Origin of the sequence: Azohydromonas lata (assembly GCF_034427735.1) — a bacterium.
Lineage (GTDB): Bacteria > Pseudomonadota > Gammaproteobacteria > Burkholderiales > Burkholderiaceae_C > Azohydromonas > Azohydromonas lata.
On sequence record NZ_JAXOJX010000019.1, the window covers coordinates 1 to 55,593 of the forward strand.

The window sequence follows — 55,593 nt, forward strand, 5'->3', positions numbered from 1 at the left end:
GGTCATGAGCAAGGCCAGCTTCACCGTGCTGCGCAGCGACGCGCAGGGTGTGGCGCTGGTGTTCCGGCGCAGCTTTGCGGACTACATCTGGAAGCTCATCGAGCGCACGGCGCGGCCCTATGGGCTGCAGCTCGTGGAGCCGCGCCGCTGCGTGGACCCGATGTTGTCGCCGCTGCTGGCGGGCAGCGTTGAAACTGCCAAGGGACAGGCTGTGCTGGCCTGAGCCAGCCGGATTCCAAGGCTTGCAGGAGGCCCGCTTGCGGGCCGAACCGCGGCCCGGCGGACATTCGGCCCGCAAGCGGGCGTCCTACGAATCGTTCACCTGCCGCATCGTGGCGGCCCACAGGCCAACAGCCGCACGGCGGCCCGCGGCCTTTCAACGGCACGGCGGGCCGTTCTCATTTCAAGGCAGCAGGACGACCGATCCGCTGGTCCTTGCGCTTTCCAGGTCGCGATGCGCCTGCTGCACGTCCTTCAACGCGTACCGGGTGACCTTCGCCGGCCGGATCATTCCGGCCGCGATGGCGTCGAACAGCGCCTGGGCACCGGCCAGCAACTCCTGGCGGTTGGCGGTGTAGTGCGCGATGGACGCACGGGTCACGTACAGCGAGCCCCGCGCGCCCAGCTCGGCCAGGTCCAGCAGCGGCGCGGGCCCGGAGGCCACGCCAAAGCTCACCAGCGTGCCGCGCGGGCGCAGGCACTGCAGTGACTGCGCGACGGTGTCCTTGCCTATGGAGTCGTAGACGACCGAGACGCCCGCGCCGCCGGTGATGTCCCGTACCCGCTGCACCAGGTCCTCGCGCCTGTAGACGACGGCGTGGTCGCAGCCCAGGGCCTTGACGAACGCTGCCTTCTCGTCGCTGCTGACCGTGCCGATCACGGTGGCGCCAAGATGCTGGAGCCATTGGCAGGCAATGGCGCCGACGCCACCCGCCGCGGCGTGGAAGAGCACCGTGTCGCCCGGCTGCACGGGATGGCAGCGGCGGATCAGGTACTCGGCGGTCAAGCCCTTGAAGGTCAAGCTGGCGGCAACTTCGTCGGATACGGCGTCCGGCAGCTTCAAGGTGCGCGCCGCCGGCACGAGGCGCTCCAGCGCGTAAGCCCCGGGAGGCCCACCGGCGTACACGACGCGGTCGCCCACCTGGAACTCGTCAACCCCGGCGCCGACGGCCATCACGACAGCGGCCGCCTCCACGCCCAGCCCGCTGGGCAGCGGCAAGGGGTAGGTGCCGTTGCGGTGGTAAACGTCGATGTAGTTGACGCCTATGGCGGTGTGGCGAACCCTGAGCTCGCCCGCACCCGGTGCGCCGATTTCGACGTCTTCCCAGGCCATGGTCTCGGGGGCACCGGTGTGATGGAACCGAATGGCTTGTGTCACGAATGCTCCTCTGGTGTTGTTGGCCGGCCGCGCGATGCCGGCCGGCGGGACCCTGGTTTTTCGCGCTCTGCAAGGCGGGCAGGGCTGCTGGCGGCGCTCAGGGCGTGTAGACCTCTTCGACCGTCCACGCCTGCCTGGGCTGGCTGTGCAGCCGCCAGAAGGCGTCGGCCACGCCCGCAGCGGCTGCGGACCCGGGGGACACGAAGCCCGCCACCGTGACGGTGCCGACGTGCACGCCCTGGGCCTTGAGGCTGTCGAACAGTCCCAGCGCCAGCGCGCGAAGGCCCGCCTTGCCGATGCTCAGCGACAGGTAGTCGGGGCTGGGCGCCAGCGCGAAGCCGCCGCCGGTGAGCAGGATGTCGCCGCTGCCGCGCGCGGCCATGCGCGGGGCAGCGGCCTGCACGGCGGCCAGCGCGCCGCCCACGTTGACGGCCAGGTCCTGGTTGAAGGTTTCGGCCGGCTGGGTGCCGATGCTGGCCTGGCGCAGGGCCGCGGCGTTGTAGTGCAGGACGTCGATGGCGCCAAAGCGGCTTTCCACGTCCGCCACCAGGGCGGCAATGCTGGCCGGATCGGCGGCATCGACCAGGCTCACGTCGGCCTTGTGGCCCTCGGATTCCAGGCGGCCGGCCAGCGCCTGCGTCTTGTCGAGGTGGCGGGCGCTGAGGATGACGCGAAAGCCCTCGCGGGCGAAACGCTGCGCGGTGGCCAGGCCCATGCCGGGGCCGGTGCCTATGCTCAGGAAGGTCTTCATGGTCGAGTGCTCCAGGTGGTAAGCGGTACGGCCAATCTAGAGGCTGCAAGCCAAAAGATAATCCACGGCTTCTGAACATGACTCGTGCACGTGATGCAGCAATACGAGACACACGGCAACCTGGAGGAGCTCACCGCCTTCGTGGCGGTGGCCGAGGCGCAAAGCTTCGTCAAGGCGGCCGGCGCGCTGGGACGGGACGCTTCCGTGCTCTCGCGCCGCGTGAGCCAGCTGGAGGCGCGCCTGGGCGTGAGGCTGCTGGCGCGAACGACCCGCCGCGTGGCGCTCACGGAAGTGGGCAGCGCCTACTACCAGCGCGTGCGCAGCCTGCTCGACGAGCTGGAGATGGCCGGCCAGGAGGCCAGCGACTTCGCGGGCAGCCCGCGCGGGCTGCTGCGCATTGCCTTGCCCATGGCCTTCGGCCGGCTGTGGGTGGCCCCCCTGCTGCCGCCGTTCCTGGCCCGCCATCCGCAGATTCGCGTGGACGCGCGCTTCGGCGACCGCTTCGTCGATCTGGTGGCTGAAGGGTTTGACGTGGCGGTGCGCTTGGGCGTGCTGCGCGACAGCAGCCTCACGGCGCGCAAGGTGGCGTCCTACCGCACCGTCCTGGTCGCCTCACCGGCCTACCTGGCGCGGCGTGGCCGGCCGGGCACGCCAGCCGACCTGGCCGATCACGCCTGTCTGGGTTTCACCGGCCACGCCAGTTGGCCAGACTGGCTGCTGGCCAAGGACGGCCAGTCGCACCCGGTGCAGCCCAAGGGGCCGCTGATCGCCGACAACTCGGAGCTGCTGCTGCTGGCCGCGCTCCAAGGCACGGGCATCGTGCTGGCGCCGGAGTGGCTGGCCGGCGCTGCGCTGCGCGAGGGCCGGCTGGTGGAGGTCCTGCCGGGCTGGGCGGGCCAGGCCGAGGGCGGCGTCTACATCGTGCTGCCGCCGGGCCGGCTGGTGCCGACGAAGACACGGGTGTTCGTCGATGAGATCGCCGGCGCGCTGCCAGGCGCTTGGGCGAAGGACGCGCAGGGGGCCTCGGCCTCGCCTGTGCCCGCGCCCTGAACGGGGCGTGCGTGGCTTCAAGCGTCCCGTGCGAAAGCACCCGGGGCGACTTGGGCGAAAACCTCGTTCCGCCTTCAACCTGCCGGCAATTCATCCTCGCCCGGCCGGTAGGCCGCCTGGGCCTGGCCGGGGTTGCGGTTGACGAGGCGGCGGCCATAGAGCGGGTGGGCGAGGTCGCGCATCTCGTGCTCCAACTGGTACAGCAGCCGGCCATCGGCGGGATCGACCAGGTCCACGAAGCGCCAGTCGCCGGGTCCGCGGTCACGCCGCACTAGGCCGAGCGCCTGCACGCGGCGGTGGGCCGGCTCGGCGCCGTCCAGGTAGACCTGGATGTGATGCCCGTCGTAGGGCGGCAAGGGCGCGGCCGTTTCGGCGAAGCGCAACGACTGTCCGTTGGCCAGCTTCACCAGTGCCATGGGCGCGCCTTGCTGCGTCGCCCACACCTCGGCCGGTGCGCCCAGACCGTCGGCATAAAAGCGCGCGATGCCTTCGGCCGTGCCCGCCGGCACGTCGAACTCAACGTAGGCGATGCCCGGCAGCGTCTGCTGCGGCGCCCCGGCGTGGACGATGAACGTGTTGCCCCACGGGCAGCGCAGTTCCAGCGTGTCGTCCACGGTCCGCAGCTCGAACTCGGTGTGCGCCAGAGCGGAGCGCAAGGGCTCCAGGCGGGCCGGCAGTTGCCGCAGCCACGGCACCGTCAGGCCGATGCGTCCGCGCAGGCGCTGCGGCGCCCGCGTGGGCAGGTGCATCTGCGTGCGGCCCACGTTGATCCACATGTTGTCGAGGCCCACCATGAGGAACGGGTCGCGCGTGAAGCCCAGGCCCACGACGTAGAACAGCGTGGCGAGCTGCTGGTCCGGCTGCGTCAGGTTCACGTGCTCCAGCAGGACCAGCGGGCTGGCGCAGGGAGACAGCAACGGGGGCAACGGGGTGTGGGTCATGGCATTCACGAAATGGGTGTTGAAGCGGTTTGTGGCCAGCCACGGGCCGGGGGCGATGAAAGCCGGCAATGCTGGCCGCCCTTACTTGCCCGGACGGGCCGTGCCCTTGCGATCTGCGCCTTCCCGCATGAACAGCGCCGCGCACACGCCGCGCAGCCAGCGGTTGGCCGCATCGTGGTGGAAGCGGGCGTGCCAGTGCTGCTTGACCTCGAAGCCCGGTAGGGGCAGCGGGCATTTGAGCACCAGCAGGTCGGCCGTGCGCGCCAGGGTCTCGCCGATGTGGCGCGGCAGCGTGGCCACGAGGTCCGTGGTGGAGACGATGGCCGGCAGCCCCAGGAAGCCCGGCAGCTCCAGGTGCACGTCGCGCGTGATCTGGCGCTCCTTGAGCACGGCCGCCAGCAACTGGTAGCCGGTGCCCGCGGCGATGGCCACGTGCGGCTCGGCCTCGTAGCGGCGCAGCGTGAGCCGCCCGTCGGCCAGCCGCGGATGGCGGCGGTTGGCCAGGCACACCCAGTCCTGCGCGAAGAGCGTCTGCTGGTAGAAGCCCGCCTCCAGGCCCGGCACCAGGCCGATGGCCAGGTCGGCATCGCCCGCCTCCAGGGCGCGAGCGGTGTCGGCGTCTATGCGCGCGGCCTCCAGCCGCACGCCCGGCGCTACGGCCCGCACGTGGGCCAGCATCTGCGGCAGCAGCGTGACGTGGCTGGCGTCGGTCATGCAGATGCGAAAGCGCCGCTTGGCCTGCGCCGGGTCGAAGTCCGGCGCGGTCTCGGCCAGGCGCCGCACGCAGGCCAGCGCGTCGCGCACGGTGCCTATGAGCGCTTGCGCGCGCGGCGTGGGCTGCATGCCCGCGGGTGTGCGGACGAACAGCGGGTCGTGCAGCAGCTCGCGCAGCCGCGCCAGCCAGATGCTCACCGTGGGCTGGCTTTGCCCAAGCTGCTCGGCGGCGCGCGTGACGCTGCCCGTGGCATACAGCAGCTCGAACAGGCGCAGCAGCTTGAGGTCGGGCAGCGGGATGTCTTCGGTGCTCATGGCCATGCTTCATTGCGTGAGGCAATGGAGTGTATTGCCGGCATTGCATAGCCAACAGCTGGGCGCCTGCCTATCGTCACGCCCCATGCGCCGCCGAGAGGTGGCAGTTGGCGGCATCAAGCGGCGAGGTATGAGCTTGAAGATTTGTGTATTGGGCGCGGGCGCCCTGGGATGTGCCATCGGTGGGGTGCTGGCCGAAAGCGGCTGCGAGGTCACGCTGGTGACGCGCAATGCCGCCCATGTGGACGCCATGAACCGCGAGGGCTTGTGCCTGGTCGAGGACGGCGTGGAGCGCCGCGTGAGGGTTCACGCCGCCACGGACACCGCCGCCCTGGAGCCCATGGACCTGGTCATCGTGCTGGTGAAGTCCTTCGACACCCGGCGCGTGATGGCGATGGCGTCCGCCGTCGTCGGCCCCGACACGGTGGTGATGTCGCTGCAAAACGGCCTGGGGCATGAGGACGAGCTCATCGCCGCCGTGGGCCGCCAGCGCGTGATGGCCGGCAAGACCTACGTGGGCGGCGTGCTGCTGGCGCCGGGCCAGGTGCGCATAGGCGTCAAGGACAAGGAAACGCTCATAGGCGAGCTGGACGGCACGCTGAGCTTTCGCGCCCAGGCGGTGGCCAAGGCTTTCGAGTCGGCCGGGCTGCGCTGCGTTGTCAGCGACAACATCCTCGGCACGATGTGGGACAAGCTGCTGGTCAACGTGGCCACCGGCGCGCTGGCCGGCATCACGGGCCTGACCTATGGCGACCTCTACGCCGTGCCGGAGATCGAGCAGACCGCCCTGGCCGCCGTGGCCGAGGCCATGGCCGTGGCGCAGGCGCAGGGTGTGCAGCTCTCCATGACCGACCCGCGCCAGCCCTGGCTCAAGGCCAGCGCCGGGCTGCCGCCGCAGTTCAAGACCTCGATGCTGCAGAGCCTGGAGAAGGGCTCCGTCACCGAGGTCGATTTCATCAACGGCGCCGTCGTCCGCCAGGGCGAGCGCCTGGGCGTGCCCACGCCCGTCAACCGCACGCTGGTGGCCTGCATCAAGGGCATCGAGCGCCGGCTGCACGCCGCCTGAATCAAACAAGGAGACATCCCATGACGGCAAATACCCGTTCCTACGTCGAGCACGTGGCCGTGCGCGTGAAGGACTTGCAGTGGCACCTGCGTTTCTTTCGCGAAGTGCTGGGCATGACGACGCGCATGGTCGATGGCGACCCCGAGGCGCCACGCCAGGTCTGGACGATCGGCGGCATGCAGTTCATCCAGGACCCGGCCTTCGAAGGCCCGGAAGGGCGCCTGGCGCACCTGGGCGTGATGACCAGCGACCTGGAAGCCGCGCTGGAGGCCGCCAAGCCCTTTGGGGTGACGCAGATGCCCCAGGGCCGCAACTGGCTGCGCCTGCCCGACGGGCTGGCGGTGGAAATCCTGCAAGCCACCGGCAACGCCGTGGACGAGGCGCTGGCGGTGGACCCGCGCGCCTGAGGCCGCACCCCTGCCGTGAACCAAGACACCCACCCCAAGGAACGAGACATGAGCCACAGCCCCGACCCCGGCACGCCTGAGCTGTACTGGGACGAAGTCCAGGAAGGCGCCGAGTGCACCAGCCCCGAGTACGAGGTGACCGAAGCCCGCGTGATGGCCTACGCCGAGCTGACCGGCGACTTCACGCCCGTGCACACCGACGAGGACTATGCCCGCACCACGCCCTTCGGCACCCGCGTCGCGCACGGCCTGTTCGGCCTGTCCATCGCGGACGGCCTGAAGACCCGCAGTGCGCTGCGCTTCCAGCCGGGCATGTCCATGGGCTGGACCTGGGACTTCGCGCTGCCCATCAAGCTCGGCGACAAGGTGCGCGTGAAGTTCCGCGTCGGCACGGCGCGCCAGAGCAAGAGCCGCCCGGGCTGGGGCATCGTGATCCTGCCCTCGGAGCTGATCAACCAGCGCGGCGAGGTGGTCCAGAAGGGCGAGCACCGGCTGATGATCCCGCTGCGCCCGTCCGCGGCCTGATTTCGGCCTGATTGCGACTGCAACGAGCCTGGAGCATTCCATGAGCAATAGTGAAACCTTGCCGCTGGCAGGCATACGCGTCATCGACTACAGCCACTTCCTGGCCGGCCCCTACCTCTCGCGCTGCCTGGCAGCCCTGGGCGCCGAGGTCATCAAGGTCGAGCGCCCAACCACGGGTGACGCGGGGCGCCAGCACGCCTACTTCATCAACGGGCAAAGCGGCTACTACCTGCAGCAGAACATGGGCAAGCAGGGCCTGTGCATCAACCTCAAGGACCCGCGCGGGCTGGAGCTGATGCACAAGCTGGTGGACACGGCCGACGTGTTCGTCGAGAACTACCGCCCCGGCGCGCTGGACAAGCTGGGCCTGGGCTACGAGGCGCTTTCCCGGCGCAACCCGGGGCTGGTGTACTGCTCGGTGTCGGCCTACGGCCACACCGGCCCGGACTCGCATCGGGCCGGCTTCGGCCTGATCGCCGAGGCCAAGAGCGGCATCATGGCCATGGTGGGCAAGCCCGGCGAGGCGCCGCCGCTGCTGCGCATCGCGCTGGGCGACCTCTACACCGGCGCGCACGGCGTGGCCGCGGTCTGCGCGGCGCTGCTGGGGCGCGTCAAGAGCGGCAAGGGCCGGCACATCGACATGGCGCTCTACGACACGCTGGTGTCCATGCACGAGTACGCCATCCAGGGCTACACGCTCTCCGGCGGCCAGGAGGTGCCGGTGCAGACCGGCCACGACCTGCCCACCAGCACGCTCTACGGCGTGTTCACCGCCACCGACGGCTACCTCGTGATCGCGGCGCAGGTCGATGACGCGTGGAAGCGGCTGGCCCGGCTGGTGGGCGGCGAAGCCTTCGCGGCCGACACGCGCTTTCACAGCGCGGCCGGGCGCAACGCGCACCGGCTGGAGATCCTGCCCGTGGTGCGGGCCTGGACCGAGACGCGCAGCGTGGCCGAGTGCCTGGCGGCGCTGGACGCCATAGACGTGCCCTGCGCCAAGGTGCAGCGCATCGACGAAGTGCTGCAGGACCCGCAGATCATCGCCCGCGAGGTCGTCACCGAGCACGAGCACCCGGTGCTGGGCAAAGTCAAACTGCCCAACACGCCGTTCCGCTTCTCGGACTGCGACACCCGGCAGACGGTGCCCGCGCCGCTGATGGGCCAGCACAACCGCGCCATCGCCCAAAGCCTGGGCTACGGCACCGAGGACATCGCCCGCCTGGAGGCCGAGGGCGTGCTCTACGCCGAGGCAGCCGTTGCCGCCGTTGCTGCCGAGGCAGCTATTTCCAAGCTCTGAAGGACGACCGCCATGACCGATCGCTACGCCATCGTCGGCAACCCGGTGGGCTTTTCCAAGTCGCCGCTGATCCACACCGAGTTCGCCCGCCAGAGCGGGCAGGACATCGAGTACACCCGGCTCGAAGCGCCGCTGGGCCGGTTCAAGGAAACGGTGGACGCCTTCCGCGCTGCCGGCGCCCGGGGCGTGAACATCACGGCCCCGTTCAAGCTCGATGCCTTTGCCTATGCCACCGAGGTCTCGGAAGCCGCGCGGCTGGCCGGCGCGGCCAACGCGCTGGCCTTCGATGGCGAGCGGGTGCGGGCAGAGAACTTCGACGGCATCGGCTTGGTCAACGACATCCAGCGCAACCTGGGCTTCAGCCTCCAGGGCAAGCGCGTGCTGATGCTGGGCGCGGGCGGTGCCGCCCGCGGGGCGCTGCTGCCCTTCCTGGCCCAGCAGCCGGCGGCGTTCGTGCTGGCCAACCGCACGGCGGCCAAGGCGCAGGCGCTGGCGCAGCAGTGCGGCGATGCCGGCGCCATCCGCGGCTGCGGCCTGCACGATCTGGAAGGTTTGTCCTTCGACATCGTGCTCAACGCCACGTCGGCCAGCCTCACGGGCGAGCTGCCCGCGGTGCCCGCCAGCGTGTTCAGCCAGGCGCAACTGGCCTACGAGCTGGCCTATGCCAAGGGGCTCACGCCCTTCCTGCGCCTGGCCCAGGGCGCCGGCGTGCAGCGCGTGGCCGACGGCGTCGGCATGCTGGTGGAACAGGCGGCCGAGGCCTTCCAGTGGTGGCGCGGCGTGCGCCCCGACACGGCAGCGTTGATCCGGCAACTGACGGTGCCGCTCGCCTGACGGCCCGGCGCGGCCGCGCGCTGGCGCCGCCGCGGCTTCAACGCCCCGCCCCTGAAAGGCAGGGCAGGCTCACAGCAAGAACAAAGACTTTCCACAAGCGCCCAAACTCAGGAGACAAGCGCATGAAACTCGTCCGCCGCACCTTCGTGGCCGCCGCCGTCGCGGCCCTGCTTCCCGTCGTCGCGCAGGCCGCCGACATCCGTGAGCACGCCATCAAGTTCGCGTTCCAGAACCCGAAGGAGCATCCCCAGGGGCAGGGCGCACAGAAGTTCGCCGACCTGGTGGCGCAGAAGTCCGGCGGCAAGATGCAGGTCAAGCTCTACGCTTCCGGGCAGCTGGGCGGCGACGTGCAGACCGTGTCGGCCCTGCAGGGCGGCACCATCGAAATGACCGTGCTCAACGCCGGCATCCTGCAGTCGCAGGTCAAGGAATTCGCCGTCTACGACTTTCCCTTCCTGTTCAACAGCGCGCAGGAAGCCGATGCCGTGACCGATGGCGTGTTCGGCAAGAATCTGTTTGCCAAGCTGGAGCCCAAGGGGCTGGTCGGCCTGAACTACTGGGACCTGGGCTTTCGCAACCTCACCAACAGCAAGCGCCCCATCAACAAGGCCGACGACATCGCGGGGCTGAAGATCCGCGTCATCCAGTCGCCAATCTACGTGGACATCTTCAACGCGCTGGGCGCCAACGCCACGCCCATGCCTTTCCCCGAGGTCTACCCGGCGCTGGAGCAAAAGGCCATAGACGGCCACGAGAACCCGGCCACCGTCATCAAGGCCAACAAGATTTACGAGGTGCAGAAGTACCTCGCGCTCACGCGCCACATCTACAACCCGCAGGCGTTGATCGTGTCCAGGAAGTTCTGGGACAAGCTCAATGCCGACGAGCGGGCCGTGATCACCGAAGCCGCGGCCCAGGCCACGACCTACCAGCGCGGCGTCTCGCGCACCCAGGCCGACATCGCCGTCGACGATCTCAAGAAGGCCGGCATGCAGGTGACGGAGCTGCCGCCGGCCGAGATCGCCAAGCTGCGCGACAAGGTCAAGCCCGTGATCGAGAAGCAGACCGCCATCGTCGGCGCCGACACCGTGGCGGCGCTGCAGTCCGAGCTCGCCAAGCTGCGCAAGTAAAGCGCCACCGTGCCAGTGGCCGTCCTCCAGGGCGGCCATTGCAATGCCATCGCAATGCCATTGCAACTTCACTTCCATTTCATTCCTCAGGAGCCCCCCGTGAAAGTGCTCATGCTGCACGGCATCAACCACAACATGTTCGGCAAGCGCGACCCCCAGCAGTACGGCACGGTCACGCTGGCGCAGATCGACGAGCAACTGCGCGCGCTGGGCCGGGAGCTGGGCGCCGACGTCGAGAGCTTCCAGACCAACAGCGAAGGCGAGATGGCCGGGCGCATCCACCAGGCCTATGCGGACGGCGTGGACGCGGTGCTCATCAACGCCGGCGCCTGGACGCACTACAGCTATGGGCTGCGCGACGCGCTGGCCATCCTGAGCTGCCCCATCGTGGAGCTGCACATGTCCAACATCCACGCCCGCGAGCCCTTCCGCCACCACTCCGTGTTCGCCGAGATCGTGCGCGGCCAGATCTGCGGCTTCGGCGTGGACAGCTACCTCCTTGGGCTGCGGGCCGCCGTGTCGGCCGTGAAACTGGCTTGAGCCTGTAGGAGGCCCGCTTCCTGCTCAACGTTCCGACGTGCGCAGCTCCTGCGCCAGCCAATCCACCAGCCTGACCGTGTCCGATCGGCGGTTCAGGTGGGGGGCGACCCAGATGGAAAGCTTGTTGGGTCCGGCCAGGAAACCCAGCGGGGCCACCAGTGTTCCGCTGTTCAAGTCATCGTGCACCAGCATGCGTGGCACGTTGGCCATCCCGAGGCCGCACTTGGCCGCCTGGATCAGCAGGTAGAAATGATTGAAGGCCTCGGCGATGTGCAATGCCCCGAGGTCGGTGCCGCAGCAGTGGCTCCAGTCGTCCCAGGCCTGGGGGCGCGTGCGCGAGACCATCAGCCGCGCACGTGGCAGGTCGGCCGTTGAGGTCAGCCGAAGGCTTTGCAGGTAGGCCGGAGAACACACCGGACCTATCCACTCCGTGACGGCACTCGTGCGGATGACGTCTTTGGGCGGCTCTATGGTGGACAAGCGGATCGCCACGCTGATGTTGTCGCGCGCGAAGTCCACCGGCCCATAGCCCATGTTGAAGCGCAGCTCGACGTCCGGGTTGGCTTCCTGAAAGCGCGAGAGCCGCGGCAGGAGCCAATACATCATGATCGACTCGGAACACGACAGCGTCAGCGGCCCGGGCTTGAGCTGCTCGACGCTGGCCTGAATCAGCTGGAATCCCCGCGAAAGGCCTTCGGCCAGGCGCTGCCCCTCGGCGGTCGTCTCGGTACCGTGTGCGTTGCGCTTGAGCAGCGGCAATCCCAGCGTGTCTTCCAACATCCGCACATGGCGGCTCACCGCGCCGTGCGTCACCGACAACTCCTGTGCCGCGGCGCTGAAGCTGCGCAGCCGGGCCGTCGCCTCGAAGGCGCGCAAGGCATTCAGGGACAAGCGCTCCAGGCCCATGCCGGTTCTCCAAGTGAGTGAAAGCGATCTGCGGGTTTATCCGGGTGTTGAGTGAGTTTTTCTCACAGCTAACGGAAATCATATCGTTTGTCCGCCAGGGGTGCCGTATCTAGTATTCGCTCCATCGAAGCCTTCTCCACCCCGCCCGTTCGTTTCGATCGGACGCAGCAAAAAGCTCACACCATGACGACTCAGACTTCTCCCCGCGCCGAATTCCGTGCTCGCTACCTCGTCGAAAGCGCGGTCCCGTCGGAAAAGGTGGCGCAGGTCATCGCCGGTGAGCAGTCCAGCGGCACCTTCCTGTCGCTGCCCGGCGAAACCGAGCAGCTCAAGGAACGTTCGCGGGCCCGCGTGGTGCGCATCGATCCGCTGCCTCCGATGCTGGAGCCCACGCTGGCGAGCGCCCACGTGGCGCGCCATGGCAATCCGGCGGTGTTCCACCGTGCCGAGATCGAGATTGCCTTTCCCATCGCCAACGTCGGCGCGAACCTGTCGACGCTGCTGGCCACGGTGGCGGGCAACCTGTTCGAGCTGGGCGAGGTCACGGCGCTGCGGCTGCTCGACCTGGACCTGCCTGCCGACTACGCCGCCCAGTTCCAGGGGCCGGCCTTCGGCATCGAGGGCACGCGGCGCCAGGCCGGCGTCTTCGAGCGCCCGCTGATCGGCACCATCATCAAGCCCAGCATCGGCTTGACCCCGCAGCAGACCGCCGAGCTGGCGGACGACCTGTGCACGGCAGGCATCGACTTCATCAAGGACGACGAGCTGATCGCCGATCCGCCCTACGCGCCCTTTGACGAGCGGCTCAAGGCGGTGATGCCGGTGCTGCGCCGCCATGCCGACCGCCTGGGCCGCATGCCGATGTACGCCATCAACATCTCGGGCTCCATCGACGAGATGCTGCGCCGGCACGACGCGGTGCTCGAAGCGGGCGGCACCTGCGTGATGGTCAGCATCAACTGGGTCGGCTTCGCCGCCGTGGAGCACCTGCGCCGCCACGCGCGGCTGCCCATCCACGGCCATCGCAACGGCTGGGGTGCGTTCACGCGCCATCCGGGCCTGGGCTTCTCGTTCAAGGCCTACCAGAAGCTGTGGCGCCTAGCGGGCGTGGACCAGCTGCACGTCAACGGGCTGCGCAGCAAGTTCTGGGAGCCCGACGAATCGGTGCTGGACTCGGCCCGCGCCTGCCTCTCGGACTTCGCCGGCCTCAAGCCGCTGATGCCGGTCTTCTCTTCAGGGCAATGGGCCTCTCAGGCACCAGACATGTACCGCGAGCTCCGCTCCAGCGACCTGATGCACCTGGCCGGCGGCGGCATCATCGGCCATCCGGACGGCATCGCCGCCGGCGTGAACAGCATGCGAGAAGGCTGGGAAGCGGCTATGCAGGGTGTGAGCCTGGAGGCCTATGCCCGCACCCATCCGGCGCTGCGACGGGCGCTGGCGCACTTCGCCGGTCGCTGAGGTGCAGGCCATGTCTGACCAACGTGCTTCCAGGCCGCTGCGCCTGGCCTTCTACGGTGACGACTTCACCGGCTCCACCGACGCGCTGGAGGTCCTGGCCTTCAGCGGGTTGCGTTGCGCGCTGTTCCTGTCGGTGCCGACACCGCAGCAGATGGACGCCCTGGGCGGCTTCGACGCCATCGGCGTGGCCGGCAGCAGCCGCGCCATGACGACCGCGGAGCTGGATGCCCACCTGCCGGGGGTGTTCGCCGGCCTGGCGGCGCTGCCCACGCCGCTGGTGCACTACAAGGTCTGCTCGACCTTCGACAGTGCGCCGGCCACCGGCAGCATCGGCCATGTGATGGAGCTGGCGCGCGAGGCCTTCACGCAGCCGCTCATCCCCATCGTGGCCGCCACGCCTGCACTGGGACGCTACTGCCTGTTCGGCCACCTGTTTGCCCGCTCCGGCACCGACGGGCAGGTGTACCGGATCGACCGGCATCCCATCATGAGCGTGCACCCCGTCACGCCCATGCACGAGTCCGATCTGGCCCGGCACCTGGGCCAGCAAACGACGATGCCCATCGGCCACTTGCCGTTGACCCGCTTCGAGGCGGCTGCGGGCGCCTTGGCCGGGCAGCTGGCGGCCATGGCGCCCTCCTTCCAGGCCGTCGTGCTCGACGGCCTGGAGGCCGGGCACTTGACGCAGGCGGGCGAATGCCTGCAACAGATGGCTTCGGCACAGGCTTCGCCACTGTTCGTGGTCGGTGGCTCCGGCGTGGAGTACGGGCTGACCCAGCACTGGCAACAGCAGGACGGACAGGCCGCCCCTGCCAAGGCTGCGGACCGCTACAGCCAGTTTGAAGCGGTCGAGCAGGTGCTGGTGGTCTCCGGCAGTGCGTCACGCCTGAGCGCCACGCAGATCCAGACGGCCGTGGATACAGGTTTCAGGGAGGTGACCATCGACGTACAGGCCTTGAGCCTGGAGTCGCAAGCGGGCGCCGCCGTGCAGCGCCTGGTGCGGGAGGTGCTCGATGTCCTGGCCACCGGTGCCAGTGTCGTGATGCACACCGCCCGCGGTCCCGACGACGCGCGCATCGATGCGCTGATCCAGGCCCTGCAGGCGCAGGGCTACAGCGCCGATGCGGCCCGGCACCACGGCGGCCGCCTGGTCAGCGACCGGCTGGGCGAGGTGGTCGACGCGATCGTGCGTGCGCACCCGTTGCGCCGCCTGGTGCTCTCCGGCGGAGACACCTCCAGCCGCATCACGCAGGTGCTGGCGCCCGATGCCCTGGAAATCAAGGCCCGGCTCGCACCTGGTGCGCCGCTGTGCCGGCTGCTGTCGAACCAGCCGTACCTGCAAGGGCTGGAGCTGGCCCTCAAGGGCGGGCAGATGGGCAGCGCCGACTATTTTGTGAAGGCACTCCGGGGTAGTGGCCTGCCGGCCTGAGCCGCCCCATCACCCCAATTCAATGAAACAGGAGCAAAGCAGCATGCAACAAGCAACTTCCCCGCAGCGCGTGGCCTTCGTCACCGGTGGCGCGATGGGCATAGGCGCCGACGTGTGCCAGCGGCTGGCCGCGGCCGGCATGACGGTCGTGGTGGCCGACCGTGACACGGAAGCGGCCGAGAAGACGGCCGCCGAGCTGCGCGCGCAGGGCTTGCAGGCCGAGGCGCAGGCCATCGACGTGGGCGACGCGGAGTCCGTGGCCTGCGCCTTCGCCGCGGTGGAGCAGCGCCACGGCCGCTGCGACGTGCTCGTCAACAGTGCCGGCATCGCCAAGGTGTTCCCGTTCCTGGAGTTCCCGGTGGACAACTTCGTGGCGACGATGAACGTCAACGTCACCGGGGCGTTCCTGTGCTCGCAGCAGGCGGCCCGCCTGATGGTGCGCCACAAGTGGGGGCGCATCGTGAACATCGCCTCGGTGGCCGGCATGCGCGCGGTCGGCACGGGCCGCACGGCTTACGGCACCTCCAAGGGCGCCGTGATCGCGCTGACCCGCCAGATGGCCGTGGAGCTGGCCGAGCATGGCGTGACGGCCAATGCCGTGGCGCCCGGTCCGGTGGACACGCCCATGACGCGCGCGCTGCACACCGACCAGTTCCGCCAGGAGTACTGCAACGCCATTCCCATGAACCGCTATGGCACGACCGGCGAGATCGCCGCGGCCGTGATGTACCTGGTATCCGAAGACGCCGGCTTCACCAGCGGCGTGACCCTGCCTGTGGACGGAGGCTTCCTGGCTTCCGGCGCCCGCGGCCTGTAAACGACAAATCCAAGGAGACAACGATGAACAACGTGAAGCTCAAGACCCTCGCAGCCAGCATGCTGGGTGCGCTGCTCGTGGTCGGCGCCACCGGCGCCATGGCGGCGGACATCAAGGAACGCACCATCAAGTACGCCGTCATCTACGACATCAAGCATCCGCATGGCCTGGGCGCGCAGAAGTTCGCCGACCTCGTGGCCCAGCACAGCGGCAACAAGATCAAGGTCAAGATCTATGCCGGCGGCACGCTGGGCGGCGAGGTGCAGATGCTGTCGGCGATGCAGGGCGGCACGGTGGAGATGTCGGCCGTCGCCTCGTCGCAGCTCGTCGGGATCATCAAGGAGTTTGCGGCGCTGGACCTGCCCTTCCTCTTCAACAACGAAAAGGAAGTGGATGCCGTGATGGACGGCCCCGTGGGCAAGCAGCTGCTGGAGCGGCTGCCCGCCAAGGGCCTGGTCGGACTGAGCTGGTTCGAGCACGGCTTTCGCAACCTGACCAACAGCAAGCGACCGGTGCAAAAGCTGGAGGACATCCAGGGCCTGAAGGTGCGCGTGCAGCAAAACAGCGTGGCCATAGACACCTTCAACGCCCTGGGTGCCAATGCTGTGCCGATGCCGTTCCCCGAGCTGTACTCGGCACTGGAGCAAAAGGCCGTGGACGGCCAGGAGAACCCGTACACCACGGTCGAGAGCTCGAAGCTCTTTGAGGTGCAGAAGTACCTGAGCGTCACCAGGCACAGCTACACGCCGCTGCCCCTGCTGATGAGCAAGAAGTTCTGGGACGGCCTGTCCGCCGACGAGAAGAAGATCATCCAGGACGCCGCCACCGAAGCGGCGGTGTATCAGCGCAAGACCAACCGCGAGGTCAACGAAAAATCGCTGCAGGCGCTCAAGGCTGCCGGCATGCAGGTCACGGCCATCGCGCCGGCGGAAATGGAGCGCATCCGCGCCAAGGTCCAACCCGTGGTGGCCAAGTACAGCGCCCAGGTCGGCGAGACGCTCGTGAAGGAGCTTTTCGGCGAGATCGAGAAGGTGCGCAAGCCGTAAGGCCGCGCGCGTTCAAGCACACCAGAGATCCACTGCAATGCGGCCAAGCAAGCATGCCAAGATCGTCGCCACCCTCGGCCCGGCCAGCGATGACTTCCAGACCATACAGGCCCTTTTCAACGCCGGCGCCGACGTCTTCCGCCTGAACTTCAGCCACGGCAGGCACGAGGACCACCAGCGTCGCCTGGAGATCATTCGCGAGGTCGAACGCCAGGGCGGGCGCCCCATCGGTGTGCTGCTGGACCTGCAGGGCCCCAAGCTGCGCATCGGCACCTTTCCCGGCGGGCCGATACAGCTCGCCGAGGGCCAGGCGTTTCGCCTGGATCTCGATGCCAAGGCGCCGGGCAGTGCCGGCCGGGTGCTGCTGCCTCATCCCGAAATCTTCGCGGCGCTGCAGCCCGGGGCGGAGCTGCTGCTGGACGACGGCCGCGTGCGCCTGCGCGTGGAGCGCTGCGGCGCGGACTTTGCGGAAACTCGCGTGCTCAACGGCGGGCCGCTGTCGGACCGCAAGGGCGTGAACGTGCCCGGCGTGGTGCTGCCGCTCTCGGCGCTCACCGAGAAGGACCGCAAGGACCTGCAGTTCGGCCTGAAACTGGGTGTGGACTGGGTGGCGCTGTCCTTCGTGCAGCGGCCGCAGGACATCGCCGAGGTCCGTGCCCTGGTGGAGGGCAGGGCCGGCATCGTGGCCAAGCTGGAGAAGCCGGCGGCCATCGCGGCGCTGGACGCCATCGTGGCCGAGACCGACGCCGTGATGGTGGCGCGCGGCGACCTGGGCGTGGAGATGCCCGCTGAAGCCGTGCCCGCGATCCAGAAGCGCATCGTCCATGCCTGCCGCCGCGCGGGCAAGCCGGTGATCGTGGCCACGCAGATGCTCGAATCCATGGTCACTGCCCCGGTGCCCACGCGCGCCGAGGCCTCGGACGTGGCCACCGCCATTTACGAGGGCGCCGACGCGGTGATGCTTTCGGCCGAGTCGGCCAGCGGGCGCTATCCCGTCGAGGCCGTGCGCATGATGAGCCGCATCGTCGGCCACACGGAGGGCGACCCGCACTACCGGGCCGCCATCGACGCCTCGCGCACGGACCCGCCCTCCAATGCGCCGGACGCCATCGGCTTCGCCGTGCGCCACGTGACGGAGCTGCTGCAGGCCGCGGCCACGGTGGCCTACACCAGCGCAGGCTACTCGGCGCTGCGCATGGCGCGCGAGCGGCCCGCTGCTCCGATCATCGGCATGACGCCACGCCTGGCCGTGGCGCGGCGCTTGGCGCTGGTGTGGGGCGTGCATGCCGTGCTGTGCCACGACGTGGCCGACATGCCGGAGATCACCGACCTGGCCTGCGTCACCGCGTGCCGCGAAGGCTTCGGCGAGGCGGGACAAACCATCGTCATCTCGGCCGGCATGCCCTTTGGCGTTTCCGGCACCACCAACCTGCTGCGCATTGCTCAGATCCCCTGACAAGCCCGGGATTCCGTACCCACAAATCAAAGGAGACCAACATGGTGTCCAGGTTCCTGGACGGCTACTGCCGTCTGATCGATGCATTGATCGCCCTGGCACTGGCCGTCATGGTCGTGCTGGTGTTCGGCAACGTGGTGCTGCGCTACGCCTTCAACTCCGGCATCACGGTGTCCGAGGAAGTTTCGCGCTGGCTGTTCGTGTGGCTGACCTTCCTGGGTGCGATCGTGGCCCTCAAGGAGCACGGCCACCTGGGTACCGACATGCTGGTCTCGCGCCTGGGCAAGACCGGCAAGAAGGTCTGCCTGGTTATCAGCCAGCTCACGATGCTGTTCGTGACAGGGCTGCTGTTCAGCGGCGCTCTGGCGCAGGCGCAAATCAACCTCGACGTGCAGGCGCCGGTCACCGGTGCGTCGGTGGCGATCTTCTACGGTGCGGGCGTGTTCTTCGCCGTTTCGGCTGCACTGCTGCTGTTGCGTGAGCTCCTGCGCACGCTCACCGGCAAGGTCAGGGACGAAGAGCTCGTCATGGTGCAGGAGTCCGAAGACCTGGCGGCATTGCACGACCTGCACCTGGACGATCCCATGAAGCCCGACGTCCAGCCGCCTCGCGTTGCGCCGCAGCGCTGAGCCCACAAGCCACCGGATAAGGACTTCACCATGACCGTTTTCATTTTCCTGGGCTCGCTGCTGGGCGCCATGGCGCTGGGCATCCCTATCGCGTACTCGCTGCTGGTGTCGGGCGTCGCGCTGATGTGGCACCTGGACATGTTCGACGCGCAGATCCTGGCGCAGAACGTGATCAACGGCGCCGACTCCTTCCCGCTGCTGGCCGTGCCCTTCTTCATGCTGGCCGGCGAGATCATGAACGTGGGAGGCCTGTCGGCGCGCATCGTGAAGCTGGCGCTGACCCTCGTGGGCCACAAGCGCGGCGGCCTGGGCTTCGTGGCGATCCTGGCCGCGTGCATGCTGGCCGCGCTGTCGGGCTCGGCGGTGGCCGACACGGCGGCGCTGGCGGCGCTGCTGCTGCCCATGATGGTCAAGGCGGGCCACGACAAGGCCAAGAGCGGCGGCCTCATCGCCTCGGCCGGCATCATCGCGCCCGTCATTCCGCCGTCCATCGGCTTCGTGATCTTCGGCGTGGCGGCCAACGTGTCGATTTCCAAGCTGTTCCTGGCGGGCATCGTCCCGGGCATCCTGATGGGCCTGTCCATCGCCATCGCCTGGTACTTCGTGGCCAAGCGCGAGAACATCCAGCCCCCGCCCAAGGCCAGCCTCAAGGAGCAGCTTGCGGCGCTGCGCGAATCGCTGTGGGCGCTGGGCCTGCCGGTGATCGTGATCGTGGGCCTGAAGATGGGCGTGTTCACGCCCACCGAGGCCGCCGTGGTGGCCGCCGTCTACGCGCTGCTGGTGTCCATGCTCATATACCGCGAGATGAGCATCAAGCAGCTCTACGAGGTGTTCGTGAGCGCGGCCAAGACCACCGCCGTGATCATGTTCCTGGTGGCCGCGGCGATGGTGTCGGCCTGGCTGATCACGGTCGCCGACATTCCCAGCCAGATGATCAGCCTGCTGGAGCCCTTCATGGGCAACCAGACCCTGCTGCTGATCGCCATCATGGTGCTGGTCATGGCCGTGGGCACGGCCATGGACATGACGCCCACCATCCTGATCCTCACGCCGGTGCTGATGCCGGTGATCAAGCAGGCCGGGATCGACCCCGTCTACTTCGGTGTGCTGTTCATCATCAACAACGCCATCGGCCTGATCACGCCGCCCGTGGGCACGGTGCTCAACGTCGTGGCCGGCGTGGGCCGCATGAAGATGGACGAGGTCACCCGCGGCGTGATCCCGTTCATGACGGCGCAGTTCATCGTCATGTTCCTGATGGTGCTGTTCCCGTCCATCGTCACCGTGCCGGCCCGGTGGTTCGCCGGCTGATTGCCAGTGGCACACAACAAGGCGAGGCAAGGGCGCCGACTGCAGCCCCGCTCACTTCGACAAGCTCGCCGCCAGCCACTCCACGAAGATGTCCCGCAGCGGGTGCAGTGAGCGCCGCACGGGCACGACCACGTTGTAGCGGCCCTCGGCGCCGACCACGGCGTCGCCCAGGCGCACCAGCGTGCCGTCCTCCAGGTGGCTTTGCACCAGCAAGCCCCAGCCCAGCGCAATGCCATGGCCAGCGCGCGCGGCCTGCAGCACGTCGGTGTAGTGGTTGAAGCGCAGCCGCGGCTGCGCCCCGGCCGTGGCGATGCCCGTGCGCATGAACCAGTCCTGCCACGAGTACCAGGAGCGGTCGATCGCGTCCTGCTCGATCAGCTCCAGCCCCGCCTGCCGGAACGGCGCCTGCCCGCCGCCCATGCGCTGCGCATAGGCGGGCGAGCACACGGGAAACACCTCGTCGGCCCGCGAGGCCAGCACCACGCCATCCTCGAACGGCGGCAGGCCGTAGCGGATGATCACGTCCACGTCGCCGCTGTTGAGGTTGAAGCGCGAGTCCTGCGACATCAGCCGGATCTGCGCCGAAGGGTGCAGCTTGCGGAACTCGCCCATGCGGGGCAGCAGCCAGAAGGTGGACAGCGCCAGCGTCGCGCCCACCGTCACCGTCTCCTGCCGCTTGGTGGAGCGCACCATTTCCACGCTCTGCGCGATGTTGGCGAAGCTCAGCGCCAGCGAGGAGGCCAGCACCTGGCACTGCGGCGTGGGCTCTATGGCGCGGTGGCGGCGGATGAACAGCAGCGTGTCCAACTCCTGCTCCAGTTGCGCCACCTGGCGGCTCACCGCCGCCTGCGTCACGCCCAGCTCGGCCGCCGCGCCGGTGAAGCTGCGGTGCCGCACGGCCGCCTCCAGCACCACCAGGGCGTTGAGCGAGGGAAAGTTCTTTCGGATGGGCAAGGGCAATCCCGGATCAGCCTGTTTGCATGACTTTAAGTCATGCTAGACATAAATCAAAATGCCGTTGAACGGGTAAATGTCGGCTCCTATCATGACTTCAAGTCATTCAAAAGGAGCACTTGACCGTGTCCACCGCCACGCTGCCCTCCCTCTCTTCGCTGCTGTCTTCACGCCGTCCCCATCACGCGCTGCCGGCGGGGCTCTACACGCGGCCTGACGTGTTCGAGGCCGACATGCAGGTGTTCTTCCAGAACCACTGGATCTTGGTTGGGCTGGAATGTGAAATTCCCGAGCCGGGCGACGCGCAGGTGCTGGACATCGGCAAGGCCGGGCTGATCCTGCTGCGCGACGACGACGGCCAGGTGCGCGCCTTCCACAACACCTGCCGCCACCGCGGCGCGCGCATCCTCGACGCCGGCGCCACCGTCATCTCCAAGCTGGTGTGCCCCTACCACCAGTGGACCTACGAGCCCACGGGCGAGCTGATCCACGCGCCGCACATGGGCGTGGACTTTGACAAGTCCTGCCGCAGCCTGAAGCCCGTGGCCGTGCGCAACGTCGGCGGGCTGCTCTACGTCTGCCTGGGCGAGAACCCGCCCAAGGACATCGCCGTGCTGCAGGACGTGATGGAGGAGCGCCTGGCCCCCTACGGCCTGCGCGACGCCAAGGTGGCGCACCAGGTGGACGTCATCGAGAAGGGCAACTGGAAGCTCACCATGGAGAACAACCGCGAGTGCTACCACTGCGTGGGCAGCCACCCGGAGCTGTGCGTGACCTTCTTCGACCTGGACTTCGGCTTCGACCCCGCCGCCATGAGCGCCGAGGAGCGCGCGCGTGCCGAGCAGCACGTGGCCGACCGCATCGCCCGCGAAAAGCGCTGGGAGGCGGAAGGCTTCAAGTCCTCCCACGTCGAGCGCGTGATCGACTGCGAAACCAACTTCCGCACCCAGCGCCTGGCCATCAACGGCGGCGGCGAATCGCAGACGCCTGACGGCAAGGCCGCCTGCGCCAAGCTCATGGGCAGCATGACGCGCAAGGACCTGGGCGACACGCACCTATGGGGCCACAACGGCTGGAACCACTTCATGGGCGACCACGTGGTCAGCGCCATGGTCATCCCGCTGACGGCCGACACCACGCTGGTGCGCACCAAGTGGCTGGTGCACAAGGACGCCCGGGAAGGCGTGGACTACGACCTGAACAGGCTGACCGACGTGTGGATCGCCACCACCGACCAGGACGCCGACCTCGTCGCCCGCTCCCAGGCCGGCGTGCAGGATCCCGCCTACGAGCCGGGCGTCTACTCGCCCCACACCGAGAAGCAGCTCGACAACTTCGCCTCTTGGTACGTCCAGCGGATGCAGGCCCATGGCTACTGAGCTGGCATGGCCCATTTCCTGCGCCCCGGGCGCGTACTGGAACCGCGAGGCCGACCAGGACCTCGTGTGCGTGGATGTGCGCGCCGAGACGCACGACGTCAAGACCTTCACCTTGCGCGCCCGCGAGGAGCGCTACTTCAGCTTCACGGCGGGGCAGTACTTCCTGTTCGAGCTGGACATTGACGGCGAGGCGCACAGCCGCTGCTACAGCGTCTCCTCCTCGCCGCTGATGCCGCGCGCCATCGCCATCACCGTCAAGCGGGTGGAGGGCGGCAAGGTGTCGAACTGGCTGCACGACCACCTGGCCCCCGGCAGCACGCTGCGCGCCACCGGCGCCTCCGGCACGTTCACCTTGCCGGCGCAGGCGGACGCCCCGCTGCTGCTGGTGTCCGGCGGCTCCGGCATCACGCCCGTGATGTCCATGGTGCGCGCCCTGGCCGATGCGCGGCGCCACCCGGACGTCGTGTTCCTGCACGCGGCGCGCACGCCGGCGGACCTGGTGTTCCGCGACGAGCTGCTCTACCGCGCCAAGACCACGCCCAACTTCCGGCTGCTGTTCCTGCCCGAGAGGGCGGGCGACGAGCCGGGCTACACGGGCGTGACGGGGCGCGTGTCGGAGGCGCTTTTGAAAGTGGCGGTGCCTGACCTGGCGCAGCGCACGGTGATGTGCTGCGGCCCGGCGCCCTTCATGAAGGCGGTGCGCGAGCTGGCGCTGGCGCTGGGCGTGCCGGCCGGGCGCTACTTCGAGGAGAGCTTTGATGCCGCGGTGCTGGACGAGGAGGTGGCCGCTCCGGCGGCAGCCGCCGCGGCCGAGGCCACGTTCAAGGTCAGCTTCGCCAAGCAGGACAAGTGCATTGCCGTGGGCGCCGGGCAATCCGTGCTCGCTGCCGCCCGCCAGGCCGGCGTGCGGCTGCCGTCCTCCTGCAGCAACGGGCTGTGCGGCACCTGCAAGTCGAAACTGGTGTCCGGCTCGGTGGACATGAAGCACAACGGCGGCATTCGCCAGCGCGAGGTGGACGTGGGGTTCTTCCTGCCCTGCTGCTCCAAGCCGTTGAGCGATCTGGTCATAGACCGCTGAACCGCCACCGCGGCTTTTCAGTTTCCATTCCCCACCAGGCGGCGCCGTGATGAACGGCGCCGCTTTTCATTGGGCCGCACCGCGCAGGCCGGCACAGGTTTTCACAAGCCGCATAACCTGGAGTCATGCCGCCTGGAAAATAAAGCGCATTGACGCTCACAGCCTGCCCGTCGAAAACTTCACCCTGAAAAATGGATTCGAATTTCGGCGTGAAGCAAAAGGCTGTTGCATGAAAAAACTGGACCGCCATGACCAGGGCGTCATCTGTGTGCTGTTGTCGATGGCGCTGTTTGCCGCCTACGACACGGGCTCCAAACTGATCAGCGCCAGTGTGCCCCTGGTTTTGATCCTCTGGGTGCGCTATGCCATTCAAATGATCTGGATGGGCTTGAACCACCAGCGGCATGTGCAGGGCAAGGTTTGGCAAACCCGCCGGCCCGTCCTGCATGTCTGCAGGGCCTTGATCCTGCTGTGCTGCAATGCATTCTCCGTGCTCATCTTCAAATACCTGCCCGTGGGCGAAGTCACGGCCATCGTCATGCTGATGCCGGTATTGATGACGGTATTTGCCGCCAAATCGCTGGACGAGCCCGTGGACCGCCTGCAATGGGGTTTGCTGGCCTTGGGGTTGGCAGGGGTGCTGTGCGTGGTTCGCCCCGGTTTGCGGCCGTGGGATGCCGCGATATTGCTGCCCATTGGGTTCCTGCTGACGTATACGGCCTTCCAGGCCGTGACCGGCGTGATCGTCAAGACGGAATCCACCGATTCGGTCTTTTTCTACACCAGCGTCACGGGTTTCACGGCACTGAGCTTGTTGCTGCCCATGGTTTGGGCCGGTTGGCCCGCATTTCCCTGGGGTGCGCTGATTATCCTGATCGCCACGTGTTCCGCCGTCGGCCACCAATTGCTGGTGCTGGCCTACAGCAGGACCATGGCCTCCGCGCTAACGCCATTCCTGTATTGCCAACTGGTTTTCGCTGCCTTGGGAGGCTGGCTGGCTTTCGGAGAAATTCCAGACAAACCGGCGGTTTGGGGTGGCCTGCTGATCATGGGCAGCGGCGTGTGGAGCGCGCTGAGAAAACGCGGGGCAGCCGGGCAGGACACCCAGGTGCAGGCGCGGGTTTTGGCGCCGCGAAAGGCGGCCTAATCAAGGCCTTGCCTGATCCACTGCAGCAGCGTTTGCACGACGGGCCGATTCTCATTGCCCGGTGCAATCACCGCGTAATAGCTTTCCGAAGGCTGGACGGTGGCCTGGGTGATGCGGACCAGGCGGCCCGCGGCCAAATCGTCCTGGATCAAGGCCCGCCAGCCCAGCGTGATGCCTTGGCCATGCAAGGCGGCTTGCACCGCATCGTTGAAAAGCGTGCAGCGCAAGCTGCAATTCAGGCGCGGCCTGTGAAACCCCAAATGCTTGAACCACTTGTCCCAATTCATCCAGTCCTCGGACGTGGCGTCGTAATCGATCAAGGGCTGCGAGGCCAGGTTTTCCGTGGTGATGGGCTGCGGATGGGCGGCCAGCCAGGCGGGCGAGCAGACGGGAAAGGCTTCGTCCTTGAACAGGAAGATCGATGTTCCGTCCTGCCATTGGCCGTGCCCCCAGCGCACGGCCACATCAAACTCATTGCGCCGCAGGTCGGCATTGAACATCTGCGTGGTCAACCGCAACTTGATGGCCGGATTCATGGCGCGCAGCGTCGCCAGATTGGGCAGCAGCCAAAAATGGGTGAGGGCAGCCGTGGAGGCGAGAATGATTTCCTGCTCGAAATGGCCTTGCGCCAGCTCATCGTAAACGCTGGCAATCCCTTGCAGGGCGCCGGACATGGCCACGGACAAAGCCTTGCCCTCGTGCGTCAAGGCGATGGAACGATATTGCCGGACGAACAAGGCCGCACCCACCGATTCTTCCAGCATCTTGATCTGCTTGCTCACCGCCGCCTGGGTCACGCCCAATTCGGCCGCAGCCTCGGTAAAGCTTTGAAGCCGGGCCACGGCCTCGAATTGAACCAGCGCCATCAGCGACGGAAAAAGGCGCCGGTACCCTTTGGCGGGCTGCGTGGGCATTCTCATGCGTTTAACTGTTCCATCAAACCTGCCGGAACCTCATCCCGCAGCGTACATATTCCTTGCAAAAACAGAATTAGGCTGCCCGCCCCTGCTCAAGTGAGCCGGGCCGGGCAGCCTTTGTCAAAAGCTCGCGGTGATCAGATCAAATTACTGGGGCAGCCAGGCCTTGACCTTTTCCGGATGGTTGTCCACGAACTTCTTGGCGGCAGCCTCGTAATTGTTGGTGCTGTAGCCTTCGGCTTCGATGCTTTCAACGTCAGCCAAATCCAGCTTGAAGTTTTTCACGAAAGCGTAGGCCTGGGGAAACTTGGACGCAAATTGCTTGGAACCGAAGGCGTGGATTTGCTCCTCGCCACCCTGGCTGCCTTTGGGGTCCTTCAGGTAGCGCATATTCCACTTCTGGAACAGCCAATGCGGGCTCCATACCGTGGCCACCACCCATTGCTTTTGCGGGTAGGCGCGGGAAATGGTGGCCAGCATGCCGGCCTCGCTGGCGGACTGGAGTTTGTAGCCGGCGGCGCCCAGGTCGTATGCCTTCATCGTCGCCTCGGCGGCACGCATCACGCCGCTGCCGGGCTCGATACCCTGCACGGTGCCGTTGAACTTGGCCTTCACTTCCGGCTTGGCCAGGTCGGCAATGGAGGAGACCTCGGACTCCGGCACGTAGGCAGGCACGGCCCAGCCGTTCTTGCCGCCCGTGTAGAGGACGCCCACGTCATCCATTTCGGACTTGTACTTCTCGTAGTAGGTGGCGTGCGTCACGGGCAGCCAGCCGCCCATCATCACTTCCAGGCTGCCGCGGGCCACGCCCTGGTATTGAATGCCGATATCGGCGTTCACCAATTGCACCGGTTGCTTGAGCTTGGTTTCCAGCACGTATTTGGCAACGTGCACGACCGCCATGACATCCGCCCAATTGGTGTAGCCGATTTTCATCGGTTCCGCCGCAACCGCCGTGCCGGTGCCGGCACCCAGGGCAACGGCTGAAAACGTCAGCGTTGCGATGCAGGATTTGATGGAGCTTGTGCTCATGGTGACCTCTCCTTCGTGTGGTGAAACTCAAAATCGGGTTTGGGGATCAGGTACGGAATGCGCGGCTCAAAGGGCTCTTGGCCTTGGACGCGGTGGGCTTGGCCTTCTTGGCCTTCCTGACGCCAAAACTCTCGGTCAGGCGGTCCAGAATGATGGCCAGCAGCACGACGCCCAAGCCGCCTTCGAAGCCGATGCCGATATCCAGGCGCTGGATGCCGCTGAGCACATATTCACCCAGGCCACCGGCACCAATCATGGACGCCACCACCACCATGGACAGCGCCATCATGATGGTTTGATTGACGCCGGCCATGATGGAGGGCAGGGCGTTGGGCAACTGGATTTTCCAGAGCATTTGCCACTCGGTGCTGCCGAAGGATCGGCCGGCTTCCAGCAATTCGGGGCGCACCTGGCGAATACCCAGCGTGGTCAGGCGGACGACGGGCGGCATGGAAAACACGATGGTCGCCAGCACGGCAGGCACCTGGCCCAGGCCGAACAAAATCACGGCCGGAATCAGGTACACGAAAGCCGGCATGGTTTGCATGAAATCCAGGCCGGAGCGCATGACGACGCCCACGCGCTCGTTTTTCGCACCCCAAATACCCAGCGGCACGCCAACGGCCAGGCTCAGCACCGTGGCTGCAATCACCAGGGCCAAGGTGGAAACCGTCTGGTTCCACAGCCCCATGTAATTGATGGCGCCCAGGGCCAGGCCCACGAAAATGGAAAATACCGGCCCGCGCCGCCACAGCGCCAGGGCCACGAAGGCACCCAGCATCACGTAGAAGGGAATGGCGGCCAGTCCCTGTTCCAGCAGTCTGACCACGCTGCTCAGTCCGGCCGAAAAGGCATCGAACCAGCTTCCGAAATGGGTGATCAGGAAATTGACAAACTGTTCGGCGAATTGGCCGATCGCGGAGGAAGTCGAGTTCATGCCATTCTCCGTTCCATCACTTGCTTGAGAATCGTGCGGCAGGACACCACGCCGGCCAGGCGGCCAAAGGTGTCGATGACCGGGACGTCGTGCGTCTGGCCCAGGGCAATATCGGCGAGCTGATGCAAATCGGAATCCAGCGATACTGCACCGGCGTCGGCCAGGAATGCCTCCTGCATGGAACCGGAGCCGGCCTGGTGCAGTGAATTTTGAGTGACGCAACCCTGGTATTTGCCGGATTCGTCGCAGACGTAGGCACACTCCATGGCACCGTCAATCATCTGGTTCAGATAGCGGGAGGCCGGTGCGCCGGGGTTGCAGGTGAAGGTGTTGCGTTCCACGCGCGTCAAAATATTGGACGCCTTGAGGAAGCGCGACACGTCCACGTTGCGGAAGAAATCACGGACGAAATCGTCGGCCGGGGACTGGATCAATTCCGAGGGCGTGCCGACCTGAATCAGGCGGCCGTCCTTCATGATGCCGATGCGGCCGCCGATCTTGATGGCCTCGTCAATATCGTGGGAGATGAAGACGATGGTGCGCTGCTCTTCCTTTTGCAGGCGCAGCAGCTCGTTTTGCATTTCCGAGCGGATGAGCGGGTCCAGCGCGGAAAATGCCTCGTCCATCAGCAGCACGGAAGGGTTGACGGCCAGCGCACGGGCCAGGCCCACGCGCTGCTGCATGCCGCCGGACAATTCGCTGGGCAGCAGCTTGGCGTAGGAATCCAAACCCACGCGGGCCAGGGCGGTCTGGGCGATGCCGTAGCGCTCGGCCTTTTTCATGCCGGCCACTTCCAGGCCGTAGGCGACGTTGTCCAGCACGTTGCGGTTGGGCAGCAGCGCGAAGGACTGGAACACCATGGCCATTTTCTGGCGGCGCACGGCCTGCAATTCGGCGGCCGACATGGGCGCAATATCGCGGCCATCGAGAATCACCTGGCCGGCCGTGGGCTCGATCAGGCGGTTCAACAGGCGCACGAGGGTGGATTTGCCTGAGCCTGAAAGGCCCATGACGACGAAAATCTCGCCGGCACGCACGGAGAGGCTGACATTTTCCACCGCGACCATGTTGCCGGTCTCGGCAAAAATGTCGTTGCGGCCCATGCCCTGGCGCATCAATTCCAAGGCGCGCTCAGGCTTGGGTCCGAAAATCTTGGACAGGTTTTTCACCTGCAACAACTCGGTGCCGGAGGCGGCGATAGATCTGGCTGCAGACGACGCGGCGGCCGCCTTGACTGCACCCGGATGTACCGCTGCGCTTTGCGTGAATGTCAGGCTCGTACTCATTGGCATATCCTCATGATTTGATGCTGCTCGATGCCATCTGGATATTGGGTCGGCTTGGACAGGGCGTTTGGGCGCCCCGTCGTTATTCAGGGCCGAATCAAATGTTGGCGGCTTCGTTGTCCGTGAGATCCAGCCAGATCGTCTTCAATTGGGTGTATTGGTCGTGCGCGTGCACCGACTTGTCGCGGCCGCCAAAGCCCGACTGCTTGTAGCCGCCGAAGGGGGTGGTGGAGTCGCCTTCGCCGAAGGCATTGATGGTCACCGTGCCGGCCTTGATGGCGCGGGCCGCGCGCAGGGCGCGCGTGCCGTTGGCGGTGAACACCGAGGCGGTCAGGCCGTATTCGGTGTCGTTTGCGATGGCAACGGCCTCCTGGAGGCTCTCCACCGTGAGCACGGCCAGGATGGGGCCGAAGATTTCCTCGCGGGCATGGCGCACGCCGTTGTGCTCGATGTCCAGGATGGTGGGCTCCACATAGCGCTCGTCGCTGGTCTTGCCGCCGTACAGCACCTTCTCGCCCGTGCCCAGGAACGACTTCACCTTGGCGAAGTGCGCGGGGGAGACCAGCGGGCCGACGCGGTGCTCGGGGTCCAGCGGGTCGCCCACGCGCCAGGCGTCGGCAAGCTTGAAGACCTTCTGCAGCAGCGCCTGCTTGACGTCCTTGTGAACGATGAGGCGGGAGATGGCCGAGCAGTTCTGGCCCATGTTCCAGAAGCTGCCGTTGACGATGTGGGCGGCCACGGCGTCGAGGTCCGTCACGTCGTCCATGACGATGCACGGGTTCTTGCCGCCCAACTCCAGCACCACTTCCTTGAGGTTGCTCTCGGCGGCGTACTTCAGGAAGCGGCGGCCGGTGGCGGTGGAGCCGGTGAAGGAGACGGCGTCCACGTCCATGTGGCGGCCTATGGGCTCGCCCACCGCGGAGCCGGAGCCCGTGATGACGTTGAGCACGCCCGCGGGCACGCCGGCCTCCAGGGCCAGTTGGGCCACGCGCAGGGCGGTCAGCGAGGTTTCCGCGGCGGGCTTGACCACCAGCGAGCAGCCGGCGGCCAGCGCCGGGCCGATCTTCCAGGCCAGCATGAGCAGCGGGAAGTTCCACGGCAGCACCAGGCCGACCACGCCGATGGGCTCGCGCACGACCATGGCCATGTGCTGGTTGGACGCGGGCGCGACCTGGTCGTAGATCTTGTCGATCGCCTCGGCGTGCCAGCGCAGGCAGTGGATGGTCTCGGGCACGTCCACGGTCTGGGTGTCGAACACCGTCTTGCCGCTGTCCAGGCTCTCCATCACGGCCAGCTCGTGGGCATTGGCCTCCATCAGCTCGGCCAGGCGCAGCAGCACGTGCTTGCGCGCGGTGGGGTGCTGCCTGGACCAGCGGCCGTCGTCAAAGGCGGCGCGGGCGGCGGCAACGGCCACGTCCACGTCCTGCGCGTCGCAGGCGGGCAGTTGGGCCAGCACCTCCCCCGTGGCCGGGTTGCTGGTGGAGAAGGTCGCGCCGCAGGCGGCGACGTAGGGCTCGCCGTTGACGATGGCCTGGGTCGGCAGCTTCAGCCCTTGGGCCAGTTGCTGGTAGGCGGTCTTGGTCAGCAATTCGGACATTTCAAACTTCCTGTGTGATCAGGTGGGTGAGTGCAAGGTCTGCCGTGGGTGCGTCTCGTGAACGGCGAGGTTGAAAGACGCGGTTGAAATTCAGATCGACGGGGCCGGCGCAGCGAATTCGCCGGTTTGTTCGTGTGCTCGCGCTGCGCAGGTTCGCTCGCTGCCTCCGACATTTGCACTACTGACTGTCTACAAATGGTAGACCGGAGGGTAAAATTTTTTACTGGGGTTTGTCCTAGGCGTTGCGTTCCGGCAGGGGGAAGAGCGGGGGGCGAACGCCTGCTTGCGGCGGGTTGTGCCGCGTGTTGGACGGTGCGCCCACGATATGCAGCAGGCCGGCCCGTGTGAGGTCGATTGCGACACGGGCGAGACGGATTGCGACAGTGCGGGGGAGGCTCACGGGCGGGGCGTTTTGCTGCTGTGGGTGCCGGTACTTCGCAAGCCCCGTGCCAAGCTCGGCCAGGCGCTTGGGGCCTGGGCCGCCGGCCCATCGGTCCCAGGCGCGAAATGCCGCATCTTGGGAAAATGCCCGGCACAAAAGGAAAATTTGGCTTCCTGGCGATCGTGTGCATGCAGGACCGCGGTGTTGGTCGTTGCGATTTCAACGGCTTCACGGGTTGCCGCCAAGCGGCACCGCGGCTGGTTCGTGCCCGGGGCTGGCGGGTGTGGCCGGCCCGCCTGGAGGGGGCGTCTCAAGGCTGTGCATGCGGCCCTGTCTTGGGGCCTGGTCATGCGCCCTTGCGGTGCAGGTTGCGGGGGCAACGGCGGGGCCGGGCACGCCGCCGCGCCTGGGCGCTGCGCCCCGGGCCCTTGGACGGCAAGACGGGACGCCCAACGAAAAAACGCGGCAGCCCCCAGGGGGTGCTGCCGCGCAAAGCGCCTTTAATTGCCCGACCGTCCAGTCGAGCTGCAAATCAATCAGAACGAGTGCGAAATACCCACGCCGTAGGTATTGAAGGCATCGTCCGGGCGCTTGCGGTGGGCAATTTCGCCGTACACCGTGGTGCGCTTGGACAGCGAATAGAAAGCGCCGCCGCTCACGATTTTGACCTGCTTCACGCCGTCCACGTCCACCTGGCCGTAGCCGCCTTTGAGCGTGGTGGCGCCCAAGCTGTATTCGACGCCGGCGGTAAATGCCTTGGCCTTGGACGTGTCGGTCTTGCTGACGTTGTAGACGGCCATCACCGTCACGGGCGAGAAACTCACCTTGGCGCCGATCAGGTTGTCGGTATGGCCGGCGCTGTTCTTGCTGTGCGCGCCCAGGGCGGAGAAATTGCCGCCGTTATAGGTCAGCGCCGTGCCCAGGGCGCGATTCTTGTCGCCATCCACCTTTTCAGGCGAGCCGCTGAAATGCACGGCAAAACCGTTGAAGGTCGGCGAATCGTAAAAGATGCCGTTGTTCAGTCGGCCGTAATCGGCGGACGGGGCGGCGCTGGTGCCGTTGCCGCGCGGGTCGGACGGGAAGTTGTAGTGCCAGGTATCCCAGGCCGGCGAGGCGATGCGGTCGAAGTTGTACCAGGGGTCGAATTGCCAATCGAGGTTGTTGACGGCGTCCAGGCGGCGGCCGAGCTTGATCGTGCCGAAGCTGCCCTTGAGACCGACGGTGGATTCGCCGTGGAAGAAAGGCTTGTTGGTGTTTTCCAGCGTGCCCGTGTCCGGCTCGAAGCGGGTGGTGAGCACAAACAGGGCGGTCATGCCGTTGCCCAGGTCCTCCGTGCCGCTGAAGGTGAGGTAGCTGCGCGAGATGGGGCCGACGTTGGTCACACGGGTGTGGCTGTCGCGGTACAGGCCGATGTCCACCGTGCCCGAGATCGTGACGTTGGACTGGGCCTGCGCGCCCGGAAGCGCCAGCAGCGTGGCGGCACAGGCGCACAGCAGTTGTTTGCACGCAGTAGTTTTCATGGATGACTTCCCCTTCAGGCAGGTTATTGGCGGACCCCTTGTCCGCTGACTTGAGAAAAACAACGAATAACAAGTCGCCGCTATTTCAATAGCGGTTCAATCTGCCGCGGCAAAGTCCATGGGGCGTCGGGTCGATTCATGCCCCTTCAAACAACCGCGTGAAATTCTGCAAAATCCCGGGCGTGCGCATGCCCTGAGAATGGGTGCACAGGGCCGTGAATAATTAGGGAATCAGCGCGCACAGGGCGACAACGCTGTACGACTTTTCGAATACTGTTTCAATCTTCTGTCTACAAATAGTAGAACAGTTATACGTCGCGAACAATAGGGTTTTCACCTTTTTGCCGCAGAAGCTGCAATTTTGATTTTTGGTAAGGCATGGAGTGGGTTTATCGGGGCTTCGCGCGCCGCGAACAATGTGGATTGCGACGGTTTTTATGCGAATTGCGACAAGGTTGTCGCAATTCGATGGAAACCCTGCCGGCGCGGGCGCCCGCGTCGGCAGGGCCCCCGCGTGCCCCGCGCCGTGGCGTCAGGCGTAGACGGGGAAGTCGCGCGTGAGGTGGGCCACCTGGTTGCGCACCTCGGCCAGCGTGGCGGGGTCGTTGGGGTGGTCCAGCAGGTCGGCGATGAGGTGGCCGACCTTGCGGGCCTCTTCTTCCTTGAAGCCGCGCGTGGTCATGGCGGGCGAGCCCAGGCGGATGCCGCTGGTGACCATGGGCTTTTCCGGGTCGTTGGGAATGGCGTTCTTGTTGACGGTGATGTGCGCCTGGCCCAGCAGCGCCTCGGCAGCCTTGCCGGTGATGCCCTTGGGGCGCAGGTCCACCAGCATCACGTGGCTTTCGGTGCGGCCGCTGACGATGCGCAGGCCGCGCTCCACCAGCGTCTGCGCCAGCGCCGCTGCGTTCTTCACGACTTGCCGCTGGTAGCGCTGGAAGTCGGGCTCCAGCGCCTCCTTGAAGGCCACGGCCTTGGCGGCGATGACGTGCATGAGCGGACCGCCCTGCAGGCCCGGGAACACGGCGCTGTTGATGGCCTTCTCATGCTCGGGGCGCATGAGGATGATGCCGCCGCGCGGGCCGCGCAGGCTCTTGTGCGTGGTGCTGGTGACGATGTCGGCGTGCGGGATAGGGTTCGGATATTCGCCCGCGGCGATCAGGCCGGCGTAGTGGGCCATGTCCACCATGAGCAGCGCGCCGACGTCCTTGGCCACGCGGGCGAAGCGCTCGAAGTCGATGCGCAGCGCGTAGGCCGAGGCCCCGGCGATGATGATCTTGGGGCGGCTCTCGTGGGCCTTGCGCTCCATGGCGTCGTAGTCGATCTCTTCCTGCTCGTTGAGGCCGTAACTCACGACGTTGAACCACTTGCCGCTCATGTTGAGCGCCATGCCGTGGCTCAGGTGCCCGCCCTCGGCGAGGTTCATGCCCATGAAGGTATCGCCGGGCTTCATGAGGGCCATGAACACGGCCTCGTTGGCCTGCGCGCCGGAGTGGGGCTGCACGTTGGCGGCCCAGCCGTGCTTGTCGGCGCCGAAGAGCTGCTTCACGCGCTCCAGCGCGAGCTGCTCGGCCAGGTCCACGTACTCGCAGCCGCCGTAGTAGCGGCGGCCCGGGTAGCCCTCGGCGTACTTGTTGGTGAGCTGGCTGCCCTGCGCGGCCATCACGGCCGGCGAGGTGTAGTTCTCGCTGGCGATCAGCTCGATGTGCTGTTCCTGGCGCTGGTGCTCCTGCTGGACCACGGTCCACAGGTCGGGGTCGACGGCTTTGAGGGTCTGCTTGGCGTAGGTGAACATGGTGGATGCCCAGGTTGTGGTGTGGCGAGAAAGCTCATCTTCTGGCGGGGGCGCCGCGCACGCGTTGCGGCTTGCGACGTCCGCTATGCCGTTTCTGACATGGGCGCCAGGCGCGCGGGCGGCACTTCGAAGCGCTCGTCCAGCAGCAACTGGCCCGCGGGGTCGAAGGCGCTCAGGCGCAGGGCGCAACCCGCGGCGGCACTTGCATGCGTCATGTGGCGGCGCGCCTCGAAGGCGATGCGGCGCTGGCCCAGCAGGCGGATTTCGCGCTTGTCCTGGATGCGGCGCAGCAGCCGCGAGGTGGAGCCCGCATCCAGCCGGTCCATGTCGAACCCTTCCAGGCCCAGCATGACGGCATGGTCCATGGCCGTAGCCGCCGGCCCGTGAAGCTCGCATTTCAGGCGCCACGTGCGCTGCAGCAGGCCGCCGCGCTTGGGCGAAACGGCGCGCCGCGTCCATGGGCGCGGCGGTGGCGGGATCAGGAACCAGATCGGGGGCCGGCGAGCCGGCCTGCAAGGCGATGGAGAGCGGCATGGCGGTTGGGCTGCGAAGCCAGTGATGCAGGGCCCATCGTGCGGCGCAGGGGGCGCCGGCACGCTGCCGTTTGCGACATGAAGCTGTCGCGATGCGACGCGCCCGCCTGGTCGTTGGCCGCGCGCCTCAGCGCGCCTCCACCCGCCCGCTCTGGCGCACTTCGCGCGGGCTCATGCCCATGGCCTTGCGCACGAAGCGGGAGAAGCTCGCGCCGTCGTGGAAGCCGCATTCGAAGGACACCTCGGTGACGTCGAGGTCGGTGTTCTGCAGCAGCCAGCGCGCGCGCTCCAGGCGCAGCTTGGTGCGGTACTCGGCGGGGCTCAGGCCCACGTCGCGCTGGAAGCGCCGCTCCAGCTGGCGCCGGCCTATGCCCAGCGGCTCGCACAGCTCCTCGATGGGCGCGGGCGAGTGCAGTTGCTGCTCCAGCAGCAGCATGGCCTTGTGCACCGTGGTGTCGGTGGAGCGCACGGACACCACTTCCTCCGGCTGCAGCGTGCGCGAGGGCAGGGGCTGCTCCTCGATCATGATGCGCAGCGCCTTGACAGCGCTGGCCCGGCCTATAGAGCGCTCTATGAGGTGCGCGGCCAGGTGGACCACGCTGGTGCCGCCGGCGCAGGTGAGGCGGTCGCGGTCGGCCACGAACATCTGGTTGGAGACGATGCGGCACTCGGGGAACTCGGCCACGAACTCCTCGCGGTGGAACCAGCTCACGCAGGCGAGGTAGCCGTCCAGCAGCCCGGCGCGCGCCAGGACGAAGGAGCCCGTGCACAGGCCGATGAGCTTCACGCCCTTGGCCGCCGCCTCCTGCAAAAAGGCCGTGAGCCGCGCCGGCACGCGCTGCCCGCCATGCAGCAGGCCGCCGACCACGACCAGGTAGTCGTAGTCCTGCGGCGACTCCAGCGGCGCGTTGGGCACGACGCTGGTGCCGCAACTGGAGAGGATGGGACCGTCCGCCGTGTCCAGCACCGCCCAGCGGGCGAGCTGGGGGCGGCTGCGGTCGCCCTCGTCGGCCGCCAGGCGCAGCGCATCGACGAAACCCGCGAAGGCGGTCAGCGTGAACTTGGGCGCGAGCAGGAAGCCCACCCGCAGCTTGGGCTCAACCTTTTGGCGTGCGTTTGATCTCATGGCCGAAGTGTCCCGTGCGCGGCCAGCGGCCGCAAAAAGCGCCCTGGAGGGTCTCAGGCCTCAGCGGCCCTGGACGATGTCGGCCACGTTGCGCTTGAGCGTGGCCACGATGCCGCGCAGCGTCTCCTTCTCCTCGCCGGTGAGCGGCTGCAACGGCGCGCGCACGCTGCCCGGGCGCAGGCCGCTGAGCTCGCAGCCGTGCTTGATGGATTGGACGAATTTGCCGCCTTCCAGGAAATCCATCAGCGGCATCATTTCCAACATGATGCGGCGGCCCTTGTCGAAATTCTTTTCGACCACGCAGGCCTCATACAGCGCCACATGCTCTTGCGGAATGAAATTCGAGCCCGCGCACACCCAGCTGCGCGCACCCCAGGCGAAGAATTCCAGCGCCTGGTCGTCCCAGCCGCAGGACAGGGCGATATTCGGATATTGGCGCGCCAGCTGGTGCACGCGGCCCATGTCGCCGGAGCTTTCCTTGATGGCCACGAAATTGCCGGACTGGGATATGGCCTTGAAAAACTCGTCGCCCATGCCCACGCCCATGCGGGCGGGGTAGTTGTAGAGCATGATGGGCAAACCGGCCGCCGCATCCACGGCCAGGGCATGGGTGGCATTTTCCGCCTCGGTGGGCAGCGCATAAGGGGGCGAGCCCACCAGCAGCGCTTCGGCCTTGATGGATTTAGCTGCGCGGGCATATTCCACCGAATCTTCGGTGCGAATGGCGCCGGTGCCCACGATCAGCGGCAGGCGGCCATTGATCACGTCCTTGGCCTGTGCCGCCAAATCCAGCCGCTCGCGCGCGGTGTGGGCATAGTATTCGCCGGTGGAGCCGCCAATGATGATGCCGTGTACCTTGGACTGGATCAGGTATTCCAGCACTTCGGCAAAAGCGGTCTTGTCGATGGTGCCGTCGGCCGCCAGCGGCGTGATGGCCGGGGTGTAAATGCCTTCAAATTTCATGTGATTGCTCCGGGTATTGAGGGGCGAAGGCCCTTGAAAATCAGCTTGTGGGCCGAATGGGGTCAGCTTTCCTTGCCCGCGCGGTGCTGGCCCCACAGCAGGCTGAGATTCACGCCCATGGACAAAAAGGGTTGCGGCGGGTTTTTGTTTGGGCCGGGCGAGGACAGGAGGAAATCCGTCAGGTCGTTGCGTTCGCCGGCCAGCCAGTCGGCCAGCAGGGCGCCGGTGGCGGTGCCGCGCGTCACGCCCAAGCCGTTGCAGCACAGGGCGCCGTAGACGTTGGGCGCCAACTGGCCAAACTGCGACATGTGGTTGCGCGCCATGCTCAAGGCGCCGCCCCAGGTGTATTCGAAATTCACACCGTCCAGCATGGGGAAGCGGCGTTCGAAAGATTCCCGGTGGCGGTTCACGAAACGCTGCAGGTATTTGGGATGGCTGCGCCCGTCCGGGTTGAAGCTGAAACTGTTGCGCACCAATAAACGGTTGTCCACCGTGCGCCGCAGCGTGGTGCCGAACGGGTCGGCCGGAATCACGCCCCAGAAGGGTTTGCCGCCCAAGCGCTTTTGTTCCTCGGCCGTCAGGGGGCGCGTGAGGCTGGCATAGGTGAATACCGGCAGCATGCTGCCCTTGAGAAAACCAAAGCTCATGCCGAAGGCATTGTTGGTCAGCACCAGTTTCTCGGCCGTGATGCTGCCGTTGCGGTGCCTGAGCGTGGTGCGGGGCCCATATTCCACGTCGGTGATGGGCGTGTGCTCATACAGCGTCACGTTGTCCGGCAGGCTGTCGGCCAAGCCTTTTACCAGCGCCGCGGGCTGGATCAGCACGGTGCCAGGCGTGAACAGCGCTTTTTTGTAGAAATGCGTGCCTATGTGATTGGGAAGATCATTTTCCCCGATCATTTCATAGGGCTGGCCCAATTTGTCCAGGCCGCGGCGGTAGGCGTCCAGCACGGCAATGCCGCGCTCCTCTATGGCCGCCTGGTATTTGCCGACGGCGCGCATCTGGCAGGCGATCTGGTGTTTTTCCACCAGATCCCGCAATATCGACTGGCCGGTCAGGTTGAGCTTCAGGACGGTTTTGGCGGTCGCGATGTCGCCAATATAGTCCTCGGCACCAATATCGTGAGGCAGATCAATGGCGAAACCCGCGTTGCGGCCGGAGGAGCCGTAGCCAACTTGCTGCGCTTCGACGAGGACGATTTCCTCATCTGGGCAATGCAGCGCCAATTGACGGGCGGCGGCCAGGCCGGTGAATCCCGCGCCCACCACCACCCAGCGGGCGTTGCGCGTGCCCTGGTGCGCGGGACGGGGTTGGCGCGGCTTGCTCAAGTGGAACCAGCCGCAGGTGGCGTCGTCAGCGGGGAGTGGAGTGACTTTTGGCATTTTGGCGGCCTGCCTGAGATTGGACGGAGAGCGCGTCCGACATCGCTCAACTTGTTGTCTACAAAACGTAGACATAGTGTAGGTGACGAGTAGACGAAGTGTCCATAGGGTTTGCCTCAGCGGCGGCCCAACGCTTGTCGAGAACGGTCCGGACGCTCGCGTCCAAGGGCGGGCCTATCTGCCGGAGCGGGCTTGGATGGGGCCGTCCCGACCCCGCGCGCCCTTGACTGGTATCCAAAAATGTGTCGAAAAGTTTTACATCCAGAACTGATGAAAGCTTGAAAGATTTATTAAGTCATTGATTTGCAAAGAGTATTTTTATCTGGTTCACTTTTTGCTACATTTTGTTTCGTGGGCTCTGGTTTGACCGTGAGCGGTCGGCCGCTCGTGGACCTGTGGGGTGCGGATGCCGCTTGGCGGCTGCATGCACGGGACAGGGCCCCTCATGTCCAACAAGGAAGGGAAACGTACCTATGAAAAAGAATTGGCTCAGCGCCGGCCTGACGGCTGCTCTCCTGGCCGTGGCCGCCGCCGTGCCGGCCGAGGCCGCGGTGTTCAAGTTCACGTTTGACAGCACCTTCGACGGGACGGTGACCCCGCCTTATGTCGGTGCAGGCACATTCAGCTTCGACGGCGCCGCCACGGCCGGCACCTATGCGCTGAGCTCGTTGAGCAACTTCGCCTTCGACTTCACCATCCATGGCGTCAACTTCACGAACGCGAACCTTTCCACGCCCGTGAACCACATCGCGGTGTCCATCGCCTCCTTGGGTCAGGACCTGGTGGTGAATTTCGGCGGCAGCGGTGGCGGCCTCTACGGCGGCTCTGCCGACTTCACGGGGTCCGGCAGCCAGTTGTCTTTCCAGCCCAATTTCGGCTCGCTGTTCTTCAGCGGTTCCGCCTACGGCACTTACCAGGGCATCCTGGACACCAGCCATGCCGTTCCGGAGCCGATGAGCGCCGCGCTGGTGCTCTTCGGTTTGGCCGGCGTTGCCGCGTCGCGCCGCCGCCGCGCCTGAAGACGGCACGCCACGAGCCAGCCCCGGCCGCAGCGCCTCCCGGCGGACGGCTTGGGGCCGGTGCGCGTCAGAGCGCCAGCGGCACGTCCACGCCCTCAGGGGCGGCGTACTCGGCCATGCGCACGCGCGAGAGCTCGAAGTGGGCGCGCACCAGCTTGCCGGCGGCCTCGGTGTCGTGGCGCTCTATGGCCGCGATGATTTCGTCGTGCTGCTGCACGGCGGTTTCCAGGTTCTCGCTCATGTCCCGCGTCGTCGGGTGGCGATAGAAAATCTTGCCCAGCCGCGCGTGGTCTATCAGCAGGCGGCGCAGGCTGGGCATCAGATACGGGTTTTGCGCCATTTTTCCGATTTCCAGGTGAAACTGGTCGTTGTAAATGACGCGCCCCTCGACATCATTTTCCTCAATCGCCGTGCGGAAGCGTTTTTGAATCGCCTTCAGCTCGTTGATTTCGGTGCGCGAGGCATTGGCCGCCGCCAATTGCGTGGTCGCAATGTAAATCAGCGGCGCGGCCTGGAAAAAGCTGCGCAGCGAATGGAAACTCATGGACGACACGCGGGCGGCGCGGTTGGCTTCCAGGTCTATATAGCCTTCGGCGGCGAGCTGGCGCAGCAATTCCCGCACGGGCGGGCGCGACAGGCCAAATTCCTCGCTCAGCGCCATTTCATCGACCACCGAGCCCGGCGCCATTTCCATGCTCACGATTCTGCGGCGCAGGGTTTCGCCCAGCACCGCTTTGCGGTCGGTAGGAATTTCGGCGAAGGCCGCGGCATCATTTTCCTTGTCCGTCTTTGATGATGTTTTGGGTGCTGGCATGGCAGGGCGTCCGGTGTATTGAGCGTTTCGGCGGTATTGAAGGTATTGCCGCTCCAAAGTGTATTTTAATTTTAGACAATGGGTCTATCAATGTTGAGGACGATCCGCTGGATAAAGCGCACGCTGTCCCGCTGAACATGGCGTAGTTGACATAAGGTGCATTGCCGATAAAAAGAAACGCTCCTTTCGCCCCGTGTTTTCCCTGGTACGCGCTTTCCGCCCTACACGGGCCATGGCTTGCGCCGAAGTGAGAGCTGCAACGCGTCCATTCCTACAACAGTTCCCCGGATCCCTTCATGAAGCTCTTGCACAACATTTCGGTAGCCAAGCGGTTGTGGCTGATCTCGCTGCTGTCCGTGATGACGCTGATCGTCACGGGCACCGTCACCCAGCAGCTTTCGCACCAGGCGCTGAGCACGGCGCTGCAGCAGGTGGAGGCGCAGGACGAGCGCATCGCGCTGGCGCTGCGCTGGCGCGGCCTTGCCGCCGCGGGCACCGAGGCGGTGGTGGCCAAGGCCGTGGGTTCCGAGGCGCTGCTGCAGGAAACGGTCACGCCGCGGCTGAAAAGCATCATCGGTGCGGTCAACGAGGTGCAAAAGCGTGCCACCGAGGGCGTCACCAGCGACGCCGAGCGCCAGGCGCTGGACAAGGTGGCGCAGGCGCGCGCCAGCATCCTGGCCGTCACCCGCGAGATTGACGAAGCGCGCAAGGCCGGCGACGGCAACGCCGCCGTGGCGGCCATGGAGCAGCGCCTGAAGCCCACGGCCGAGCGCTACCTGGGCGCCATGGACGAGTTCGTGGCCGTGCAGCAGCGCCAGCGCGACGAGTCCAAGGCCCAGGCGCTGGCCCACGCCCGGCGCGTGCAGCAAGCCGGCTGGGCCGCGATGGCCGCGGTGCTGGCGCTGAGCGTGGTGAGCATGGCGTGGATGGTGCGCTCCATCACCCGGCCGCTGCACGCGGCGGTGCAGGCCGCGCAGACCATCGCGGCGGGCGACCTGACGGGCCGCTTTCCCACGGACCGCGGCGACGAGCTGGGCCAGTTGATGAAGGCCATGGACGGCATGTCCACGCAGTTGCACGGCCTGGTGGTCGAGGTGCGGCAGGGCGTGGAGTCGGTGGCCACGGCCTCGGAGCAGATCGCCCACGGCAACCTGGACCTCTCCTCCCGCACCGAGCAGATGGCCAGCAACCTGCAGCAGACCTCCAGCTCCATGGACGAGGTCACCGCCACCGTGGCCCAGGCGGCCGACACGGCGCGCCAGGCCAACCAGCTCGCCACGGCGGCGGCGGACTCCGCCAGCCGCGGCGGCGAGGTGGTGGAGCAGGTGGTCAGCAGCATGGCGCGCATCAGCGAGGGCTCGCGCCGCATCGGCGACATCATCGGCACCATCGACGGCATCGCCTTCCAGACCAACATCCTGGCGCTCAACGCGGCCGTGGAAGCGGCGCGCGCCGGCGAGCAGGGCCGCGGCTTCGCCGTCGTGGCCGGCGAGGTGCGGGCACTGGCGCAGCGCAGCGCCGACGCGGCCAAGGAGATCAAGACGCTCATCGTCTCCTCCACGCAGACCGTGGAAGCCGGCGGCGCGCTGGTGGCGCAGACGGGCGATGCGATGAAACACATCGTCCAGGACGTGCAGCGCGTGGCCGACCTCATCGGCGACATCGCCGCCGCCGCGGGCGAGCAGCGCGACGGCATCGGCCAGGTCAACCACGCCGTGAGCCAACTGGACCAGGTCACGCAGCAGAACGCGGCACTGGTGGAGCAGTCGGCCGCCGCGGCGCAGTCGCTGCGCCAGCAGGCCCAGCGCCTGGCGCAGGCGGTGGCGGTGTTCAACGTGGGCACGCAGGGCGGCCTGTCGTCCGGCGTGCACCCCAACCCGCAGGTCCTGGCCCGCGAGGCCGTGGAACGCGCGCGCATGCAGGCACGGGCGTCCGAAGCGGTCGTGGCGGGCTGAGCGCCGCAGCGGTCCAGTCCCAGGGCCAATATCCCAGGGCCCATGACGAGGGGCCCATGCCGCGGGGCAGGAGCGTTTTGGGCGCCCTGCCCCGCGCGCGTTGGAGAACGCGCTCAGGCCGCGTCCACGGGCACGGTGGCGCCGGTCTTGACGCGGTTCATGGCCACCAACGTTTTAAAAGTCTTGACGTTGTGGCTCTCGAAAAAGAGCTTGCGCGTGAGCGCCACGTACTGCTCCATGTCGCGCACCAGGAAGATCAGGACGAAGTCGCAGTCGCCGGCCACGTAGTAGCACTGCTGCACCTGCGGACAGGCGGCAAAGCTGCGCTGCATCTGGTCCAGCAGGTCGGCGCGCTCGCTCTCCACCTTCACTTCCACCACCACCGTCAGGTCGTAGCCCAGCGCCTTGGGGTTGAGTTGGGCGCTGAAGCGCTCGATCACGCCCTCGCCGGCCAGCGCCTTCAGGCGGCGGTTCACCGCGGCGGTGGAGAGGCTCACCTGTTCGCCCAACGCGCTTTGCGGCGTGCGGGCGTCGTCCTGCAACGCGGCCAGCAGCGCGCGGTCATAGGGGTCGAGTTTCATGGGTCAGGCCTCGCCGTTCAGGATGCAGGCGGATTTTCGATAAAACGTTCAGCGGCGAGGCCGGATTTTCGAAAAAAGCCGCGCAGGGGCGTCAATAAGATTCAGCCCAAGATTCGTGCCGGAGAGTTGGACGTGGTGACGCGCCGCCGCCCCGCGGCGCCGTCCCCGAACCCCCTTGCTGAAAGGCTTCCCATGCTGATAGCCAACCCGCGCGCCGTGCGCGCGCCCTACCCCGCGCCGCTGCAAGCGCTCCTGAGCGTCGCGCGCGCCCGCGAGAGCCGGCAGTGGCTGTCGCAGTGGGACGGCATCGCACGCGGCGCCACGCCGCTGTACGAGTTGCCGGACCTGGCCGCGCGCCTGGGCGTGGCGCGGGTGTCGCTCAAGGACGAATCCGTGCGCTCGCCGCTGGGCAGCTTCAAGGCGCTGGGTGCCCCTATCGCGCTGGTGCGCCAGATCCTGCGACTGCATCCGGACCTCGATCCCGCCGCGCTGCTGGCCGGCCGCCACGCGGCGCTGCTGCAGGACTACACCGTCATCAGCGCCACCGACGGCAACCACGGCCGCGGCCTGGCCGCCGCGGCGCGCAGCGTGGGCTGCCGCTGCGTGATCGTCCTGCACGCCCAGGTGAGCCCGGAGCGCGAACAGGCGATCGCGCAGCATGGGGCGCTCATCGTCCGCATCGAGGGCAACTACGACGAGTCGGTCACGCAAGCCGCGCGGCTGGCCGCGGCCCAGGGCTGGCAGGTGGTGTCCGACACCTCCTACGAGGGCTACGAGGACATCCCGCGCGACGTGATGCAGGGCTACGCCACCATCGCCGCCGAGGTGGTGGAGCAGACCGGCGCGGTGGCGGACCAGCCCGGCGCCTTCACGCACGTGTTCCTGCAGGGCGGCGTGGGCGGCCTGGCCGCCGGGCTGGCGAGCTTTTTCTGGGAATTCCACGGGGCGCAGCGGCCCAGCTTCATCGTGGTGGAGCCGGCGCAGGCGGACTGCCTGTTGCAAAGCGCGCTGGCGGGCCGGCCGGCGCGGGCGACGGGCTCGGTCGACTCCGTGATGGCGGGCCTGGCCTGCGGCGAGACGTCACCGCTGGCCTGGCGCTTCCTGCAGCCCTGCGTGGACGGCTTCATGACCATCGCGGACGCCGCCGCCGTGCAGGCCATGCGCGTGCTGGCCGCGGGCGGCGCGCGCGACCTGCCCATCGTCGCCGGCGAGTCCGGCGTCGCGGGCCTGGCCGGGCTGCAGGCCTTGCGCGCGGACGCGGCGGCGGCGCGGCACTTCGGCCTGGACGGGCACGCCCGCGTGCTGCTGGTGAACACCGAGGGCGCGACGGCGCCGGCCGTCTATGAGCAACTGGTCGGCGAGCCGGCTTGGGCCGTGCGCGCGCGCCAGGCGGCCTGGCGCGCGCGCTGAGCGCGGGCAACGGCTTCCACCAGGGACCATGCAGGGACCCAGCAGGCACCAACCAGGAATGAGCGATGTACGTCGATGACGCGCTGCAGGCGCAGATGGTGCGCTGGCGCCACCACTTCCACCGGTTCCCGGAAACTGGTTTCAACGAGCACCGCACGGCCGACACCGTGGCCGGCGTGCTGCAGGTGCTTGGGCTGGAGGTCCACCGCGGCGTGGGCGGCACGGGCGTGGTGGCCAGCCTGCGCGTGGGCGACGGGCCGGGCGTGATCGCCCTGCGCGCGGACATGGACGCGTTGGCCATGGCGGAGACCGCCGCCGGCCGTCCCCATGCCTCCCAGAACGCGGGCTGCATGCACGGTTGCGGGCACGACGGCCACATGGCCATGGTGCTGGGCGCGGCGCAACTGCTGGCGCAGCGGCGCGATTTCAACGGCACGGTGCGCTTCATCTTCCAGCCGGCCGAGGAGCACGGCCGCGGGGCGGCGGCGATGATCGCGGATGGGCTGTTCGAGCGCTTTCCGGTGGACGAGATCTACGGCGCGCACAACATCCCCGGCCTGCCGCTTGGGCGCATCGCCACGCGCGTGGGCGGCCTGATGGCCAGCGAGGACAATTTCGTCATCCGCATCCAGGGCCGCGGCGGGCATGCGGCGCGGCCGCACATGGCGGTCGATCCGCTGGTGATTGCGGCGGAGATCATCCTGGCGCTGCAAACCGTCGTCGCGCGCTCGGTGGACCCGGGCGAGCCGGCCGTGGTGTCATGCACCGAGATCTTCAGCGACGGCATACGCAACGCGCTGCCCTCCAACGTCACGATCAAGGGCGACACGCGCAGCTATTCGCCGCAGGTGCAGGCGCTGCTGGAGCGGCGCCTGCGCGAGCTGTGCGCCGGCATCTGCGCCGCGCATGGCGCGGTGTGCGAGGTGGCGTACACGCACGAGTTCGCGCCCACGGTGAACTGGCCGCAATGCGTGCCGGTGGCGGTGGAAGCCGCCGCGGCCGCGGTGGGCCGCGAGAACGTGGACGACGACGTGCGGCCCATGATGATTTCCGAGGACTTCGGGGCGTTCCTGAAAGTCGTGCCGGGCGCCTTCGTTTTCATCGGCAACGGCGCCGCGGACGAGCCCGGCGGCGTGCCGCTGCACAACGGGGCGTATGACTTCAACGACGGCGTGCTGCCGATCGGGGCGCGCTACTTCGCGGAGGTGGTGCGGCGCAGGCTGCCGGTGGACGGCGCGGCCGGAGGCTGAGGGCCCCGGAAGGCGGCCGCGAAAGGGGCGTTCCGGTGAAGTTTGGGACGTCCCAAACCGGCGTTGGGGGCGTGCGGGCAGAAGTTGGGCCTGCGGCGAATCTGCGGAAATTCTCGCTTCACGGCCGGTCAACTGGGGTGGTTTGGGACGTCCCAAACCGCGCTGCTCAGGCCGGCAGGCCCGTGGGTTTGGGCATCGTTCGGGAACGAGGTCGCGTGACGTTGTCGCTCCATCGCTCCTGCCGCAGCACCGCTTGTAGGAGGCCCGCAAGCAGGAGCGGACCGGTATTCACCCGGCCCTGCGCGCCTTCACCCCCGCCGCGCGCCCAGCACCCGCACCGCCAGCGCCCCCAGCGCGGAGGCCGTGGACAGCACCGTCACGCCCATCCAGCCGAAGGCCGCGAACAGCGCCGCCCCCAGCGCCGCGCCGCTGGCCATGCCCAGGAAGATCACGACGAACAGCACCGCGTTGAGCCGGCTGCGCGCGGCGGGCTCCAGCCCGTAGACGATGCTCTGGTGGCCGATGAGCGAGCCCTGCACGCCCATGTCGAAGCCCACGGCCGTCGCGCACAGCAGTGCCAGGGCCAGCGGCACCGGCAGCCAGGGCAGCACGAACATCGCCGCAAACGACAGCGCCGCCAAACCCGCCCCCAGCCGCGTCACGACTTCCGGCCCGCGCCGGTCGGCGATGCGCCCGGCCAGCGGCGCGGCCAGCGCGCCGGCCGCCCCGGCGATGCCAAAGGCCCCGGCCGCGCTGCTGCCCAGGTGGAACGGCGCGCCGTGCAGCATCACCGCCAGCGTGGACCAGAAGGCGCTGAAGCCCACCGACAGCAGCCCCTGCGCCACGGCCGCCAGCCGCAGCGCGCGGTGGCGCCGCCACAGCGCCGGCAGCGTGCCCAGCAGCGCGAGGTAGGACAGCTGCGTGGTCGGCTCGAAGCGCGGCAGGCGCAGCCGCGCCACCACCGCGATGGCCGCCACGCTCAGCGACGCGGCCACGAACACCGTGCGCCAGCCCCACTGCTCGGCCACCACGCCGGCGGCCACGCGCGACAGCAGGATGCCCAGCAGCAGCCCCGTCATCACCGTGCCCACGGCACGGCCGCGCTGGGCCGGCGGCGCCAGCGTGGCGGCGGCCGGAACGAAGTCCTGCGCCACGGTGGCGCTCAGGCCAATGGCCAGGCTGGCGGCCAGCAGCGCGGGCAGCGAGGAGGCGCTCGCGGCCATCAGCAGCGCCAGCACCAGCAGCACGGCCTTGACCAGGATGATGCGGCGGCGGTCGTAGCGGTCGCCCAAGGGCGCCAGCAGCGCCAGCCCCGCCGCGTAGCCCAGTTGCGTGAGCGTGGGCACGCCGCCCATGGCGCCGGCGTCGACGTGAAGATCGTCGGCCAGCAGGCCCAGCAGCGGTTGGGCGTAGTAGAGCGAGGCGGCCGCGAAACCGGCGCCCGCACCCAGCAGCAGGACGAGCGAAGCGGGCAGGCCCTCTGCCGGCCGGCCCGCCGCTGCCGCCGGAGGCGATGCATGCGCTGTGTGAATGGTGGACATGGGGTTGACCCTGTGTGGTGGTGTGATGGGCGCAGTGTCCACGGCGCGTTGCCCCCTTGGAAGACGGCTGGAGCGCACAGCGGCTATACGCTTGACGTATGAGCACGTCCGAAACCACCCCCTCGCCCGCGCTGCCCGCGGCTTCCGCACTGGACCGGCTGGCGCTGATGGCGACCTTCGTGCGCATCGTGGAAGCCGGCAGCCTCTCGGCCGCCGCGGCGCAGTTGGGCACGACGCAGCCCACGGTGAGCCGCCGCCTGCAGGCGCTGGAGCGCTCGCTGGGGCTGCGGTTGATCCAGCGCTCCACCCACGCCATGCAGCTCACCGAGGACGGCCAGCGCTGCCTGGAGCGTGCCAAGGCGCTGCTGTCGGACTGGGAAGCGTTCGAGTCCGACCTGCGCGGCCGCGGCGAGGTGGCCGAGGGGCGGCTGCGCGTGGTCGTCCCGCATGCGATGGGCCAGCACCACCTGATGGCGCCGCTGGCGGAGTTCCTGCACGCGCATCCGCGCGTGGACATCGAATGGCTGCTGCACGACGACGCGCACGGGCTGATCGCCCAGGGCGTGGACTGCGCCATACAGGTCGGCGAGGTGACGGACACGTCGCTGGTGGCGATCCGGCTGTCCTCCGTGGAGCGCATCCTGGTGGCGGCGCCGCAGGTGCTGGCGGGCGCCCGGGCGCCGTCCGACCCGCAGGACCTGGCCGGGCTGCCGTGGCTGGCGCTGCGCACCTACTACCGCGCCGACATCGAGCTGTACCACCGCGACGGCCGGCAAAGCCGCCACCTGGCGCTGCGCCCGCGCCTGAGCACCGACAGCCTCTACGCGCTGCGCTCGGCGGCACTGCAGGGGCTGGGCGTGGCGGCGGTGTCCGCCTGGAGCGTGACGGAGGACATCGCCCAAGGCCGGCTGCTGCACGTGGCGCCGGACTGGGTCGCGCCGCCGCTGCCCGTGTTCCTGCTCTATCCGCCGGCCCCGCACTACCCGGCGCGGCTGCGGCGCTTCGTCGAGGTGTTCAGGCGGGCGATGCCGCCGACGCTGGCGGGATGAGCGGTTGCACGCTGAGGCAGAGTCGGGAAGGGCGACCTTTTGGATATCAATACAACATACGAGATTTCAGACAAGTCTTAATCACCAACCTTCCCTGCGCCGACTGCCCTCTTTCAGGTCAAGAAAGGAAAAGCCAAGCAGGTACAGGGCCGCATGTGTTCCGGTCCCACGTCACAAGGAAAAGCGGTGATGTGGGTGTTCCGGAAGTCACGTGTATGTTGTTGTGTGGATTGTGGCGACGCTGCCGGGTGGCTCACTGCGCCTCGGCCCACAGCGCGTTTTCACGCGCTACCAGTGCCGAGGCGGCGGCCGGGCCCCAAGTGCCGGCGGTGTACGGTTTGGGCGCGTCGCCCTGGTTCTGCCAGCCTTGCAGGATGGGGTCGGCCCATTTCCAGGCGGCTTCGAGCTCATCGCGGCGCATGAAGTGCGTGAGGCGGCCGCGGACCACGTCAATGAGCAGCCGCTCGTAGGCCTCGGCGCGGCGCTCGGTGAAGGCGGACTGCAAGTCCAGATTGAGATGGACCGGGCGCATGCGCATGCCCGACCCCGGCTCCTTGGCCATGATCTGCAGCTTGATGGACTCGTCGGGCTGCAGCGTGATCAGCAAGCGGTTGGGCTGCGCGGCGCCGGACTGGTCCGCAAAGATAGAAAACGGCGGCTGCGAGAACTCCACCAGGATTTCCGAATGCCGCTTGGGCATGCGCTTGCCGGTGCGCAGGAAGATGGGCACGCCGGCCCAGCGTGCGTTGTCTATGTGCGCGCGCAACGCCACGAAGGTCTCGGTGCGGCTGCCCGCGGGCACGCCCTCCTCCTGCTGGTAGCCGGGCACGGACTGGCCATCGGTGGTGCCGGCGGTGTACTGGCCGCGCACGGTGTGCTGGCGCAGGTCGGCCTCGCCGAGCTTGCGCAGCGAGCGCAGCACCTTGAGCTTTTCGTCGCGCACGTCGTCGGCGTCCAGCGAGATGGGCGGCTCCATGGCCACGATGCACAGCAGTTGCAGCAGGTGGTTTTGCACCATGTCGCGCATGGCGCCCGTGCCGTCGTAGAAGCCCGCGCGCGTGCCCACGCCCACGGTCTCGGCCACGGTGATCTGCACGCTGCGTATGTAGGGCGCGCGCCACATGGGCTCGTAGATGGCGTTGCCAAAGCGCAGCACCATGAGGTTCTGCACCGTCTCCTTGCCCAGGTAGTGGTCGATGCGGTAGATCTGCCGCTCCTCGAAGTGGCGGGCCACGGCCTCGTTGATGGCGCGCGCCGAGGCCAGGTCGTGGCCCAGCGGCTTTTCCAGCACCACGCGCGACTGCGCATCGAGCAGCCCGGCGCCGGCCAGGTGCTCGCACGTGACGGTGAAGAGCTGCGGCGCCGTGGCCAGATAAAAGAGCTTCACGGAGTTGGCCTGGCAGGCTTCCTTCAGGCCCACGAAGCCCTGGGGCTGCGTGGCGTCGAGCCGCACGTAGTCCAGGCGGCGCAGGAAGTCCTGCCACTGCAGCGGCTGCATGTCGGCGGGCTCGATGCAGCGGCGCGACATGCGGTCCACGAACTCCACGTACTGGCGCCGCGTCCACTCGTGGCGCCCCAGGCCGATGATGCGGTGGCGCTCGCCCAGGCTGCGGTGCAGGTGGGCCATGTACAGTGCGGGCAAGAGCTTGCGCCAGGCCAGGTCGCCAGCGCCGCCGAAGATGATGATGTCCAGCGGGGTGGACTCCGTGATCTCCATCCAGGGCCTCCAAAGCAGATGAGCCGGCCCTTGTACCCGAGCCGCACCGGCCCTGGCAGCGTCAAGGCGGGGGCGAGCCGGGCTCAGGCCTTGAAATCGCGGCGCGAGCCTTCGTCCAGCAGGTCCTGGTAGTGCGGATGGCGCTGCATGAACGCGGCGATGAAGCCGCAGGCCGGCACGACGCGCAGGCCGCGGCGGCGCGCCTCGTCCAGCGCAAACGCGGCCAGCTCGGAGCCCAGGCCCTGGCCTTCGCGCGCCCTATCGACTTCGGTGTGCGTGAAGCGCACCGCGCCATCGTCGATCCGGTACTCGGCAAAGCCGGCGACGGCGCCGTCCTCGTGCAGCTCGAAGCGGTGCTCGGCGGCGTTGTCCAGCAAGCGGGGTGGGTTCATGAAGTCACCTGTGGTCGGGGTCAGCGCCGGGCAAGCCCGATTCCCGGGCCCGCGTGCCGAACGCCCGCTTTGGGCATGTGACCTGCTGCGTTTGCGTGGCCACGGACTCGGCCCTTCGCATGGCTTACATCAAGCTACTTATGTCGCCTTGAAAAAATTCTTATAGGTGCGTCCGTGCATGCCCCAAGTGAAGGCACAATTGCTGCGCCGCAACATGATCGAGGAGACCCTAATGAATCCTTTCATCACCCAGGCCCAGGAAGCCGCCAAGCAGTGGGGCGAGCTGAGCACCTCTTTCTTCCAAGAGCAGGCCAAGCTGTTCCAGGCCCCGCTGGCCACGCCCACCGCCACGCCGGACCCGAGCGCCGCCATGGCCGGTTTCGTCAAGGCCACCGCGCAGGCTGACGAGTTCATGGTCAAGGCCGTGAAGCTGATGGACGTGCAGGCCGCCCAGCTGATGGACGCCGCACTGCAGGACAACGCCGCCAAGGAGCAGCTCAAGCCCGTGGTGGACGCCTACAAGACCGCCTCGCAGACCGTGGTGGCCGCCGTGGAACAACTGGCCCAGGCCCGCAAGGCCCTGCTGGACAAGACCACCGGCGCCTGAGCCTCAGCGCTCCACCGATTGCCAAGGGGCCCCGCACGGGGCCCCTTTTTCTTTGGGCGCGCGGCGCGGCCCGCAAGCCGGTTTGATTTTTATAGACGATCGGTTTAATAATGCCCGCATGAGCAGTGAGCAGCCTCTTGCGCCGCGCCGCCGCGGCCGTCCGGCCCGCGACATCGAAGGCTATGGCCAGACCCGCGAGGCCCTGGTGCGCGCCGGCGTGGTGGCCCTCACCAGCAAGGGTTTCACGGCCACGGGCATAGACGAGATCCTGCGCGGCGTGGGCGTGCCCAAGGGCAGCTTCTATCACTACTTCGGCAGCAAGGAGGCCTACGGCGCGGAGCTCATAGACCGCTACGCCGAGTACTTCGCACGGCGGCTGGACGGCTTTCTGCTCGACGAATCGCAAGCCCCGCTGCAGCGCCTGCGCAACTTCACCGGCGACGCCCAAACCGTTATGGCCCGCCACGGCTTCGAGCGCGGCTGCCTGGTGGGCAACCTGGGCCAGGAGATGGGCGCGCTGCCTGAAGCCTTTCGCCAGAGGCTGATGGACATTTTTGACGACTGGCAGGCCCGCACCGCCCATTGCCTGGCCGCCGCACAGGCTGCGGGCGAGCTCTCACCCGCGGCCGACGTCGCCCGCCTGGCCGCCTACTTCTGGATAGGCTGGGAAGGCGCCGTGCTGCGCGCCAAGCTCGAACGCCGCGCCGCGCCGCTGCAGCTCTTTGCCGACGTGTTTTTCGCCGGCCTGCCCAGGTAGGCCATTTTTTGCCCAGTTCTAGACGACCGGTCTAGTTTTCATCCGACAGGAGTTCACCATGTTCAAGGCCATCCTGATAGAGAAGGACGAAGCGGGCTACCGCGCCGCCGTGCGCGAGCTCGATGACGCCGCGCTGCCCGCGGGCGACGTGACCGTGCGCGTGGCCTACTCCACGCTCAACTACAAGGACGGCCTGGCCATCACCGGCAAGTCGCCCGTGGTGCGCAAGTTCCCCATGGTGCCGGGCATCGACCTGGCCGGCACGGTGGAGAGCAGCTCGCACCCGGACTACCAGGCCGGCGACGCCGTGGTGCTCAACGGCTGGGGCGTGGGCGAGACGCACTGGGGAGGCCTCGCGCAGCGCGCACGGCTGAGCGGCGACTGGCTGGTGCCGCTGCCCGCGGCCTTCACGCCGGCACAGGCCATGGCCATAGGCACGGCGGGCTACACGGCCATGCTGTGCGTGCTGGCGCTGGAGCGCCACGGCGTGACGCCGGCGCACGGGCCCATCGTCGTCACCGGCGCGGCCGGCGGCGTGGGCAGCGTGGCGGTGGCGCTGCTGGCTAAGCTGGGCTTCAGCGTGGCCGCCGTCACCGGCCGGCCCCAGGAGGCCGACTACCTGCGCAGCCTGGGCGCCAGCGAGGTGCTGGAGCGCGCCGAGCTCAGCGCCCCGGGCAAGCCGCTGGCCAAGGAGCGCTGGGCCGGCGCCGTGGACACCGTGGGCAGCCACACCCTGGCCAACGTCTGCGCGCAGATGAAGTACCGCGGCGTGGTCACCGCCTGCGGCATGGCCGGCGGCATGGAGCTGCCCGCCACCGTGGCGCCCTTCATCCTGCGCGGCGTGACGCTGGCCGGCATAGACAGCGTGATGTGCCCGCGCCCCGAGCGGCTGCAGGCCTGGCAGCGCCTGGCCGCCGACCTGGACCTCGCCCGCTTGGGCCGCATGGCGCACGAGATCACGCTGGACGAGGCCCTCCCTACCGCCGCCGCGCTGCTCGCGGGCCAGGTGCGCGGCCGCGTGGTGGTGGACGTCAACCGCTGACGCCGCGCCGGCCGCCGGCTGCCTGGCCGCAGGCGGCTGCGCAACAGGGCGGGCGGCCTGCCGTCCGAAGCGGCATCGTCACAATGCGCACCGCATGCGACGCTTCTTCACGCCCTTTTTCCTGACGCTCAGCGCCATCGTGGTGCTGGGCTACGCCTACCTGGCCTGGCGGCTGGCCGGCGGGACTGTCGGCCGGCTGCTGCTGGCCGTGCCCTGCCTGCTGGTGTGGCTGGTTCCCATGGCCTATTGGGCCGGCGGGCGCGAGAGCACGCGGCGCGCCGATGAGCTGCTGCACGCCGCGAGCTACTTCAGCATGGGCTGGCTCAACTTCCTGCTGCTGTTCGCGCTGCTGCGCGACGGGCTGCTGGGCCTGGCCTGGCTGGCGGGCGCCGAGAAGGCGCGGGAGCTGCTGGCCACCACCGGCACGCCGCTGGTGTTCGCCGCCTCGCTGGCGGCGCTGGCCGTGGGAGCGCTGGCGGCGCTGCGCGGGCCGGCCGTCCAGCGCGTGAGCATTCCCGTGGCCGGGCTGGACGCGGCGCTGGAAGGTTTCAAGATCGTCCAGATCAGCGACCTGCACGTGGGGCCGACCATCGGCCGGCGCTACGTGAGCCGCGTGGTGGAGCGCGCCAACGCGCTGGCGCCGGACTTGACGGTGCTCACCGGCGACATCGTGGACGGCGCCCCGCAGCGCCTGGCGCCGCACGTGGCGCCGCTGGGCGGGCTGCGCGCGCGGCACGGCAGCGTGTTCATCCTGGGCAACCACGACTGCTATTCCGGTGCGCGGCGCTGGATCGCGCAGTTCCGCGGCCTGGGCATGCGCGTGCTGCTCAACGAGGCCCTGGTACTGGAGCACGGCGGCGCCCGACTGATCGTCGGCGGCGTGGTGGACCCGGCGCTGCGCCTGTCGGAGCCGGACCAGCAGCCCCGCGCCGACCTGGCCGCCGCGCCGCAGGCGGGGGCGGGCCTGCGCATCCTGCTGGCGCACAACCCGGCGCTGGCCGAGTTGGGCGAGCGGGCGGGCTTTGACGTCCAGCTCTCCGGCCACACGCATGCCGGCCAGTTTTTTCCGTGGACGCTGGCCGTGCGCGCGGTGCACGCACCGCATGTGGCCGGCCTGTCGCGGCAGGGAAAGATGTGGGTCTACGTCTGCCCCGGCACCGGCAGCTGGGGGCCGCCGGTGCGCTTTGGCACGCGCACGGAGCTGACGCTGCTGGAGCTCAGGCGGTCGGACGGTGCCGCCGCGCCAACAGCCGGGCGTGCTCAGTAAGCCGGCACCACCTGCGGCACGCTGAAGTCGCGTCCCACGCCGTTGAGGGCGCGGTCGAAATTGTCGCGGGCGCGCTGGCTCAAGGCCGCGAGGTCCACGGCGCCGCTGGCGTCGCAGGGAAAGCTCAGGCCGCGCCCGGTGAACAGGCAGTTGAAGCGCAGTTCGAAACCGTCGGCCGCGCCGGGGTTGGGCAGGGCTGCAAATGAACGAGTCGTCAGGGACATGGCTACTTCTCCTGGTCACTCACGGGAACCGCCCGCCGGCGCCTTCGTGCCGGCAGCCTGCCGCCTTCACACCAGCCTCGGCTCCCTCCTGAAAATCAGCGTAGGGGCAGGCGGCGGGAACTGCTGCGGCATCTGCACGCTTGCCACGGGCTGTTACACGGCTTCCTTGTCAGGCTGCCGCTAGGCGGAAATCTTTCACACTGCGCTTACAGGCGTCTTCCATCCTTGGGCGGCCCTACGGTGGGCGGACCGGTTTTGCCCCAAGAGCGGCCCAGGCAATGCCTGGGCATCAAAGCTGCTCTAGGGGCTCAACGCAGTTTTCGCAGTTCCAGCCGGTTCAGGGGTGACGGCCAAAAGCAGGCACCCGGCCACTGGCGCCCGTCCATGCACGACTTCAGTCCCGACGGCGGCAAGCCGCACCCTGCTCACCCGGCCACCCCGGTCGAATCCGAGGGCTTCGCATCGCGCGGCGACGGGCGCGACATCTTCTTTGCCGCCGTCGAGGCCACGCGCATGCCCATGGTGGTGGCCGATCCGCGGCTGCCGGACACGCCCATCGTCTTCGCCAACAACGCCTTCCTGGACATGACCGGCTACGCCCAGGAGGAGGTGCTTGGGCGCAACTGCCGCTTCCTGCAGGGGCCGGACACCGACCGCGCCGTGGTGGACCAGATACGGCAAGCCGTGGCGCGCCAGCAGGAGATCGCCGTGGAGCTGATCAACTACCGCAAGGACGGCAGCAGCTTCTGGAACGCGCTGTTCCTCACGCCGGTGCGCAATCCGGAGGGCGAGCTGATCTATTTCTTCTCCTCGCAATTGGACGTGAGCCGGCGACGCGACGCCGAAGGCGCGCTGCACCACTCGCAGAAGATGGAGGCGCTGGGCCAGCTCACCGGCGGCATCGCCCACGACTTCAACAACCTGCTGCAGGTCATCGTCAGCAACGTGGAGGTGGCCAGCACCAAGGCACGGCTGCTTGGGCTGGACGACGCGCTCATCGCCCGCGCCCTGTCCAACGTGCGCGAGGCCGCGCGCAAGTCCGGCACGCTCACGCAGCAGCTCCTGGCCTTCGCGCGCAAGCAGCAGTTGCAGGGGCGCGTGATCAATCTCAACGAGCTGGCGCAGCGGCTGTCGGACATGGCCGACCGCAGCTTGGGCGGCCACGTCGAGCTGCGGCTGGCGCTGGAGCCGGGGCTGTGGAACACGCGCATAGACCCCACGCAGGCCGAGGTGGCGCTGCTGAACCTGCTCATCAACGCGCGCGACGCCATGTCCGGCGACGGCCAGGTGGTGCTGCGCACCGCCAACCTGCGGACCGATGAGGCCGAAGCCGACGCCCACGCGCTGCCCATGCCCGGCCCCTATGTGATGCTGAGCGTGTCGGACACGGGCGAAGGCATCGCGGCCGACGTGCTGCCGCGCGTCATGGAGCCCTTCTTCACCACCAAGCCGCCCGGCCAGGGAACGGGTCTGGGTTTGTCCATGGTCTATGGCTTCGCGCGCCAGAGCGGCGGCACGGCCACCATCGAATCCACGCCCGGCCAGGGCACCACCGTGCGGCTGTACTTCCCGGCCACGCCGGACGACCAGGCCACGCGCCCCGCGCCCGCGCCGCTGCGCGCGGGCGGCAGCGGGCGCATCCTGGTGGTGGACGACCGCCCCGAGGTGGCCGAGATGGCCGCGCTGCTGCTGGAGCACGCGGGCTACGAGACGGTGCGGTGCCACGGCGCGCAGCGCGCGCTGGAGCTGCTGGAGGCGGGGCCGCCGTTTCAGTTGCTGCTCACGGACCTGATCATGCCCGGCGGCATGAACGGCGTGATGCTGGCCCGCCAGGCCCAGCAGCGCCAGCCGGCGCTGCAGGTGCTGCTCATGACGGGCTTTGCCGACGGCACGCCCGCACGCCACGGCGGCGGCCATTACGACATCGTCTTCAAACCCTT

At 67.7% G+C, this 55,593-nt stretch carries 52 protein-coding genes (1 of these 52 only partly in view); 29 read left to right on the top strand and 23 right to left on the bottom strand.

The features are described from left to right. On the top strand, positions 1-223 hold a 223-nt coding region (locus SM757_RS12895), incomplete at its 5' end, for a hypothetical protein (RefSeq protein WP_322465776.1). Between the two features lie 180 nt (positions 224-403). Here SM757_RS12895 and SM757_RS12900 read toward each other — a convergent pair. Further along, positions 404-1,378, bottom strand: coding sequence for a quinone oxidoreductase family protein (locus SM757_RS12900; protein WP_322465777.1), 975 nt, complete (start codon positions 1,376-1,378; stop codon positions 404-406). A 97-nt stretch (positions 1,379-1,475) separates the two neighbouring features. After that, positions 1,476-2,129, bottom strand: a complete 654-nt coding sequence (locus SM757_RS12905; protein WP_322465778.1) for an SDR family oxidoreductase — start codon at positions 2,127-2,129, stop codon at positions 1,476-1,478. Positions 2,130-2,222: 93 nt separating this feature from the next. Between SM757_RS12905 and SM757_RS12910 the strand changes: the two genes are divergently transcribed. After that, the gene (locus tag SM757_RS12910) at positions 2,223-3,179 is read left to right on the top strand and encodes a LysR family transcriptional regulator (RefSeq protein ID WP_322465851.1); all 957 of its coding nucleotides are present in this window, start codon (positions 2,223-2,225) and stop codon (positions 3,177-3,179) included. A 74-nt stretch (positions 3,180-3,253) separates the two neighbouring features. Here the strand turns inward: SM757_RS12910 and SM757_RS12915 are convergent, their stop codons facing one another. Both SM757_RS12915 and SM757_RS12920 read right to left on the bottom strand, forming a co-directional pair. After that, a complete protein-coding gene (locus SM757_RS12915) occupies positions 3,254-4,120 on the bottom strand; it encodes a glyoxalase/bleomycin resistance/dioxygenase family protein (RefSeq protein ID WP_322465779.1) in 867 nt (288 codons plus the stop codon). 81 nt (positions 4,121-4,201) lie between these two features. Continuing rightward, on the bottom strand, positions 4,202-5,149 hold the full coding sequence (locus SM757_RS12920; RefSeq protein ID WP_066342428.1) for a LysR family transcriptional regulator: 948 nt from the start codon (positions 5,147-5,149) through the stop codon (positions 4,202-4,204). Between the two features lie 136 nt (positions 5,150-5,285). Between SM757_RS12920 and SM757_RS12925 the strand changes: the two genes are divergently transcribed. From SM757_RS12925 to aroQ, 7 genes are all read left to right on the top strand, one after another. After that, positions 5,286-6,215: a ketopantoate reductase family protein gene (locus tag SM757_RS12925; protein ID WP_322465852.1), complete on the top strand. Its 930-nt coding sequence runs from the start codon at positions 5,286-5,288 to the stop codon at positions 6,213-6,215. Between the two features lie 20 nt (positions 6,216-6,235). After that, complete coding sequence (locus tag SM757_RS12930) at positions 6,236-6,622, top strand: VOC family protein (RefSeq protein ID WP_322465780.1); 387 nt, start codon at positions 6,236-6,238, stop codon at positions 6,620-6,622. A 48-nt stretch (positions 6,623-6,670) separates the two neighbouring features. Then, positions 6,671-7,147 carry a MaoC family dehydratase gene (locus tag SM757_RS12935; RefSeq protein ID WP_322465781.1) on the top strand — a complete coding sequence of 159 codons (477 nt, stop codon included), beginning with the start codon at positions 6,671-6,673 and terminating at the stop codon, positions 7,145-7,147. Positions 7,148-7,187: 40 nt separating this feature from the next. Continuing rightward, positions 7,188-8,444, top strand: coding sequence for a CaiB/BaiF CoA transferase family protein (locus tag SM757_RS12940; RefSeq protein WP_066342418.1), 1,257 nt, complete (start codon positions 7,188-7,190; stop codon positions 8,442-8,444). A gap of 12 nt (positions 8,445-8,456) precedes the next feature. After that, a complete protein-coding gene (aroE, locus tag SM757_RS12945; RefSeq protein ID WP_322465782.1) occupies positions 8,457-9,278 on the top strand; it encodes a shikimate dehydrogenase in 822 nt (273 codons plus the stop codon). 122 nt (positions 9,279-9,400) lie between these two features. Then, positions 9,401-10,408 carry a TRAP transporter substrate-binding protein gene (locus SM757_RS12950; protein ID WP_322465783.1) on the top strand — a complete coding sequence of 336 codons (1,008 nt, stop codon included), beginning with the start codon at positions 9,401-9,403 and terminating at the stop codon, positions 10,406-10,408. 111 nt (positions 10,409-10,519) lie between these two features. Beyond that, positions 10,520-10,948, top strand: coding sequence for a type II 3-dehydroquinate dehydratase (aroQ, locus tag SM757_RS12955; protein ID WP_373863014.1), 429 nt, complete (start codon positions 10,520-10,522; stop codon positions 10,946-10,948). Between the two features lie 24 nt (positions 10,949-10,972). Here aroQ and SM757_RS12960 read toward each other — a convergent pair whose 3' ends face one another. After that, positions 10,973-11,854: a LysR substrate-binding domain-containing protein gene (locus SM757_RS12960; RefSeq protein WP_322465784.1), complete on the bottom strand. Its 882-nt coding sequence runs from the start codon at positions 11,852-11,854 to the stop codon at positions 10,973-10,975. A gap of 183 nt (positions 11,855-12,037) precedes the next feature. On the opposite strand from SM757_RS12960, the gene SM757_RS12965 reads away from it, so the two are divergent. From SM757_RS12965 to SM757_RS12995, 7 genes are read left to right on the top strand one after another with little or no spacing between them, the layout of a single operon-like run. After that, the gene (locus SM757_RS12965) at positions 12,038-13,315 is read left to right on the top strand and encodes a ribulose-bisphosphate carboxylase large subunit family protein (RefSeq protein ID WP_322465785.1); all 1,278 of its coding nucleotides are present in this window, start codon (positions 12,038-12,040) and stop codon (positions 13,313-13,315) included. Positions 13,316-13,325: 10 nt separating this feature from the next. Beyond that, positions 13,326-14,744 (top strand): four-carbon acid sugar kinase family protein, encoded by a 1,419-nt coding sequence (locus SM757_RS12970; RefSeq protein ID WP_322465786.1) that lies wholly within the window; start codon positions 13,326-13,328, stop codon positions 14,742-14,744. Positions 14,745-14,787: 43 nt separating this feature from the next. Further along, complete coding sequence (locus SM757_RS12975; RefSeq protein ID WP_322465787.1) at positions 14,788-15,561, top strand: SDR family NAD(P)-dependent oxidoreductase; 774 nt, start codon at positions 14,788-14,790, stop codon at positions 15,559-15,561. Between the two features lie 23 nt (positions 15,562-15,584). After that, a complete protein-coding gene (locus SM757_RS12980; protein ID WP_322465788.1) occupies positions 15,585-16,607 on the top strand; it encodes a TRAP transporter substrate-binding protein in 1,023 nt (340 codons plus the stop codon). Between the two features lie 37 nt (positions 16,608-16,644). Next, on the top strand, positions 16,645-18,063 hold the full coding sequence (gene pyk / locus SM757_RS12985) for a pyruvate kinase (protein ID WP_322465789.1): 1,419 nt from the start codon (positions 16,645-16,647) through the stop codon (positions 18,061-18,063). Between the two features lie 41 nt (positions 18,064-18,104). Further along, positions 18,105-18,692, top strand: a complete 588-nt coding sequence (locus tag SM757_RS12990; RefSeq protein WP_174548663.1) for a TRAP transporter small permease — start codon at positions 18,105-18,107, stop codon at positions 18,690-18,692. Between the two features lie 30 nt (positions 18,693-18,722). Next, on the top strand, positions 18,723-20,003 hold the full coding sequence (locus SM757_RS12995) for a TRAP transporter large permease subunit (RefSeq protein ID WP_322465790.1): 1,281 nt from the start codon (positions 18,723-18,725) through the stop codon (positions 20,001-20,003). 51 nt (positions 20,004-20,054) lie between these two features. Here SM757_RS12995 and SM757_RS13000 read toward each other — a convergent pair whose 3' ends face one another. Then, positions 20,055-20,957: a LysR substrate-binding domain-containing protein gene (locus SM757_RS13000; RefSeq protein WP_322465791.1), complete on the bottom strand. Its 903-nt coding sequence runs from the start codon at positions 20,955-20,957 to the stop codon at positions 20,055-20,057. A 125-nt stretch (positions 20,958-21,082) separates the two neighbouring features. Here SM757_RS13000 and SM757_RS13005 point away from each other — a divergent pair, with 125 nt between their 5' ends. From SM757_RS13005 to SM757_RS13015, 3 genes are read left to right on the top strand one after another with little or no spacing between them, the layout of a single operon-like run. Further along, on the top strand, positions 21,083-22,336 hold the full coding sequence (locus tag SM757_RS13005; protein ID WP_322465792.1) for an aromatic ring-hydroxylating oxygenase subunit alpha: 1,254 nt from the start codon (positions 21,083-21,085) through the stop codon (positions 22,334-22,336). Next, on the top strand, positions 22,326-23,414 hold the full coding sequence (locus SM757_RS13010) for an FAD-binding oxidoreductase (RefSeq protein WP_322465793.1): 1,089 nt from the start codon (positions 22,326-22,328) through the stop codon (positions 23,412-23,414). The genes SM757_RS13005 and SM757_RS13010 overlap by 11 nt, the downstream gene beginning before the upstream one ends. A 49-nt stretch (positions 23,415-23,463) precedes the next feature. Next, positions 23,464-24,561, top strand: coding sequence for a DMT family transporter (locus SM757_RS13015; protein ID WP_322465794.1), 1,098 nt, complete (start codon positions 23,464-23,466; stop codon positions 24,559-24,561). Here SM757_RS13015 and SM757_RS13020 read toward each other — a convergent pair. The 11 genes from SM757_RS13020 to SM757_RS13070 all read right to left on the bottom strand — a co-directional run bounded on the left by SM757_RS13020 (position 24,558) and on the right by SM757_RS13070 (position 38,028). Further along, the gene (locus SM757_RS13020; RefSeq protein WP_322465795.1) at positions 24,558-25,481 is read right to left on the bottom strand and encodes a LysR substrate-binding domain-containing protein; all 924 of its coding nucleotides are present in this window, start codon (positions 25,479-25,481) and stop codon (positions 24,558-24,560) included. The genes SM757_RS13015 and SM757_RS13020 overlap by 4 nt on opposite strands. Positions 25,482-25,625: 144 nt before the next feature. Beyond that, positions 25,626-26,510, bottom strand: coding sequence for a glycine betaine ABC transporter substrate-binding protein (locus SM757_RS13025; RefSeq protein ID WP_322465796.1), 885 nt, complete (start codon positions 26,508-26,510; stop codon positions 25,626-25,628). 46 nt (positions 26,511-26,556) lie between these two features. After that, positions 26,557-27,447 (bottom strand): ABC transporter permease, encoded by an 891-nt coding sequence (locus tag SM757_RS13030; protein WP_322465797.1) that lies wholly within the window; start codon positions 27,445-27,447, stop codon positions 26,557-26,559. After that, entirely contained in the window at positions 27,444-28,733 is a 1,290-nt protein-coding gene (locus tag SM757_RS13035; protein WP_322465798.1) for a quaternary amine ABC transporter ATP-binding protein, read from the bottom strand. Before SM757_RS13035 ends, SM757_RS13030 begins: the two co-directional genes overlap by 4 nt. Before the next feature lie 97 nt (positions 28,734-28,830). Continuing rightward, entirely contained in the window at positions 28,831-30,330 is a 1,500-nt protein-coding gene (locus tag SM757_RS13040) for an aldehyde dehydrogenase (RefSeq protein ID WP_066342026.1), read from the bottom strand. Positions 30,331-31,248: 918 nt separating this feature from the next. Continuing rightward, entirely contained in the window at positions 31,249-32,232 is a 984-nt protein-coding gene (locus SM757_RS13045; RefSeq protein WP_322465799.1) for a porin, read from the bottom strand. Between the two features lie 532 nt (positions 32,233-32,764). Continuing rightward, positions 32,765-34,024, bottom strand: a complete 1,260-nt coding sequence (gene glyA / locus SM757_RS13050) for a serine hydroxymethyltransferase (RefSeq protein ID WP_066342024.1) — start codon at positions 34,022-34,024, stop codon at positions 32,765-32,767. 83 nt (positions 34,025-34,107) lie between these two features. Then, complete coding sequence (locus tag SM757_RS13055; protein ID WP_322465800.1) at positions 34,108-34,620, bottom strand: serine dehydratase beta chain; 513 nt, start codon at positions 34,618-34,620, stop codon at positions 34,108-34,110. A gap of 64 nt (positions 34,621-34,684) precedes the next feature. Continuing rightward, positions 34,685-35,683, bottom strand: coding sequence for a GlxA family transcriptional regulator (locus SM757_RS13060; protein ID WP_066342022.1), 999 nt, complete (start codon positions 35,681-35,683; stop codon positions 34,685-34,687). Between the two features lie 60 nt (positions 35,684-35,743). Continuing rightward, entirely contained in the window at positions 35,744-36,646 is a 903-nt protein-coding gene (locus SM757_RS13065; protein ID WP_322465801.1) for a dihydrodipicolinate synthase family protein, read from the bottom strand. 62 nt (positions 36,647-36,708) lie between these two features. After that, a complete protein-coding gene (locus SM757_RS13070) occupies positions 36,709-38,028 on the bottom strand; it encodes an NAD(P)/FAD-dependent oxidoreductase (RefSeq protein WP_322465802.1) in 1,320 nt (439 codons plus the stop codon). A gap of 473 nt (positions 38,029-38,501) precedes the next feature. On the opposite strand from SM757_RS13070, the gene SM757_RS13075 reads away from it, so the two are divergent. Next, positions 38,502-39,047 carry a PEP-CTERM sorting domain-containing protein gene (locus SM757_RS13075; protein ID WP_322465803.1) on the top strand — a complete coding sequence of 182 codons (546 nt, stop codon included), beginning with the start codon at positions 38,502-38,504 and terminating at the stop codon, positions 39,045-39,047. A gap of 67 nt (positions 39,048-39,114) precedes the next feature. Here the strand turns inward: SM757_RS13075 and SM757_RS13080 are convergent, their stop codons facing one another. Beyond that, a complete protein-coding gene (locus SM757_RS13080; RefSeq protein WP_322465804.1) occupies positions 39,115-39,861 on the bottom strand; it encodes a GntR family transcriptional regulator in 747 nt (248 codons plus the stop codon). Between the two features lie 296 nt (positions 39,862-40,157). Here SM757_RS13080 and SM757_RS13085 point away from each other — a divergent pair, with 296 nt between their 5' ends. Further along, positions 40,158-41,816, top strand: a complete 1,659-nt coding sequence (locus SM757_RS13085) for a methyl-accepting chemotaxis protein (RefSeq protein ID WP_322465805.1) — start codon at positions 40,158-40,160, stop codon at positions 41,814-41,816. Positions 41,817-41,929: 113 nt separating this feature from the next. Here the strand turns inward: SM757_RS13085 and SM757_RS13090 are convergent, their stop codons facing one another. Beyond that, on the bottom strand, positions 41,930-42,397 hold the full coding sequence (locus tag SM757_RS13090; RefSeq protein WP_322465806.1) for an Lrp/AsnC family transcriptional regulator: 468 nt from the start codon (positions 42,395-42,397) through the stop codon (positions 41,930-41,932). 192 nt (positions 42,398-42,589) lie between these two features. On the opposite strand from SM757_RS13090, the gene SM757_RS13095 reads away from it, so the two are divergent. Next, positions 42,590-43,807 (top strand): diaminopropionate ammonia-lyase, encoded by a 1,218-nt coding sequence (locus SM757_RS13095; protein WP_322465807.1) that lies wholly within the window; start codon positions 42,590-42,592, stop codon positions 43,805-43,807. A gap of 65 nt (positions 43,808-43,872) precedes the next feature. Further along, complete coding sequence (locus tag SM757_RS13100; protein WP_322465808.1) at positions 43,873-45,057, top strand: M20 aminoacylase family protein; 1,185 nt, start codon at positions 43,873-43,875, stop codon at positions 45,055-45,057. Positions 45,058-45,365: 308 nt separating this feature from the next. Here SM757_RS13100 and SM757_RS13105 read toward each other — a convergent pair whose 3' ends face one another. Continuing rightward, positions 45,366-46,598 (bottom strand): MFS transporter, encoded by a 1,233-nt coding sequence (locus tag SM757_RS13105; RefSeq protein WP_322465809.1) that lies wholly within the window; start codon positions 46,596-46,598, stop codon positions 45,366-45,368. 98 nt (positions 46,599-46,696) lie between these two features. On the opposite strand from SM757_RS13105, the gene SM757_RS13110 reads away from it, so the two are divergent. Continuing rightward, positions 46,697-47,647, top strand: a complete 951-nt coding sequence (locus SM757_RS13110) for a LysR family transcriptional regulator (RefSeq protein ID WP_322465810.1) — start codon at positions 46,697-46,699, stop codon at positions 47,645-47,647. Between the two features lie 253 nt (positions 47,648-47,900). Here the strand turns inward: SM757_RS13110 and zwf are convergent, their stop codons facing one another. Further along, positions 47,901-49,364: a glucose-6-phosphate dehydrogenase gene (gene zwf, locus SM757_RS13115; protein ID WP_066342201.1), complete on the bottom strand. Its 1,464-nt coding sequence runs from the start codon at positions 49,362-49,364 to the stop codon at positions 47,901-47,903. A gap of 83 nt (positions 49,365-49,447) precedes the next feature. Further along, positions 49,448-49,756 carry a GNAT family N-acetyltransferase gene (locus tag SM757_RS13120; protein WP_322465811.1) on the bottom strand — a complete coding sequence of 103 codons (309 nt, stop codon included), beginning with the start codon at positions 49,754-49,756 and terminating at the stop codon, positions 49,448-49,450. Positions 49,757-49,934: 178 nt separating this feature from the next. Here SM757_RS13120 and SM757_RS13125 point away from each other — a divergent pair, with 178 nt between their 5' ends. The 4 genes from SM757_RS13125 (at position 49,935) to SM757_RS13140 (ending at position 53,429) form a co-directional block, all read left to right on the top strand. Further along, positions 49,935-50,363, top strand: a complete 429-nt coding sequence (locus tag SM757_RS13125; protein WP_066342199.1) for a hypothetical protein — start codon at positions 49,935-49,937, stop codon at positions 50,361-50,363. A 118-nt stretch (positions 50,364-50,481) separates the two neighbouring features. After that, the gene (gene acuR / locus SM757_RS13130) at positions 50,482-51,120 is read left to right on the top strand and encodes an acrylate utilization transcriptional regulator AcuR (RefSeq protein WP_322465812.1); all 639 of its coding nucleotides are present in this window, start codon (positions 50,482-50,484) and stop codon (positions 51,118-51,120) included. A gap of 58 nt (positions 51,121-51,178) precedes the next feature. Next, on the top strand, positions 51,179-52,162 hold the full coding sequence (gene acuI, locus SM757_RS13135; protein ID WP_322465813.1) for an acrylyl-CoA reductase (NADPH): 984 nt from the start codon (positions 51,179-51,181) through the stop codon (positions 52,160-52,162). Between the two features lie 94 nt (positions 52,163-52,256). Then, the gene (locus tag SM757_RS13140; RefSeq protein WP_322465814.1) at positions 52,257-53,429 is read left to right on the top strand and encodes a metallophosphoesterase; all 1,173 of its coding nucleotides are present in this window, start codon (positions 52,257-52,259) and stop codon (positions 53,427-53,429) included. Here the strand turns inward: SM757_RS13140 and SM757_RS13145 are convergent. Continuing rightward, positions 53,423-53,653 (bottom strand): hypothetical protein, encoded by a 231-nt coding sequence (locus SM757_RS13145; protein ID WP_322465815.1) that lies wholly within the window; start codon positions 53,651-53,653, stop codon positions 53,423-53,425. The genes SM757_RS13140 and SM757_RS13145 overlap by 7 nt on opposite strands. A 384-nt stretch (positions 53,654-54,037) precedes the next feature. Here SM757_RS13145 and SM757_RS13150 point away from each other — a divergent pair, with 384 nt between their 5' ends. Beyond that, positions 54,038-55,593: the 5' portion of a histidine kinase famiy protein gene (locus tag SM757_RS13150; protein ID WP_322465816.1), read on the top strand. 70 nt of this gene lie beyond the right edge of the window; only the first 1,556 of its 1,626 coding nucleotides appear in the window; the start codon lies at positions 54,038-54,040; the stop codon falls past the right edge of the window.

Bases quoted from the DNA above. Each gene is read 5' to 3' on its own strand.
- acuR (WP_322465812.1), top strand. From the start codon at position 50,482: ATGAGCAGTGAGCAGCCTCTTGCGCCGCGCCGCCGCGGCCGTCCGGCC.
- SM757_RS13095 (WP_322465807.1), top strand. From the start codon at position 42,590: ATGCTGATAGCCAACCCGCGCGCCGTGCGCGCGCCCTACCCCGCGCCG.
- SM757_RS13140 (WP_322465814.1), top strand. From the start codon at position 52,257: ATGCGACGCTTCTTCACGCCCTTTTTCCTGACGCTCAGCGCCATCGTG.
- SM757_RS12995 (WP_322465790.1), top strand. From the start codon at position 18,723: ATGACCGTTTTCATTTTCCTGGGCTCGCTGCTGGGCGCCATGGCGCTG.
- SM757_RS13105 (WP_322465809.1), bottom strand. From the start codon at position 46,598: ATGTCCACCATTCACACAGCGCATGCATCGCCTCCGGCGGCAGCGGCG.
- SM757_RS13125 (WP_066342199.1), top strand. From the start codon at position 49,935: ATGCCCCAAGTGAAGGCACAATTGCTGCGCCGCAACATGATCGAGGAG.
- aroQ (WP_373863014.1), top strand. From the start codon at position 10,520: ATGCTGCACGGCATCAACCACAACATGTTCGGCAAGCGCGACCCCCAG.
- aroE (WP_322465782.1), top strand. From the start codon at position 8,457: ATGACCGATCGCTACGCCATCGTCGGCAACCCGGTGGGCTTTTCCAAG.
- SM757_RS13020 (WP_322465795.1), bottom strand. From the start codon at position 25,481: ATGAGAATGCCCACGCAGCCCGCCAAAGGGTACCGGCGCCTTTTTCCG.
- SM757_RS12975 (WP_322465787.1), top strand. From the start codon at position 14,788: ATGCAACAAGCAACTTCCCCGCAGCGCGTGGCCTTCGTCACCGGTGGC.
- SM757_RS12940 (WP_066342418.1), top strand. From the start codon at position 7,188: ATGAGCAATAGTGAAACCTTGCCGCTGGCAGGCATACGCGTCATCGAC.
- SM757_RS13015 (WP_322465794.1), top strand. From the start codon at position 23,464: ATGAACGGCGCCGCTTTTCATTGGGCCGCACCGCGCAGGCCGGCACAG.
- SM757_RS12905 (WP_322465778.1), bottom strand. From the start codon at position 2,129: ATGAAGACCTTCCTGAGCATAGGCACCGGCCCCGGCATGGGCCTGGCC.
- SM757_RS13010 (WP_322465793.1), top strand. From the start codon at position 22,326: ATGGCTACTGAGCTGGCATGGCCCATTTCCTGCGCCCCGGGCGCGTAC.
- SM757_RS12935 (WP_322465781.1), top strand. From the start codon at position 6,671: ATGAGCCACAGCCCCGACCCCGGCACGCCTGAGCTGTACTGGGACGAA.
- glyA (WP_066342024.1), bottom strand. From the start codon at position 34,024: ATGTTCACCTACGCCAAGCAGACCCTCAAAGCCGTCGACCCCGACCTG.
- SM757_RS13080 (WP_322465804.1), bottom strand. From the start codon at position 39,861: ATGCCAGCACCCAAAACATCATCAAAGACGGACAAGGAAAATGATGCC.
- SM757_RS13060 (WP_066342022.1), bottom strand. From the start codon at position 35,683: ATGAGATCAAACGCACGCCAAAAGGTTGAGCCCAAGCTGCGGGTGGGC.
- SM757_RS13110 (WP_322465810.1), top strand. From the start codon at position 46,697: ATGAGCACGTCCGAAACCACCCCCTCGCCCGCGCTGCCCGCGGCTTCC.
- SM757_RS13085 (WP_322465805.1), top strand. From the start codon at position 40,158: ATGAAGCTCTTGCACAACATTTCGGTAGCCAAGCGGTTGTGGCTGATC.
- SM757_RS12965 (WP_322465785.1), top strand. From the start codon at position 12,038: ATGACGACTCAGACTTCTCCCCGCGCCGAATTCCGTGCTCGCTACCTC.
- SM757_RS13025 (WP_322465796.1), bottom strand. From the start codon at position 26,510: ATGAGCACAAGCTCCATCAAATCCTGCATCGCAACGCTGACGTTTTCA.
- SM757_RS12980 (WP_322465788.1), top strand. From the start codon at position 15,585: ATGAACAACGTGAAGCTCAAGACCCTCGCAGCCAGCATGCTGGGTGCG.
- SM757_RS13120 (WP_322465811.1), bottom strand. From the start codon at position 49,756: ATGAACCCACCCCGCTTGCTGGACAACGCCGCCGAGCACCGCTTCGAG.
- SM757_RS13075 (WP_322465803.1), top strand. From the start codon at position 38,502: ATGAAAAAGAATTGGCTCAGCGCCGGCCTGACGGCTGCTCTCCTGGCC.
- SM757_RS13145 (WP_322465815.1), bottom strand. From the start codon at position 53,653: ATGTCCCTGACGACTCGTTCATTTGCAGCCCTGCCCAACCCCGGCGCG.
- SM757_RS12920 (WP_066342428.1), bottom strand. From the start codon at position 5,149: ATGAGCACCGAAGACATCCCGCTGCCCGACCTCAAGCTGCTGCGCCTG.
- SM757_RS13030 (WP_322465797.1), bottom strand. From the start codon at position 27,447: ATGAACTCGACTTCCTCCGCGATCGGCCAATTCGCCGAACAGTTTGTC.
- SM757_RS13100 (WP_322465808.1), top strand. From the start codon at position 43,873: ATGTACGTCGATGACGCGCTGCAGGCGCAGATGGTGCGCTGGCGCCAC.
- SM757_RS13035 (WP_322465798.1), bottom strand. From the start codon at position 28,733: ATGAGTACGAGCCTGACATTCACGCAAAGCGCAGCGGTACATCCGGGT.
- SM757_RS12960 (WP_322465784.1), bottom strand. From the start codon at position 11,854: ATGGGCCTGGAGCGCTTGTCCCTGAATGCCTTGCGCGCCTTCGAGGCG.
- SM757_RS13045 (WP_322465799.1), bottom strand. From the start codon at position 32,232: ATGAAAACTACTGCGTGCAAACAACTGCTGTGCGCCTGTGCCGCCACG.
- zwf (WP_066342201.1), bottom strand. From the start codon at position 49,364: ATGGAGATCACGGAGTCCACCCCGCTGGACATCATCATCTTCGGCGGC.
- SM757_RS13070 (WP_322465802.1), bottom strand. From the start codon at position 38,028: ATGCCAAAAGTCACTCCACTCCCCGCTGACGACGCCACCTGCGGCTGG.
- SM757_RS12990 (WP_174548663.1), top strand. From the start codon at position 18,105: ATGGTGTCCAGGTTCCTGGACGGCTACTGCCGTCTGATCGATGCATTG.
- SM757_RS12910 (WP_322465851.1), top strand. From the start codon at position 2,223: ATGCAGCAATACGAGACACACGGCAACCTGGAGGAGCTCACCGCCTTC.
- pyk (WP_322465789.1), top strand. From the start codon at position 16,645: ATGCGGCCAAGCAAGCATGCCAAGATCGTCGCCACCCTCGGCCCGGCC.
- SM757_RS13090 (WP_322465806.1), bottom strand. From the start codon at position 42,397: ATGAAACTCGACCCCTATGACCGCGCGCTGCTGGCCGCGTTGCAGGAC.
- SM757_RS12950 (WP_322465783.1), top strand. From the start codon at position 9,401: ATGAAACTCGTCCGCCGCACCTTCGTGGCCGCCGCCGTCGCGGCCCTG.
- SM757_RS12930 (WP_322465780.1), top strand. From the start codon at position 6,236: ATGACGGCAAATACCCGTTCCTACGTCGAGCACGTGGCCGTGCGCGTG.
- SM757_RS12970 (WP_322465786.1), top strand. From the start codon at position 13,326: ATGTCTGACCAACGTGCTTCCAGGCCGCTGCGCCTGGCCTTCTACGGT.
- SM757_RS12915 (WP_322465779.1), bottom strand. From the start codon at position 4,120: ATGACCCACACCCCGTTGCCCCCGTTGCTGTCTCCCTGCGCCAGCCCG.
- acuI (WP_322465813.1), top strand. From the start codon at position 51,179: ATGTTCAAGGCCATCCTGATAGAGAAGGACGAAGCGGGCTACCGCGCC.
- SM757_RS13065 (WP_322465801.1), bottom strand. From the start codon at position 36,646: ATGAAATTTGAAGGCATTTACACCCCGGCCATCACGCCGCTGGCGGCC.
- SM757_RS13040 (WP_066342026.1), bottom strand. From the start codon at position 30,330: ATGTCCGAATTGCTGACCAAGACCGCCTACCAGCAACTGGCCCAAGGG.